The 52,328-nt window shown below is 65.3% G+C and carries 48 protein-coding genes (1 of these 48 only partly in view); 29 read left to right on the top strand and 19 right to left on the bottom strand.

Features of this window, described 5'->3' with window-relative positions:
* Positions 1 to 60: 60 nt before the first annotated feature.
* The 3 genes from DOM56_RS04685 to DOM56_RS04675 form a co-directional block, all read right to left on the bottom strand.
* Positions 61 to 480, bottom strand: coding sequence for an OsmC family protein (locus DOM56_RS04685; RefSeq protein WP_110602569.1), 420 nt, complete (start codon positions 478 to 480; stop codon positions 61 to 63).
* 96 nt (positions 481 to 576) lie between these two features.
* The gene (murU, locus tag DOM56_RS04680; protein WP_110707743.1) at positions 577 to 1,245 is read right to left on the bottom strand and encodes an N-acetylmuramate alpha-1-phosphate uridylyltransferase MurU; all 669 of its coding nucleotides are present in this window, start codon (positions 1,243 to 1,245) and stop codon (positions 577 to 579) included.
* A complete protein-coding gene (locus tag DOM56_RS04675) occupies positions 1,242 to 2,273 on the bottom strand; it encodes a phosphotransferase (RefSeq protein ID WP_110707742.1) in 1,032 nt (343 codons plus the stop codon). The genes murU and DOM56_RS04675 overlap by 4 nt, the downstream gene beginning before the upstream one ends.
* 339 nt (positions 2,274 to 2,612) lie before the next feature.
* On the opposite strand from DOM56_RS04675, the gene lptD reads away from it, so the two are divergent.
* From lptD to DOM56_RS04635, 8 genes are all read left to right on the top strand, one after another.
* Positions 2,613 to 5,078 carry an LPS assembly protein LptD gene (lptD, locus tag DOM56_RS04670; protein WP_110707741.1) on the top strand — a complete coding sequence of 822 codons (2,466 nt, stop codon included), beginning with the start codon at positions 2,613 to 2,615 and terminating at the stop codon, positions 5,076 to 5,078.
* Between the two features lie 78 nt (positions 5,079 to 5,156).
* Positions 5,157 to 6,116, top strand: a complete 960-nt coding sequence (locus tag DOM56_RS04665) for a peptidylprolyl isomerase (protein WP_110707740.1) — start codon at positions 5,157 to 5,159, stop codon at positions 6,114 to 6,116.
* Positions 6,116 to 7,123 (top strand): 4-hydroxythreonine-4-phosphate dehydrogenase PdxA, encoded by a 1,008-nt coding sequence (gene pdxA / locus DOM56_RS04660; RefSeq protein WP_110707739.1) that lies wholly within the window; start codon positions 6,116 to 6,118, stop codon positions 7,121 to 7,123. The genes DOM56_RS04665 and pdxA overlap by 1 nt, the downstream gene beginning before the upstream one ends.
* A 15-nt stretch (positions 7,124 to 7,138) precedes the next feature.
* Positions 7,139 to 7,987, top strand: coding sequence for a 16S rRNA (adenine(1518)-N(6)/adenine(1519)-N(6))-dimethyltransferase RsmA (gene rsmA, locus DOM56_RS04655; protein ID WP_110707738.1), 849 nt, complete (start codon positions 7,139 to 7,141; stop codon positions 7,985 to 7,987).
* On the top strand, positions 7,984 to 8,367 hold the full coding sequence (gene apaG, locus DOM56_RS04650) for a Co2+/Mg2+ efflux protein ApaG (protein WP_110707737.1): 384 nt from the start codon (positions 7,984 to 7,986) through the stop codon (positions 8,365 to 8,367). Before rsmA ends, apaG begins: the two co-directional genes overlap by 4 nt.
* An 83-nt stretch (positions 8,368 to 8,450) precedes the next feature.
* Positions 8,451 to 9,272 (top strand): symmetrical bis(5'-nucleosyl)-tetraphosphatase, encoded by an 822-nt coding sequence (locus DOM56_RS04645; RefSeq protein WP_110707736.1) that lies wholly within the window; start codon positions 8,451 to 8,453, stop codon positions 9,270 to 9,272.
* 49 nt (positions 9,273 to 9,321) lie between these two features.
* Entirely contained in the window at positions 9,322 to 9,648 is a 327-nt protein-coding gene (gene glpE, locus DOM56_RS04640; protein WP_110602586.1) for a thiosulfate sulfurtransferase GlpE, read from the top strand.
* 12 nt (positions 9,649 to 9,660) lie between these two features.
* Positions 9,661 to 10,821, top strand: a complete 1,161-nt coding sequence (locus DOM56_RS04635) for a polynucleotide adenylyltransferase (RefSeq protein ID WP_110707735.1) — start codon at positions 9,661 to 9,663, stop codon at positions 10,819 to 10,821.
* Between the two features lie 81 nt (positions 10,822 to 10,902).
* Here DOM56_RS04635 and DOM56_RS04630 read toward each other — a convergent pair whose 3' ends face one another.
* Positions 10,903 to 12,249: a gluconate:H+ symporter gene (locus DOM56_RS04630; RefSeq protein WP_110707734.1), complete on the bottom strand. Its 1,347-nt coding sequence runs from the start codon at positions 12,247 to 12,249 to the stop codon at positions 10,903 to 10,905.
* 301 nt (positions 12,250 to 12,550) lie between these two features.
* On the opposite strand from DOM56_RS04630, the gene DOM56_RS04625 reads away from it, so the two are divergent.
* Complete coding sequence (locus tag DOM56_RS04625) at positions 12,551 to 13,072, top strand: gluconokinase (protein WP_232822176.1); 522 nt, start codon at positions 12,551 to 12,553, stop codon at positions 13,070 to 13,072.
* Positions 13,073 to 13,119: 47 nt separating this feature from the next.
* On the opposite strand, the gene DOM56_RS04620 is transcribed toward DOM56_RS04625, so the two are convergent.
* The 5 genes from DOM56_RS04620 to DOM56_RS04600 form a co-directional block, all read right to left on the bottom strand.
* Complete coding sequence (locus tag DOM56_RS04620; protein ID WP_110707733.1) at positions 13,120 to 14,127, bottom strand: LacI family DNA-binding transcriptional regulator; 1,008 nt, start codon at positions 14,125 to 14,127, stop codon at positions 13,120 to 13,122.
* Positions 14,128 to 14,255: 128 nt separating this feature from the next.
* Positions 14,256 to 15,185 carry a lysine exporter LysO family protein gene (locus tag DOM56_RS04615; protein WP_110707732.1) on the bottom strand — a complete coding sequence of 310 codons (930 nt, stop codon included), beginning with the start codon at positions 15,183 to 15,185 and terminating at the stop codon, positions 14,256 to 14,258.
* Between the two features lie 135 nt (positions 15,186 to 15,320).
* Positions 15,321 to 16,040, bottom strand: a complete 720-nt coding sequence (locus DOM56_RS04610; protein ID WP_157958165.1) for a hypothetical protein — start codon at positions 16,038 to 16,040, stop codon at positions 15,321 to 15,323.
* A gap of 410 nt (positions 16,041 to 16,450) precedes the next feature.
* Positions 16,451 to 17,380, bottom strand: coding sequence for a glyoxylate/hydroxypyruvate reductase A (locus DOM56_RS04605; RefSeq protein WP_110707730.1), 930 nt, complete (start codon positions 17,378 to 17,380; stop codon positions 16,451 to 16,453).
* A gap of 135 nt (positions 17,381 to 17,515) precedes the next feature.
* Positions 17,516 to 18,922, bottom strand: coding sequence for a PLP-dependent aminotransferase family protein (locus DOM56_RS04600; RefSeq protein ID WP_110707729.1), 1,407 nt, complete (start codon positions 18,920 to 18,922; stop codon positions 17,516 to 17,518).
* 196 nt (positions 18,923 to 19,118) lie between these two features.
* Here DOM56_RS04600 and doeA point away from each other — a divergent pair, with 196 nt between their 5' ends.
* The 8 genes from doeA (at position 19,119) to DOM56_RS04560 (ending at position 28,056) form a co-directional block, all read left to right on the top strand.
* Positions 19,119 to 20,318, top strand: a complete 1,200-nt coding sequence (gene doeA, locus DOM56_RS04595) for an ectoine hydrolase DoeA (protein WP_110707728.1) — start codon at positions 19,119 to 19,121, stop codon at positions 20,316 to 20,318.
* A gap of 102 nt (positions 20,319 to 20,420) precedes the next feature.
* Positions 20,421 to 21,461 carry a N(2)-acetyl-L-2,4-diaminobutanoate deacetylase DoeB gene (doeB, locus tag DOM56_RS04590; protein ID WP_110707727.1) on the top strand — a complete coding sequence of 347 codons (1,041 nt, stop codon included), beginning with the start codon at positions 20,421 to 20,423 and terminating at the stop codon, positions 21,459 to 21,461.
* A 124-nt stretch (positions 21,462 to 21,585) separates the two neighbouring features.
* A complete protein-coding gene (locus tag DOM56_RS04585) occupies positions 21,586 to 22,068 on the top strand; it encodes an Lrp/AsnC family transcriptional regulator (protein WP_110707726.1) in 483 nt (160 codons plus the stop codon).
* 229 nt (positions 22,069 to 22,297) lie between these two features.
* Positions 22,298 to 23,761, top strand: a complete 1,464-nt coding sequence (locus DOM56_RS04580) for an NAD-dependent succinate-semialdehyde dehydrogenase (protein ID WP_110707725.1) — start codon at positions 22,298 to 22,300, stop codon at positions 23,759 to 23,761.
* A 131-nt stretch (positions 23,762 to 23,892) separates the two neighbouring features.
* Entirely contained in the window at positions 23,893 to 25,287 is a 1,395-nt protein-coding gene (locus DOM56_RS04575; protein ID WP_110707724.1) for an aminotransferase, read from the top strand.
* Positions 25,288 to 25,388: 101 nt separating this feature from the next.
* Positions 25,389 to 26,375, top strand: a complete 987-nt coding sequence (gene eutB / locus DOM56_RS04570; RefSeq protein WP_110707723.1) for a hydroxyectoine utilization dehydratase EutB — start codon at positions 25,389 to 25,391, stop codon at positions 26,373 to 26,375.
* A gap of 134 nt (positions 26,376 to 26,509) precedes the next feature.
* Positions 26,510 to 27,457 (top strand): cyclodeaminase, encoded by a 948-nt coding sequence (locus tag DOM56_RS04565; protein WP_110707722.1) that lies wholly within the window; start codon positions 26,510 to 26,512, stop codon positions 27,455 to 27,457.
* Between the two features lie 2 nt (positions 27,458 to 27,459).
* Complete coding sequence (locus tag DOM56_RS04560) at positions 27,460 to 28,056, top strand: GNAT family N-acetyltransferase (protein ID WP_157958164.1); 597 nt, start codon at positions 27,460 to 27,462, stop codon at positions 28,054 to 28,056.
* A gap of 15 nt (positions 28,057 to 28,071) precedes the next feature.
* On the opposite strand, the gene zwf is transcribed toward DOM56_RS04560, so the two are convergent.
* Positions 28,072 to 29,664 (bottom strand): glucose-6-phosphate dehydrogenase, encoded by a 1,593-nt coding sequence (gene zwf, locus DOM56_RS04555; protein WP_232822175.1) that lies wholly within the window; start codon positions 29,662 to 29,664, stop codon positions 28,072 to 28,074.
* Positions 29,665 to 29,853: 189 nt separating this feature from the next.
* Between zwf and DOM56_RS04550 the strand changes: the two genes are divergently transcribed.
* The gene (locus DOM56_RS04550) at positions 29,854 to 30,216 is read left to right on the top strand and encodes a YrhK family protein (RefSeq protein WP_110707721.1); all 363 of its coding nucleotides are present in this window, start codon (positions 29,854 to 29,856) and stop codon (positions 30,214 to 30,216) included.
* A 101-nt stretch (positions 30,217 to 30,317) separates the two neighbouring features.
* Entirely contained in the window at positions 30,318 to 31,757 is a 1,440-nt protein-coding gene (locus tag DOM56_RS04545) for an amidase (RefSeq protein ID WP_348627096.1), read from the top strand.
* Here the strand turns inward: DOM56_RS04545 and DOM56_RS04540 are convergent.
* The gene (locus DOM56_RS04540; RefSeq protein WP_110707719.1) at positions 31,754 to 32,125 is read right to left on the bottom strand and encodes a DUF1428 domain-containing protein; all 372 of its coding nucleotides are present in this window, start codon (positions 32,123 to 32,125) and stop codon (positions 31,754 to 31,756) included. The genes DOM56_RS04545 and DOM56_RS04540 overlap by 4 nt on opposite strands.
* A gap of 112 nt (positions 32,126 to 32,237) precedes the next feature.
* A complete protein-coding gene (locus tag DOM56_RS04535; RefSeq protein WP_110707718.1) occupies positions 32,238 to 32,903 on the bottom strand; it encodes a glutathione S-transferase family protein in 666 nt (221 codons plus the stop codon).
* A 277-nt stretch (positions 32,904 to 33,180) separates the two neighbouring features.
* Here DOM56_RS04535 and DOM56_RS04530 point away from each other — a divergent pair, with 277 nt between their 5' ends.
* The 4 genes from DOM56_RS04530 to DOM56_RS04515 all read left to right on the top strand — a co-directional run bounded on the left by DOM56_RS04530 (position 33,181) and on the right by DOM56_RS04515 (position 38,456).
* A complete protein-coding gene (locus tag DOM56_RS04530) occupies positions 33,181 to 34,890 on the top strand; it encodes a thiamine pyrophosphate-dependent enzyme (protein ID WP_110707717.1) in 1,710 nt (569 codons plus the stop codon).
* Between the two features lie 84 nt (positions 34,891 to 34,974).
* The gene (locus DOM56_RS04525) at positions 34,975 to 35,904 is read left to right on the top strand and encodes a DNA/RNA non-specific endonuclease (protein WP_110707716.1); all 930 of its coding nucleotides are present in this window, start codon (positions 34,975 to 34,977) and stop codon (positions 35,902 to 35,904) included.
* Positions 35,905 to 36,003: 99 nt separating this feature from the next.
* Positions 36,004 to 37,206 carry a glycosyltransferase family 4 protein gene (locus DOM56_RS04520; protein WP_110707715.1) on the top strand — a complete coding sequence of 401 codons (1,203 nt, stop codon included), beginning with the start codon at positions 36,004 to 36,006 and terminating at the stop codon, positions 37,204 to 37,206.
* A complete protein-coding gene (locus DOM56_RS04515; RefSeq protein ID WP_110707714.1) occupies positions 37,203 to 38,456 on the top strand; it encodes a PIG-L family deacetylase in 1,254 nt (417 codons plus the stop codon). The genes DOM56_RS04520 and DOM56_RS04515 overlap by 4 nt, the downstream gene beginning before the upstream one ends.
* 74 nt (positions 38,457 to 38,530) lie before the next feature.
* Here the strand turns inward: DOM56_RS04515 and DOM56_RS04510 are convergent, their stop codons facing one another.
* A complete protein-coding gene (locus tag DOM56_RS04510) occupies positions 38,531 to 39,445 on the bottom strand; it encodes a LysR substrate-binding domain-containing protein (RefSeq protein ID WP_110707713.1) in 915 nt (304 codons plus the stop codon).
* A gap of 94 nt (positions 39,446 to 39,539) precedes the next feature.
* Here DOM56_RS04510 and DOM56_RS04505 point away from each other — a divergent pair, with 94 nt between their 5' ends.
* Together DOM56_RS04505 and DOM56_RS04500 are read left to right on the top strand one after the other, a co-directional pair.
* A complete protein-coding gene (locus tag DOM56_RS04505) occupies positions 39,540 to 40,475 on the top strand; it encodes a DMT family transporter (protein ID WP_110707712.1) in 936 nt (311 codons plus the stop codon).
* A gap of 57 nt (positions 40,476 to 40,532) precedes the next feature.
* Positions 40,533 to 41,366 carry an MBL fold metallo-hydrolase gene (locus DOM56_RS04500; protein WP_110707711.1) on the top strand — a complete coding sequence of 278 codons (834 nt, stop codon included), beginning with the start codon at positions 40,533 to 40,535 and terminating at the stop codon, positions 41,364 to 41,366.
* Positions 41,367 to 41,608: 242 nt separating this feature from the next.
* Here DOM56_RS04500 and DOM56_RS04495 read toward each other — a convergent pair whose 3' ends face one another.
* The 4 genes from DOM56_RS04495 to fucP all read right to left on the bottom strand — a co-directional run bounded on the left by DOM56_RS04495 (position 41,609) and on the right by fucP (position 46,343).
* Positions 41,609 to 41,788 carry a hypothetical protein gene (locus DOM56_RS04495; protein ID WP_198655681.1) on the bottom strand — a complete coding sequence of 60 codons (180 nt, stop codon included), beginning with the start codon at positions 41,786 to 41,788 and terminating at the stop codon, positions 41,609 to 41,611.
* Between the two features lie 72 nt (positions 41,789 to 41,860).
* Positions 41,861 to 43,006, bottom strand: a complete 1,146-nt coding sequence (locus tag DOM56_RS04490) for an HlyD family secretion protein (protein WP_198655680.1) — start codon at positions 43,004 to 43,006, stop codon at positions 41,861 to 41,863.
* A 37-nt stretch (positions 43,007 to 43,043) separates the two neighbouring features.
* The gene (locus DOM56_RS04485) at positions 43,044 to 44,597 is read right to left on the bottom strand and encodes a DHA2 family efflux MFS transporter permease subunit (RefSeq protein ID WP_110707709.1); all 1,554 of its coding nucleotides are present in this window, start codon (positions 44,595 to 44,597) and stop codon (positions 43,044 to 43,046) included.
* 447 nt (positions 44,598 to 45,044) lie between these two features.
* Positions 45,045 to 46,343: an L-fucose:H+ symporter permease gene (gene fucP, locus DOM56_RS04480; RefSeq protein ID WP_198655679.1), complete on the bottom strand. Its 1,299-nt coding sequence runs from the start codon at positions 46,341 to 46,343 to the stop codon at positions 45,045 to 45,047.
* Between the two features lie 472 nt (positions 46,344 to 46,815).
* On the opposite strand from fucP, the gene DOM56_RS04475 reads away from it, so the two are divergent.
* A complete protein-coding gene (locus DOM56_RS04475; RefSeq protein ID WP_110707708.1) occupies positions 46,816 to 47,535 on the top strand; it encodes a DUF4396 domain-containing protein in 720 nt (239 codons plus the stop codon).
* 281 nt (positions 47,536 to 47,816) lie between these two features.
* Here the strand turns inward: DOM56_RS04475 and DOM56_RS04470 are convergent, their stop codons facing one another.
* Together DOM56_RS04470 and DOM56_RS04465 are read right to left on the bottom strand one after the other, a co-directional pair.
* Positions 47,817 to 48,683: an NAD(P)-dependent oxidoreductase gene (locus DOM56_RS04470; RefSeq protein WP_110707707.1), complete on the bottom strand. Its 867-nt coding sequence runs from the start codon at positions 48,681 to 48,683 to the stop codon at positions 47,817 to 47,819.
* Between the two features lie 101 nt (positions 48,684 to 48,784).
* Entirely contained in the window at positions 48,785 to 49,699 is a 915-nt protein-coding gene (locus DOM56_RS04465; RefSeq protein ID WP_198655678.1) for a LysR substrate-binding domain-containing protein, read from the bottom strand.
* Positions 49,700 to 49,950: 251 nt separating this feature from the next.
* On the opposite strand from DOM56_RS04465, the gene DOM56_RS04460 reads away from it, so the two are divergent.
* The 3 genes from DOM56_RS04460 to DOM56_RS04450 all read left to right on the top strand — a co-directional run.
* Positions 49,951 to 51,162 (top strand): MFS transporter, encoded by a 1,212-nt coding sequence (locus tag DOM56_RS04460; RefSeq protein WP_157958163.1) that lies wholly within the window; start codon positions 49,951 to 49,953, stop codon positions 51,160 to 51,162.
* Between the two features lie 53 nt (positions 51,163 to 51,215).
* On the top strand, positions 51,216 to 51,722 hold the full coding sequence (locus tag DOM56_RS04455) for a cupin domain-containing protein (protein WP_110707704.1): 507 nt from the start codon (positions 51,216 to 51,218) through the stop codon (positions 51,720 to 51,722).
* Between the two features lie 74 nt (positions 51,723 to 51,796).
* Positions 51,797 to 52,328: the 5' portion of an NAD(P)-dependent oxidoreductase gene (locus DOM56_RS04450; RefSeq protein WP_110707703.1), read on the top strand. The gene runs 356 nt beyond the window's last position; only the first 532 of its 888 coding nucleotides appear in the window; the start codon lies at positions 51,797 to 51,799; the stop codon falls past the right edge of the window.

Here is a 52,328-nt window from a genome sequence, read left to right as displayed (position 1 = left end):
AAAAAGCCAGCGACAAATGTCGCTGGCTTTTTTCTTTACGGCAAATCGCGGGGCTCGCGCTCAGGCCTCGACGATCTCGTAGTCGTGGGTGATCTCCACCCCGCCTTTGCTCAGCATCAGTGACGCGCTGCAGTATTTCTCGGCGGAAAGGTCGACGGCGCGCTTGACCACGGCGTCCTTCAATCCCTTGCCGGTGACGACGAAGTGGACGTGGATCTTGGTGAAGACGCTGGGGGTGCCGTCGAAGCGCTCGGCTTCCAGCGTGGCGACGCAATCGGTGACCTCGGCGCGGGCCTTCTCGAGGATCTGGATCACGTCGAACGAGGTGCAGCCGCCCAGACCCATCAGCACCATCTCCATGGGCCTCGGCCCGGTGTTACGGCCACCGTGATCCGGGTTGCCGTCGATGACGACGCTATGGCCGCTGCCGGATTCGGTGACGAACTGGCGGCCGTCGGTCCATTTGACTGTGGCTTTCATGGCAAGGATTCCTTACTGGGATTCGTCGTTGAATCGTTCGGTTGTCGATGGCGGCAGGATAACACTCCCGGCAAGTGCTGGTGGTGTCCGGGTTCTTCATCCCTGCGTGAGTCGTGCTTCCAGCTCGGCCAGGCGCTGCGGCGTGCCGACATCGACCCAGTCGCCGCGGTGGTGCCAGCCACCGACGCGGCCCGTCTGCATCGCGTCGATCAGCAGTGGTGCCAGCTTGATGGCCGCTCCAGCCGGCAGGTCGGCGACCAGCTCGGGGCGCACGACACCGAGACCGGCATAGATCAACCGCGGCTCGCCATCGACGTGCAGCCGGCCCTGGGCGTCGAGATGGAAGTCGCCCCGCCGGTGGAAGTCGGTCGTATCCACCATCACCAGCGAGGCGAGGTCGTCATTGGCGAGCGCGAGGCGTGCGAGCGGAAAATCCGTCCAGACGTCGCCGTTGAGCAGGATGAACGGTGCTTCGCCCAGTAGTGGCAGCGCCTGACGCAATCCGCCCGCGGTTTCCAACGGCGTCCGTTCGACGCTGAATTGAAGCGAGACGCCATAGCGCTCGCCGTCGCCGAGGGCGTCGATGATCTGCTGGCCGCGATAGCTGACGTTGATCACGATGTCGTGGATGCCTGCCGTTGCCAGCCGCTCGAGGTGATGCACGATCAGCGGTTTGCCGGCGACCGTCAGCAGCGGCTTGGGACAGTGGTCGGTGAGCGGGCGCATGCGCGTGCCGAGGCCGGCGGCGAGAATCATCGCTTTCATGACGAGGCACCCCGGTCGAGGTTGGCGTGGTGCTCGGCCAGGCGTGCCTCCATCGCCGGGCGATAGCTTTCGCGCAGCCAGCGGTGGAAATCGCCGAGGGCGGGCAGTGCCGTCAGCCCCTCGTCGAGATGCCCGTAGAAATGGGGCAGCCAGTCGAGATAGCGGGGTTTGCCGTCGCGCAGAAAGAGGCGACAGAATTGGCCCAGAATCTTGAGCTGACGCTGGGCCCCGATCGCCTCGACACCGGCCCGGAACGTCTCGGCGTCCAGATCGGCGTCGATCCGCTCCGCGGCGAGACAGCGCTGGCGAAAATCCTCGATCCAGAGGTCCATCTCCTGGCGTGACCAGTGGTGATAGCGGCCTCGTAGCAGGGAGATCAGATCGTAGCCAAGAGGCCCGGCCAGCGCGCCCTGAAAGTCGATGATCCAGAGCCGCTCCCGATGGATCATAAGGTTCATGGCGTCGAAGTCGCGGTGTACGGCGACGGTAGGGAGCCTGGCGATATGAGCAAGCAGGTGGCGCTTGACCTCGGGCCACTGCGGTGGTGTCTCGATCTCGAGCCAGCGGGTCAGGCCCCAGTCGGGGAAGCGGTCCATCTCCTCCTCGAGGAAGTCGGCGGTGTAGTGGGGCAGCGGGGCGACCGGCGCGAGTCGTTCGATCTCGTCGAGCAGCGCCAGTGCCTGCGATGTCCCCTGGCGTGCGCCGGACTCGGTCTCGAAGTGGTGGTGAAGGCTGTCGTGGCCGAGATCGTCGAGCTCGATGAATCCCGACTCCAGGTCGACGGCGTGCAGTCGAGGTACCGGCAGGCCGGCCTCGCGCCATTCGCCGCCGATGGTCACGAATGGCCGGCTGTCCTCCAGCGCCGGCGGCGCATCCATGACGATCCGTGTCGCACCGTCCGGGAAGGTGACGCGACAGTAGCCACGGAGGCTGGCGTCGCCAGCCACCGTTTCCAGCCGGCAGGCCTCCGGTGACAGACGATGCTGGGCGGCAATCCAGTGGCGAAGAGCATCCAGGCGCAGGGTCATGCAGGCTTCCGCTGATAATGAGAGAGCGTGGCGGCGCACTGCCGATGACAGCGCTTGCCGCGAGTTGACGGGCCGGAACTGGCACCGCATGCTGGGCGGTAATCCGGAATCGCCGCGCCAATTTTCACGGTGTCGAGCGGTGCGCCAGGAGCGCGATAGGGTAGCATCCGGCGGCCAGCGATCAATGCCGCATTCGGACTCCATCGCAACTCGGTCTGGCCTCCGCCGAGGTTTCGACGCGCCCCGCGGTGTCCAGACGACTCAACAAGGAATGGCTTCGCGGCAACTCCCGTCGAGGTCTGTATAATACCGGCTTCACTCGGCAAGGACATAGAGGACATGGGCAAGCGACTGGTCTGGACTGCCCTCACCGGCCTGATTTCATCGACGGCCCAGGCGGCGCCCCCCGCCCCCCTACCGGCGGACCAGCTGGACTGGTCTCCATGGGGGGATCAGGCCCCGGCTGGCGCGCTTTGTGGTGGCCGCTATATCGAACCGGGCTACCTGCTGCCCGAGGGCAAGACCCCCGAGGAGGTGCTGTCCGATTCGGGATCGGCCGAGTACGGCGATGATGGCGAGACCATTCTGGGCGGCAATGTCGTGCTGCGGCGTGGCGAAAGCCAACTGGAGTCGCCGCGGGTGCGAGTCAATGCTGCCCGTGACACCGCCTTCGCCGATGGCCCCCTGACGATTCGCTATCCGGGAATGCTGGTGCGCGGTGACGATGGCCAGGTCTCGCTCGACAGCGATGCGGCGCGCATCGATGACGCCCACTACGTCGTCCATGAACAGCGGCTGCGCGGGGATGCCCAGTCGATGCAGCGTCTCGACGACGGCCGCTATCGCATGACCGAAGCCAGCTTCACCACCTGTGCCCCGGACAGCCGGCTGTGGCGGGTCGTGGGCAGCGACGTCACCATCGACCGCGAGCAGGGCTTCGGCACGGCGTCCAACGCGCGACTCGAGATGGGCGACGTGCCGGTCTTCTACTGGCCGTGGGTACGTTTTCCCATCGACGATCGCCGCCAGAGCGGGTTCCTGTGGCCGACCGTGGGGCTCTCCAGCGACGGTCTGGACTACAGCCAGCCGTACTATCTCAATCTGGCACCCAATTACGATGCCACCCTCACGCCACGGATCATCTCCGACCACGGTTTCATGCTGGGCGGCGAGTTCCGCTACCTGTTCGACAGCGACGAGGGGTCCGTCGAGGGCGCCTACCTGCCCAACGACAACGGCGGCAATAACGACAATCCCAACGATCCCAACGATGCCTTCGACGGGGAGGATCGCTGGTACATCGACTACAGCCACTACGGACGCTTCACCGACCGGCTGGATTACGCCATGCGTTACGGCGCCGCCAGCGACGGGCGCTATTTCGACGATTTCGGGCGTGACTTCGGCGAGCAGGATACCGAATACCTCGAGCGCCTGGCACGTCTGAGCTATCAGGGTAATACCTGGTATCTGGATGCCCGCGCCCAGGGCTATCAGCGCATGGATTTTCCGCTCGACGAGAACGATCGGCCGTTCTACAAGCTGCCCAGCCTGACCGCCAATGCCCGCTGGCAGCAGGATAGCGGCTTCTATCAGGAGTGGAATTCCAACGCGACCTACTTCTGGCGCGATCTGCATGGCGTCGACAGCAACGGTTTCTGGGAAGACGAGGAGACCGGCGATACCCGCCAGATCCGCCTGCGTGAAGCGGCCAACGGGTCGCGTATCAACCTGACCCCGGCCATCGGCTGGCGCGCCCAGCCCAGTTGGGGCTTCCTGGAGCCGCGCTTCCAGCTGTGGCAGACCAACTACGAGCTCGACTACGGCAATCGCGACACCGATCGGGACGAAAGCCTGTCGCGCACGGTGCCGGTCTACTCGGTCGACTCCGGCCTGATTTTCCAGCGTGACGTCACGCTATTCGACAGCGACTGGAAGCAGACCTTCGAGCCGCGGCTCTACTACGCCTATGTGCCGGAACGGGATCAGTCGGAGTTTCCCGACTTCGACACCGACGAGCTGCCGATCTCGTGGAGCCAGCTCTGGTCGCCTTATCGCTTCACCGGGGCCGATCGGGTGGGTGACGTCAACAAGCTCTCCTACGGCGCTTCGACGCGTTTCCTCGAGGACGACACCGGTCGCGAGCGCCTGTCGCTGTCCGTGGGGCAGAGCGCCTACTTCTCGGATCGCAAGATCGATATCGAGGGCGACCCGACCACGCTGCCGAACAAGGAGACCGACTACGAGGACTGGTATCGTGCCACCCGCGACCGCTCACCGGTCATCACCCAGCTCGACTGGCGGATCAACGATCAGTGGCGCTCGCGCTACGAGTGGTTCTACGATCCGGACCGCTCAAAGACTGAAAAGGCGTCGGCCTATCTCCAGTACCTGAGTCCGGTCGGCCATGTCGTGAACCTTGGCTACCGTTGGCAGATCCAAGGATTCGATCCGTCGGGAGACGAAGAGGATCGTCTTAACTACAGTCGCGAGGATTTCGACGTGTCGTTCGCTTACAAGGCCACGTCATCGTTGGACCTGATAGGCCGTTATCTCTATGACAACACCAACAGCCGCGACCTGGAATCGCTGGCCGGCGTCCAGTTCAACAGCTGCTGTAGCGCGGTACAGGTGGTGTGGCGTGAATGGGTCGAAGACAACGATACCGCCAACACCATCGATGACGACTACACGGACCGGGGCCTGTTCCTGCGCTTCGTGTTCAAGGGGCTGGGCGGCGTCGGCCAGGAAGCCGACAGCTACTTCGCCCAGGCGGTACCGGGCTATGAAGCGACGCAGTTCTGATGACTCGGTGGTCCCGATCAATCCATGTTTACGGCGAGCCCGAACGGCTCGCCTTTCCATCAAGCAAGAGAGGTAGGCATGCGTCCTAGAGTATGGATCCCCCTGGCGCTGGTAATGCTGCTGTCGCCGTTGTCCGCGATGGCGGAAGTGGTGCAGCTGGATCGTATCGTCGCGGTGGTCAACGACGATGCCATCATGCATAGCCAGCTCGAACGTCGGGTCGCCCAGGCGCGCGACCAGCTCCAGGCCAACAACATCCAGATGCCGCCGGAGCAGGCGCTGGAACGTCAGGTGCTGGACCGCATGATCACCGAGCAGATCGAGTTGCAGATGGCCGAAAATGCCAAGCTGAGCATCGACGAGACCCAGCTCAACAGCACCATGCGCGGCATCGCCCAGAACAACGGGATGACCCTGGATGAGTTCGCGAACAAGCTTGAGCAGCAGGGCCAGACCCTGGCGGAAGTACGTGAGCAGGTGCGTCGAGAATTGCTGATTCGACAAGTGCAGCAGGATCGAGTCGCCAGCAGAATCACGGTCTCCGATCGCGAGGTCGATCGTTTTCTGGCGCAGCGCGGCGGGAACAGCAATGTCGCCTATCACCTCGCCCAGATTCTGATCGCCGTGCCGCAGTCGCCGACGCCGGATCAGGTCGCCCAGGCGCAGGCCGAGGCACAGAAGCTCTATCAGCAACTGCAAGAGGGCGCCGACTTCCAGCAGCTGGCCGTGGCCGAGTCCGATGACGCGCAGGCGTTGCAGGGTGGCGATCTCGGTTGGCGCCAGGCGGCACAGATTCCCTCCATTTTCGCCGATGTAATCCCCGATCTCTCCAAGGGTGAAGTCAGCGAGCCGATTCGCAGCCCCAGCGGTTTCCACCTGGTCAAGTTGATCGACACCCGGGGTGGCGACAGCGGACAGATGACCCGGGACCAGGCCAGCCAGGCGATCTTCCAGCGCAAGGTCAATGACGAGCTGGAAGCCTGGACGCAGGAGATTCGCGCCAGCGCCTATATCGACAACCGTCTCGACAACGGCTGATGGCCTTGCCGGTATTGGCACTGACCACCGGTGAACCGGCGGGTGTCGGTCCCGAACTCGCGCTCGCGGTGGCTCGGGACTGGCAGCAGCTGGCGGCGACGGTGGTCGCCGTGGGGGACCCGGACCTGCTGGCCCAGCGTGCCCGGCTGCTCGGCTGGCCGGTCGAACTGGAGGTCGTCGAGCCGGGGGCGGAGTTGCCGCCGCCCAGCGACGGTCGCCTGCCGGTCTGGCCGGTGTCGCTGGCGAGACCGTCGACGCCCGGTCGGCTGGACCCCGCCAACGCCGGCTACGTGCTGGAGACGCTCGACGTCGCCATCGAGGCCTGTCGGCAGGGGGCCGCCGACGCCATGGTGACGGCGCCGCTTCACAAGGGAGCGATCATCGAGGGCGGGTATCCCGGTTTCACCGGCCATACCGAGTATCTTCGCGACGCCTGCAGTGTCGAGGAGGTGGTGATGATGCTTGCCACCGAACGTACGTCCCGGCCACTGCGGGTCGCGCTGGCGACTACCCATCTGCCGCTCTCCCGGGTTGCCGACGCGATTACCGATGCGGGCCTGGCGCGTGTCATCCGGATCCTGGCGGCGGAGCTGACCCGGCGCTTCGGCATCGCGTCGCCCCGGATCCTCGTCTGTGGGCTCAACCCCCACGCCGGGGAGGACGGACACCTGGGGCGCGAGGAGATCGAGGTCATCACGCCCGCGCTGGAGCGGCTGCGCGACGAAGGCCTCGACCTGGTGGGGCCGCTGCCGGCGGATACGCTGTTCACGCCCCGTCACCTCGATCGTGCCGATGCCGTGCTGGCGATGTATCACGACCAGGGCCTGCCGGTGCTCAAGTACGCCGGGTTCGGCCAGGCCGCCAATATCACCCTGGGCCTGGGAATGGTTCGCACTTCTGTCGACCACGGTACTGCCCTGGATCTCGCCGGCACCGGCCTGGCCGAAGTGGGGAGCCTCCGGGTCGCGCTGCAGGTGGCTCGGCAGATGACCGCCCGCGCTCACTGAAGGAATCTTGTTGTCATGGCTACACGCTCCTCCGATCGTTCACCGATGCCTCGTGCCCGGAAACGGTTCGGCCAGAACTTCCTCCGCGACGGCGGGGTGATCTCGCGCATCGTGCGAGCCATCGGGCCCCGCAGTGGCGATCGCCTGGTCGAGATCGGCCCCGGCCAGGGCGCCCTGACCGGGCCGCTGCTGGAGGCTACCGGCGCGCTGGAAGTGATCGAGCTGGATCGCGATCTGATCCCCGGCCTGCGAGTGCAGTTCTACGACTACCCCGAGTTCACGATTCACGAGGGAGATGCGCTCAAGTTCGATTTTCACGAGCTGTGGCGACAGGATGGACGCCCGTTGCGGGTGGTCGGCAATCTCCCCTACAACATCTCGACGCCGTTGATCTTTCACCTGCTGACGGCCCGCGGCGCCATCCGGGATATGCACTTCATGCTGCAGAAGGAGGTCGTCGAGCGCCTCGCCGCCGAGCCCGGCGGGCCCGACTGGGGGCGGCTGTCGGTGATGACCCAGTATTACTGCGCGGTCGAATCGCTGTTCGTGGTGCCGCCCGGCGCCTTCGTGCCGCAACCCAAGGTGGATTCGGCGATCGTGCGGCTGACGCCTCATGCCGAGCTGCCTTCGCCGGCCCTCGACGAGGCCCACTTTGCCGATGTGGTGAGAGAGGCGTTCGGTCAGCGTCGCAAGACCCTGCGCAACAACCTCAAGGGGATGATCGACGCGGAGGCACTGGCGGCGCTGGGGATCGATCCCGGCCGTCGACCGCAGACGCTGCGGGTCGAGGAGTTCGTCGCCATCAGCAACCATCTCGCGGGTCTCCAGCCCGAGAACCCTGCCGCCACGGAGACGTGTTCATGAGCGAGATCGCACCCGCCGTCACCGTCGACGTCGAGCCGGCGTTTCGCGAGGACGAATCGTCGCCCGGCGACAACCGTTTCGTGTTCAGCTACACGGTGACCGTGCACAATCACTCCGACCGCAGCGTGCAGCTGTTATCGCGCTACTGGAAGATCACCCAGGGCCACGGCAAGGTGCAGGAAGTGCGGGGCAACGGGGTGGTCGGCAAGCAGCCAACGATCACCGCCGGGCACAGCTTTCGCTATACCAGCCGTGCGGTGATCGAATGTCCCGTCGGCGTCATGCAGGGCAGTTATACCTGTATCGATCTGGCCAGCCAGGCCACCTTCGATGTCGCCGTCGCGCCGTTTCGCCTGGCCGGCCCCAACCAGGTCCACTGAGCGGCGCGCAATCGGCATTTGCCGCCGCCGCTGCGCCGGCGCGGATCGCGCAACTGGGCGGCACCACCAACACGAGGAAGCGCATGGCGACCTACGCAATCGGCGACCTGCAGGGCTGTCACGCCGAATTCGAAGCCCTGCTCGAGCAGCTCGACTTCTCGCCCTCACGGGATCACCTGTGGCTGGCCGGTGACCTGGTCAACCGCGGCCCCGATTCGCTGGGTTGCCTGCGCAGGAGCGTCGCGCTGGACGGTGCCGCCAGCGTAGTGCTGGGCAATCACGATCTGCACCTGCTGGCCGTCGCGCGGGGCCATGGCAAGCTCAAGCGCAACGATACCCTGAGCGATATTCTCGAAGCCCCGGACCGGCACCAGATGCTCGAATGGCTGCGCCATCAGCCACTGCTGGTCGCCGACCCCGCGCGCCGGTGCGTGATGACCCATGCCGGGCTGCTGCCGCGATGGTCGCTCGCCCGGGCGAGCGAATTGGCGGCAGAGGCGGAAGCGGTCTTGCGGTCGGGCGACGTGGATGCTTTTCTGAATGTGATGTACGGCAACCATCCTGCCCGTTTCGAGCCCGACCTGACCGGCATGGACCGCATCCGGGCCATCGTCAACGTCTTCACCCGCATGCGCTTCATCGACGGCGACGGCACCCTGGATTTTGCCGCCAAGGAGGGGCTGGACAGCGCGCCGGCGGGCTACGCCCCCTGGTTCACCTATCCCCGCGCCGATGACCTGACGCTGCTGTTCGGCCACTGGGCCGCGTTGGAGGGGCACACCCCGGGGGCCAGGGTCGACGCGCAAGCGCTGGATACCGGCTGCGTATGGGGCGGGTCCCTGACCGCCCTCGATCTCGATAGCGGCGAACGGACCTCGGTGCCCTCCCGGTCGTCAGACCGATGAGCGGTTCCGCTGCCGGTCGCTCACAGCCAAGCCTTTTCAGGAGTGATTCATGACCCAGTCTTTCGCCCATCTCGATCCGACGACGCTGGCACAGTGGCTGAGCGAAGGACGCTCGTTCAAGCTCGTCGACATTCGCGATCCCATGAGTTTCGCCCAGGGCCATATCCCTGGCAGCTACCACCTCGACAACACCACGGTAGCGGAACTGGTGGACAGGACGCCCAGCGACACGCCCGTGGTGGTGGTCTGCTATCACGGCCACTCCAGTCAGCAGGCCGCCTCCTGGCTTGCCGGGCAGGGCTTCGGCGAGGTCTACAGCCTGGATGGCGGGTTCGTCGACTGGGCGCATCGCCGGCCCGAACATGTCGAACGCTAGCGGTCTCGCGGCATGAGCATGCCCCCCGATCCCCGTCTCGACGGGCTGGAGGTCTACCTGGTGGGTGGCGCCGTTCGCGACGCCCGCCTGGGCTGGCCGGTGGGCGATCGTGACTGGGTAGTCGTCGGTGCCACGCCGGAGGCCCTGCGCCAGCGTGGCTTCAAGCCCGTCGGTCGCGATTTTCCGGTCTTCCTGCATCCCGATACCCACGAGGAGTACGCGCTGGCCCGCACCGAGCGCAAGCAGGGCCACGGCTACACCGGATTCGAGGTACACGCGAGCCCCGAGGTGACGCTGGAAGCCGATCTGGCACGACGGGATTTCACCATCAACGCCATGGCCGAGACCCCGACGGGCGAACTGATCGACCCCTATGGCGGCGCCGACGATCTTGCGGCCAGGAGGCTCAGGCATGTCTCGGCCGCGTTCGTCGAGGACCCGTTGCGGGTGTTGCGCGCGGCGCGCTTCCTGGCGCGTTACCGCAAGCTCGGTTTCACCATTGCCGCGGAGACGATGGCGCTGATGCGCCAGCTCACCGACAGCGGCGAAATGCGATATCTGGTCGCCGAGCGAGTGTGGACGGAGACGCACAATGCGCTGGGCGAAGCCGACCCTTCCGCCTATTTCCAGACGCTGGAAGCGTGCGGGGCGCTGGCGGTGCTGATGCCGCCGCTGGCGACGCCATCGCTACCCGAGGCGCTGGCGCGACTCGAACCGGTCCCCGACGAGTCCAACTCCCATAGTGTGGCGCTATGGCGCTGGGCGCGGCTCGGCGAGCACCTCGAGGATGACGAGCAGTCCCGGCTCAACGATGCCGTCAAGGCGCCCAACGCCTTTCGGGATGCCATGCGGCTGGCAGCCCTGTCTCGTCGGTTGCGTCATCGCATCGGGGGTCAGCGGCCCGATGACGGGGGAGAAGATCGTGCCGACGCGATCATGACCTGGCTGGACGGGATCGACGCCTGGCGACGGCCCGAGCGCGTCGCGCCGCTGCTGGCTCTGATCGCCCATGACGACGGCGGACTGGCGGACGATCTGGCGCTGGCCTGGCGGCTGGCCTCCCAGATCCTGCCCAAAGCCCTGCTCGCCGAGGGGTTTCGTGGACCGGCGTTGGGCGAAGAGTTGTCCCGGCGTCGGGAAGCGACGGTGCGAGAGGCGCTGGCGTCCCGCTAGCGAGCCCTCGAAGCAAGACGCCCGCTGCAGGGTTCAGAACCTCGCAGCGGGCGTTTTGCATTCTGATGGCCGAGGATCGGGTCAGACGAACAGCCCCACGATCAGCGCCATGATCAGCCCGGTCAGGCCGATGATCGTCTCCATCACCGTCCAGCTCTTGAGCGTCTGCGCCTCGGTCAGACCGAAGTAACGGTTGACCAGCCAGAAACCGGAGTCGTTGACGTGGCTCAGCACCGTGGCGCCGGAAGCGATCGCGATGACCAGCAGGCCGAGCACCGGGCCGTCGAGATTCAGCGTGGTGATCACCGGGGCCATCAGGCCAGCGGCGGTGATCATCGCGACGGTGGCCGAGCCCTGGATCACGCGCACTGCGGTGGAGATCAAAAACGCCAGCAGGATCGGCGGCAGGGCGCTTTCGGCCATGATGTTGCCCATCACTTCACCGACGCCGGAATCGATCAGCACCTGCTTGAATACGCCGCCCGCACCGGTGACCAGAATGATGATGCCGGCCGGTTCCAGGGCCTTGGTGGCGACCTCCATCACCTGTTCCCGTGTCATGCCGCGACGCGTTCCCAGCAGGGTGAAGGCGAGCAGGGTGGCCAGGGTCAGGGCCACGAACGGGTGGCCGAGGAAGGTCAGCGCGGCCAGCACCGGGCTATCCGCCGGTAGGATCACCCCGGAGACGGTATTGAGCACGATCAGCGCCAGCGGCAGCAGGATGATCGACAGGATCAGCTTGAAGCTGGGCAGGCCGGCGGTATCGATATCGTTTTTCGGCAGCTCCATGTAATCCGGGATCTGGGCATCGATGCGCTTGGCGATCCAGCGCCCGAACAGCGGGCCGGCAATGATCATGGCCGGCAGACCGCAAATGGCGCCGAACAGGATCACGTAGCCGAGATCGGCACCGATCAGCTTGGCCACCGCGATCGGCCCCGGCGTCGGCGGAATGAACGAATGGGTGACCGCGAGCCCGGCCAGCAGTGGAATGCCGTAATAGAGCAGCGAGCGCCCGGTACGGCGGGTAAGGGCATAGATCAGCGGCACCAGGATGATGAAGGCGACATCGAGGAATACCGGAATCGCGACGAGGAAACCGGTGACCCCCATCGCCCACTGCGAGCGGTTCTCGCCGAACTTGTCGAGCAGCGTGCTGGCCAGGCGATCGACCCCGCCGGAGACTTCCAGCATCTTGCCGAACATCGCGCCCAAGCCGACCACCGTGGCAACGAAGCCGAGCGTGCCGCCCATGCCTTTCTCGACCGTATCCAGCAGTTGGTCGACGTTCATGCCGGTGGCCAGCCCGACCAGACCACTGACGACGAGCAGTGCGACGAAGGCGTGCAGGCGCAGCTTCATGACCAGATAAAGCAGCACGATGATGCTGCCCAGCGCGGCGAGTATGAGAGAAGTTGGGCTATCCATGTCGACGACATTCCTTGGTGAAAGCACGCGGCAGCTGCGGCCGGATATACGCCATTGGTGGCGTTGTGCTTCGCGGTGGAGTTGGCGAGAATGGATGTTACCGGTAACAGATCGGTCCCAACAATGCGCCTAAAGGTGTAGAGACAACCTCTATCCAATCGGGATAGGCCATTGGCAGGCCGGCACGCGCGAACGGCACCAATCACATCCGTACCAGTCATACGGGTATCGATTAGCGATATAGTCGCTACCTGCTCAGCACCCCTGGTACCAATCGGAAGGCAACCTCATGGACGCAAAGATGAGTCGGCGCATCGTCGTAATGGGCGTATCCAGCTGCGGCAAGACCGAAGTCGGGCAGCGGCTGGCAACCGCGCTGGGAGGGCGCTTCCTCGACGGAGACGACTACCATTCGCCGGAAAGCGTCGCCAAGATGTCGCATGGCGAGCCCCTCGACGACGAGGATCGGGCCGGTTGGCTGGAGCGACTGGCGGCGTTTCTGGCCGAGGCCAGGGCCAAGGACGAGACGCTGGTCATCGGCTGCTCTGCGCTCAAGGAGCGCTATCGCGATACGCTTCGCCAGGGCGATGAAGAACTGACCTTCGTGCATCTCGCCGGAAGCCGCGAGCTGCTGCTACAGCGCATCCAGTCGCGCCGCGATCACTTCTTCAAGGGCGAGGCGATGCTGGACAGCCAGTTGGCGACCCTCGAGGCGCCCGGCGAGGATGAGGCGGTCACCGTCGATATCGCCGGCACGCTCGAGCAGGTGGTCAACGAGGCCGTGCTGAAACTCGAGAAGCGATCGCTTGCCGGCGGGCGCTGAGAAACCCGCCCTTGCCTAGCAGGGAATCATCGCCATCGGGATGCCGGTCATAGGCTCCCGCCAACGCGTACCTCGAATCCCAGGTTTTCGCTGGTCGGTTGTCGCGGGGCGCCCTGAAGGCGCGCCAGCAGGCGCACGGCGATGATATCCCCGATGCGTCGCCGCGGTGTCACCACCGTCGCCAGCGGCGGGGCGGTCGCCTCCACGATGTCGAGACCGTTGAAGCCGGCCAGCGCCAGCGCACCGGGTACCTCAAGCCGGCGCCGCTGACACTCGAACAGCGCGCCGGCGGCGAGGTCGTCATTGCAGCAGAACACCGCCTCCAGATCCGGCCAGCGCTCCAGCATCGAGCCCAGCATCTCCCCGCCCAGGCGGTAGGAAGAAGGATGGGGCGTGGTCAGGCAGCGTTCGGTGGAGAGTCGTGCCGCTCTCATCGCCGCTTCCCATCCTGCCATGCGCAGTTGCGCGCGGTAGTCCATGCGCGCGCCGAGGAAGCCGATCCTCCGATATCCGCGGTCGAGAAACGCCTGCGTCATCGCCATGCCGGCCTCGTGCTGGTCCAGTCCGACGTTGATGTCCAGCGGCGTCTCGGTCAGCTCCAGCGTCTCGACCACCGGTACCCGGGCCCGCGCCAGCAGGCGACAGGCATGATCGGTGTGGCGGGTGCCGGGCAGAATCAACGCCTCGACGCCGTAGCGAAGGTAAGTGTCTATCAGCCGTTCTTCCTCCAGGATCGAATAGCCGGTATGACCGATCAGTACCTGATAACCCGCATCTCCCAAGCCCTCCTGGACCCCCCGCTGGATCTCCGAGAATACCGAGTTGGAGAGCGAGGGGATCAACAGCGCCACGCTGTGGGATCGGCCGCTGGCCAGCGCCCCGGCGGAGTGATTGGGGATGTAGCCGAGCTCGTCGATGGCGGATTCGATGCGCAACCGCAGCGCGGCCGAGACCCGGTGGGGCTCGCGCAGGGCACGTGACACCGTGATCTTGGTCACGCCGACACGTTCGGCGATGTGCTGAAGCGTCACCCGTCCAGAGGAACGACGTGGCATGACAATCCCCTGAGTCGTTTTAGGTGCGGTGGTTACCGGTAACTTGATCGCTAGATTAACACGCCGGCGCTGGCGGACTCTCTGGACCCATGGTCGTAGTGCATCGTTGCAAAAGTGTCATGAGTGGGTCAGAACGATAGCAACAGCAGGATCAGCGGCGGCGAGAGCAGCGATAGCAGGAACCCGCTGACGATGGCCAGGGGCACGCAGGTGATGCCGCCGTACTGCTGGATCACCGGCAGGCTCACGTCCATCGACGTTGCGCCGGCATAGCCGATCGCCAGCGGCATGGCGCGACGAATGAACAGCGGCACCAGCAGGAAGGCGAGCAGTTCCCGGGCCAGGTCGTTGAAGAAGGCGGCGCCGCCGAGCACCGGTCCGAGCTGGTCGCCGATCAGAATGCCGGAGAGCGAATACCAGCCAAACCCCGCCGCCATCGCCATCCCCTCGTTCCAGGGTAACTGGAGCAGCGGTGCCGCGATCAGCCCCGCCAGCATCGAACTCGCGAATACGGTCGTCGCGATCGCCAGGCCCAGTCGATTGAGCAGGATCTGGCGCAGCCCGAGCCCGGAGTTGCGAAGCTGACAGCCGATCAGGAAGAGCAGCGCGTAGAGCGTCCAGGTCGCCAGCGTTTCCGCCAGCGAGGCCAGGTGCCATCCCAGTCCCTGGGCGGCCGCGCCGACGATCACGCCGAGCAGTACCACACCCGCCAGCTGCAGCGAGCCCAGCATCGCTTGAAATTTGCCGGCGGGCGCCGTGTTGTCCTTGCTCTCCACCCGCGATTGACGGCGCGCCAGCCGTCGACGCGACAACCATGCCAGCGCCGCCAGGTTGAGCGGCGAGATCACCAGGAACAGCACCAACGCTGTGGACCCGATGCGGGACAACTGCCCGAGCAGGTTCTCCATGCCACCCAGGCTGATCCCCATCAGCAGCAGGATCACGTAGACCGAGGCACTGACGCCGCGATCGATGGCCTGACGAATCCCAGCCTGGCGAACGGGGATCAGGTAGCCCACGATCAATGGCAGCAGTATCCACAATAACCCCAGCAGCATGATCCCTCCCGAAGCGAACCGATGAGTCACCGGCAAAGACGCGGCACGAAAAAAACGGACGCCGATGAATCGGCGTCCGTGATTGGCAACGAACTCTAGAGGATGTGTGCCGAGGAGGGAAGAACGGCCGGCCGATTATCCGCCGGAAGTGCTCGCCGAGGTCGAGTTAGCAGGGGCGAGCGCCAGATCCGTGAGCGTGAGATGGCTGCGTTCCTCGTCGTCGCGCACGTAGCGCATCCCGAGCAGCAGGCCAGGGATCTCGCGGTGAAAGGTCAGGTAGAGGTGTCGGCCTCGTTTATCGGGGTCCCAGGTGTCCACGGTAACGCCCGGGAACGTGCCGGCGGGGGTCTGGATGTCGCTACGGTCGATCACCCGGTAGTAGAGCATCTCCGTCTTGCCCTTGTGATTCTGATAGTCGAGCTGGCAGGGCGAGACCTGAGTGCTGGCGCAGCGGGCATCCGGCGCCTTGCGTGAAAGATCGAAAAGTGCGGTCTGGCGGTCCGGCAACGCCTGCAACTGGGCCCGGTCCAGATGGTATTTATCGCCGATCCCCACCAGCGAGTACGAACTGGTGTAATCCAGCGCCTGCACGCGGTCGCCATCGAGCTGAAATCGGCCGCGCTCCTCGCCACTGGCGACCTTGATGCTGGCTCGCATGTCGCTCTCCCAGACATCGCCGGTTTGCAGGTCATTGCCCCGGTGTGAGAGCTGGTGGGTGATCGTCGCATCCGGCCAGCCGCTGATGTCGAGCCGGTAGTGGGCGGTGAACGGCGTCGGTGCCGCCAGTGCCAGCGAGCTGACGGTCGTCAGGAGCAGAGCGGCAAGGGTCTTGAGAGTCGAAATTCGGTGTGACATGAACATCCTCGAAAGCGAATCGGCGATCTATCCCTCTCAGACGCCGAGCCGCCGCCGGTGTTCCCGATCATCAGGCTGGATCAGGCGACCGGCCACACTCTGCCGAGCCGCTCTACCGTGTGTTGCCATTTCGGCGTCGTTGGCTTGCAGACGGTGTTCTGGTTACCGAACAACCCCACCTCGCTGAACGCGCCGTTCCTCGCTACCGTATGGAGCCAGCGCACGGGCACGAGGTATTCCGCCTCTTCTTCATCGGGGCCGATCAGCAGCCAGTCCCGATTGAGAATCGAGACGTCCTACATGATCTGCGCTTCCAGCAGCCCTTCGTCGGCGAGCCCCGCCGGGCGTAGCCGCTGGGGCTGTTCGTCCAAGCCGTTGGCGAGCTTCCAGATACCCTGTTCGATCGCCGCTCAATACCCCGCTTCGGGATCGATGGTCTCGACCGCCTTGCCCTCCGACATCGCGTCCAGTGCGTCGGCAACCTGGTCGGCGGCGGCGCCGATCGGCGTGGGGCCTGCCATGTGCGGGGTAATCATGATGCGCGGATGACGCCATAGCGGGCTCTCCGCCGCCAGCGGCTCGGTGGGGAAGGCGTCCAGCAGGGCGCCGCGTAGGTGGCCTTCGTGCTCTCCTTCACCGAGCGTTTCGAGCAGCGCCGGCTCGTCGATCAGCGTGCCGCGACCTGGGTTGATCAGGCTGGCGCCAGCGGGGAGCTTGGCCAGGTTGTCGCGATTGATGATGTGCCGGGTGGCTGGGGTGTCGGGGAGCAGCGTGATCAGCGTCTTGACCTGACGCAGCAGGGTGTCGAGCCCCTCATCGCCATGGTGACAGGCGATGCCTTCGATCCGCTTGGGCGAGCGGCTCCAGCCGTGGACGGGGTAGCCGTCGGCGGCGAGCATCTGCGCCACCCGCGTCCCGATGGCGCCGAGCCCCAGCACGCCCACCGGCCAGTCGGGCTTGTCGACGACCGGCACCTCGCGCCACTCGGCACTGGCTTGCTGACGTCGGTAGCGGTCGAAGTCGCGCTGGAAATGGAGTACGCCATAGCGAGCGTAATCGCCGATCAGTTCGCCCATGCCGGCATCGCGCAGTTTGACGATGGGGATCTCGCGGGGGAGTGCGGGGTTCTGCAGCAGGGCATCGACCCCGGCGCCGAGATTGACGATGCCCTTGAGCGCCGTCTGTTCCTCGAAGACCGAGGCGGGCGGTTTCCAGGCGACCAGGTAGTCCACCTGCGGGTTGCCACTGTCCGCCGCAATCTGGATCTCGGCGTCCGGCAGGCGCTCGAGCAGGATGTTGCGCCATTGCTCGGCGTCACTATGGTAGATCAGGACTCGCATCTCGGCTCCGTCGTCGCTGTTGGGTCATGTCTTGTCATCATGGCAGGTTGCCCGTGGCGAAAGAAACTGCCGTGCGCGGCTTGGCGGGTTTGCTGACCGGTTGGCACCGTTCGTGTAGCCCATGGCCCGTGGCCTTCAGTAAGCGATCTCCAGCATCGGCGGCGGCGCCTCGCCGAGCAGCTGGCTCAGCACGTCCAGGCCGCTGGCCAGGCGTGACAGATCCGGTTCGGCTCCCAGGCTGATGCGAACACGCCGCGGCATGGCGGACGGCTCGACCAGGAACGGCTGGGCGGTGGTGATGGCAACACCTTCCTGGCGCGCCTGCTGCTGCAGCTCTTCCGCCCGCCACGGCTCCGGCAGCATCAGCCAGACATGCAGGCTGCTGGTGCGCGATTCGATGGCATGCCCCGCCAGCTTGCGTGATGCCAGCTGCTGGCGTTCCGCCAGCAACTGGCGCTGTTCGTGGGCGAGCGTGTCGACCATGCCGCTGGCCAGCCAGTAATCCGCCAGTTCGAACACCAGCGGGGTGGCCATCCAGCTGGTGGCGCGCAGTCTCGGCAAGGTGTGGTGCATCTGGCCGCGGGGCACGCTGAGGTAGCCGGCGCGCAGCCCGGGGACGGTGGCCTTGGTCAGGCTGGTGACGTGGAAGCTCTGCTGGGGCAGCCTGGCGGTCAGGGAGGTGAGGCCTGCGGGCTCCAGCAGCGCATGGACATCGTCCTCGATCAGCCAGACGTCGTGACGCAGCAGAATCTCCGCCACGACGTCGCGACGGGCGTTCTCCATGGTCGCGCCGGTGGGGTTGAGCTGGGTCGGGGTCAGGCAGACGGCTCGCGGGCGGTATCTCATGATGGCCGCCTCCAGCGCTTCAGGGATGACGCCCTGCTCGTCGATCGCCACGCCGTACAACTGGAAGCCGAGGGTGCGCGCCAGCGCGATCAGGCCGTGATCGGTCAGCGCCTCGGTCAACACGATATCGCCGTGCTGGACCACGGTGGCGATCGCCAGCATCAGCCCATGGGCGGCGCCATTGCAGAGCAGTCGGTCGTCGGTCTCGCCGGGGACGCCGAGGCGCTCCTTCAACCAGACGTTGGCGCGCTCGCGCTGATGCAGCAGGCCGGCGATCGGGCGGCTGGCGCCGATGACGTCGGCGTGGGCGGACCTGGCGAGTTCCGCCAGCGCCTCGCGAAAGCGCCGGTGGTGAGAGGGCGGACAGACCGGATGGGCGATCGACAGGTCGATGGGGGCGTCGTCGCTGACCGCGGCCGGCGCCCGCAGGTATTCGTTCTCGGAATCGCCCTCGGCATCGCGAATCCAGGTGCCACTGCCGACCCGGGCCTGGACGAGGCCGCTCTTCTCGGCCTGCTCGTAAGCCCGCGACACGGTCTGCACGCTGACCCCCAGCGTCTCGGCGAGTTCGCGATGGGTCGGCAGGCGCATGCCTGGCGAAAGCACGCCATGGCGAACTGCCTCGGCGAGGGCGCGCGCGATGGAAAGGTATTTGGGGCCGTGCCCGCCGAGGAAGGGCGTCAGGTCGATTGTCATGATGCAATAAAGCCTTTGACGGCACGCTGAGCGACGATGCTACTATCATCGTCGATGCATTGACCGATAATTGTCATGAATATTGATAAGCAAATCATGACAATTTCACACCCGGTCGGCAAGCGGCAGGACACTCGGCTCGATCCCCTCGACTGCCGATGTCCCAACAATTCGGTCCCGTTAGTCGAGTGGCTCCATGTTTCAGGTTTCTTTGCCTTTTTCGCGTGAAGAGTACGCCAGTCGTTTGCACAAAGTGCGCGTTTCCATGGCGAGCCGCGGAATTGATGTTCTCGTTGTCAGCGACCCTTCTAACATGGGCTGGCTGACGGGGTACGACGGATGGTCGTTCTACGTTCACCAGTGCGTGCTGATAGGGCTGGAGGGCGAGCCGGTCTGGTACGGTCGGCGCCAGGATGCCAACGGGGCCTGGCGCACCTGCTGGATGGATGCCGAGCGAGTGCGCTACTACCCGGATTACTATGTCCAGAATCCGGACATGCACCCGATGGAGTATCTGGCCCAGTCGGTGCTGCCGGAGTATGGCTGGCACACCGGCAATGTCGGGCTGGAGATGGACAACTATTACTTCTCGGGCAAGGCCTATACCAGCCTGCTCAAGGAGTTGCCACATGCTCGGCTGGTCGATGCCACGGCGCTGGTCAACTGGTGCCGGGCGATCAAGTCGCCGCATGAGATCGCCTACATGCGCACGGCGGCGAGAATCGTCGAGTGCATGCACACTCGGATCATCGAGATGATCGAGCCCGGCCTGGCCAAGAGCAAGCTGGTCTCGGAGATCTATCGGGTCGGCACCGAAGGCTGGACCGACGAGCATGGCACGGTCCACGGTGGCGACTATCCCGCCATCGTGCCGCTGTTGCCGACCGGCAGCGACGCGGCCGCGCCTCATCTGACCTGGGACGACACCCCGTTTCGCAAGGGCGAAGGGACGTTTTTCGAGATCGCCGGCTGCTACAAGCGCTACCACGCACCGCTGTCGCGGACCGTCTTCCTCGGCAAGCCGCCGCAGGACTTCATCCGCGGCGAGTCGGCATTGCTCGAGGGGATCGACAACGGGCTGGCGGTGGCCAAGCCCGGCAATCGATGTGCCGATATCGCGCTGGCGCTGGGCGCGGCGATGGACAAGTACGGTTTCGATCGGGGCGGCGCGCGCTGCGGCTATCCGATCGGTATCAGCTACCCGCCGGACTGGGGCGAGCGCACCATGAGTCTGCGCCCTTCCGACGAGACGATTCTCGAACCCGGCATGACTTTCCACTTCATGCCGGGCATGTGGATGGACGACTGGGGCCTGGAGATCACCGAGAGTATCCTGATCACCGAGAAAGGTGCCGAGCCGCTGTGCCACTTCCCGCGTCAGCTGTTCGTCAAGTAAGCCCGCTTTGACGGGGTCGCCACGCCATTTTGTACCTTTCAATGACGCGCCCATCGGCCTTGTGCTCATGGCGCGTCATCCGTTTCATTGAGGAGAGTTCGCATGTCCGCAACCCTGCGTCCCAGCCCGATCAGCGCCACCGTCGACTTCGATGCCCAGGGCGTTCAGCACGGTTTTCTCAAGCTGCCGATCTCCATCGACACCTCGGCCTGGGGCGCGGTGATGATCCCGATCACCGTGGTCGCCAACGGCGAAGGGCCCACGGCGCTGCTGACCGGCGGCAACCATGGCGACGAGTATGAGGGCATTACCTCGCTGCTCAAGCTCGCCAGCACGCTCCGGGCCGAAGACGTGCGCGGCCGCGTCATCATCGTGCCGATGATGAACCTGCCGGCGGCGGAAGCGGGCAAGCGAACCTCTCCGCTGGATGGCGGCAACCTCAACCGGAGTTTCCCCGGCGACCCCAATGGCGGGGTCACCTCGCAGATCGCCGATTATTTCAACCGCGTGCTGGTGCCGATGTGCGACGTGGCGCTGGATCTGCACTCCGGCGGTCGCACGCTGGATATCGTGCCCTTCGCCGCCGCGCACCGGCTCGACGATACTAGCCAGGAGCGCGCGAGCCTGGCCGGCGCGGTGGCCTTCGGCGCGCCCTACGCGATGATGATGTTCGAACTCGACGCGACCAAGCTCTACGACACGGCGGTGGAGTCCCAGGGCAAGACCTTCGTCACCACCGAGCTGGGCGGCGGCGGCACCTCGACACCGGCGAGCCTGGCCGTGACCGAGCGGGGCGTGCGCAACTTCCTGGTTCACTACGGTCTGGTGGAAGGCGAAGTCGAGACGCCCGCCGAGCCCATGATCTACGTCGACATGCCGGATGCCAGCTGCTACGTCCAGAGCGAGCATTCCGGTCTGCTGGAGTTGACGGTCTCACTGGGGGAAATGGTCAAGCAGGGCGACGTGCTGGCGCGGGTCCATGACATGAGTCGCACTGGTGCGGTGCCGGTCGAGTACCGTGCCCAGCGCGACGGCGTGCTGATCGCCCGGCGCTTCCCGGCCAAGGTCGGGATGGGCGATACCATCGCCGTGGTCGCGGAAGTGGTCGAGTCTTTGGAACGTGACCAGACCCAACGCCAGTGAATGAGTGAAGATCAGACGAGGCGAGCGCTGTTGAAAGCGCGGAGTTTACGAGGGGTAAACGAGCGTTTTGAAACCGCGTTCAACGAGGAATGGCCGAGCGTGATCCGTTTGGATGGTGTCTGGTATGAAGCTTGATCGCTACGACCTCAAGATCTTGGAAATCCTAAGCCGCGATGGCCGAATTACCAAGTCGCGCCTGGCGGAGGCGATCAGCCTCTCCGTCAGCCCCTGCTGGGAGCGGGTCAAGCGGCTGGAGAAGGCTGGGGTCATCGAAGGCTACAGCGCCCGGATCAATCCCGATGCCATCGTCAAGCGCACCCCGGTATGGGTTCAGATAGAGCTCAAGCAGCACAACGCCGAGAGCTTTGCCCGCTTCGAGCGAATGGTGTCGGACACCGATGCGGTGGCGGAATGCGTCGCGGTCGGCGGCGGTGTCGACTATCTGGTCAAGATCGCCGCCGACAGTATCGACGCCTATCAGCGGCTGATCGACGCCTGGCTGGTCTCCGACCTCGGCATCGAGCGCTACTTCACCTATATCGTCACCAAGACGGTCAAGCGCGAAGGGCCGCCGGCGCTGCCCGATCCCGACGGCTTCTCCGTCTGAGAGCTGACGAACGGAAACGATGAATGAACCTGGCCGACGCCAGGTTCGTTCGTTTCCCGTCCCACCTCATCCGAAAAAACCTCAACCTCAACACGTTCTTTCGAAAGAAAACGTACGGTAAATCGGTTGGGACAAAAAAATTACCCGCTGCAGAATCGATACCATGGTCGCACTCGCAGGATAGGCAAACCGTTCTGCCCACCGCCGACACCTTGCAGGAGGCGACATCATGAAACTCAACGATCCCCGGCTTTTCCGCCAGTACGCCTATATCGACGGCAAGTGGACCCATGGCAGCGAGGGGCGCGAGGAAGCGGTCGTCGATCCCGCCACGGGAGAGATTCTCGGCCACTGCGCGTTGCTGGAAGCGGCCCAGATCACCGAAACCGTGACCGCCGCCGAAAGCGCCTTTGCCGATTGGCGGGCGATCAACGTCCACGAACGGGCCGAGAAGCTCAACGCCTGGTATCGCCTGCTGCACGAGCACAAGGAAGACCTGGCGTTGCTGATGACCTACGAGCAGGGCAAGCCGCTCAAGGATGCACGCGGCGAGGTCGACTACGGTGCCAGCTTCATCCAGTGGTTCGCGGAAGAGGCCAAGCGCGCCTATGGGGTGACCATCCCGAGTCATATCCCCAACGCCGCGCTGGGCACGATCAAGGAGCCGGTCGGCGTGTCGGCGATGTTCACGCCGTGGAACTTCCCGCTGGCGATGATCACCCGCAAGGCCGGGGCGGCGCTGGCGGCCGGCTGCACGGTGATCGTCAAGCCGGCCAACGAGACGCCTTATTCGGCTCTGGCGCTGGCCGAGCTGGCCGAGCGGGCGGGCATTCCGGCCGGTGTATTCAACGTCGTTACCGGCGACCCGGCGACGGTCTCCGAGGTGCTGTGCAACGACAACCGCATCCGCAACATCTCGTTCACCGGTTCGACCCGCGTCGGCAAGCTGCTGATGCGCCAGAGTTCCTCCAGCGTCAAGCGCATGTCGCTGGAGCTGGGTGGCAATGCGCCCTTCATCGTCTGCGATGACATGGATCCGGATGTGGCGGCGAAAGAGGCGGTCGCCGCCAAGTTCCAGACCGCCGGTCAGGACTGTCTCGCCGCCAACCGGCTGTTCGTTCATCGCAAGATCTACGATGCCTTCATCGAGCGCTTCCTGGTGCACATGCAGGCGCTGAAGGTAGGGAATGGCCTGGAGGAGAGCGACATCGGTCCGCTGATTCACAAGCGCGCGGTCGACATGGCCAAGGGCTTCGTCGAGGATGGGGTCAGCAAGGGCGCCCGCCAGTTGGGTGGAGCGGGGAAACCGCCCGGAGAGAACTTCTTCATGCCGACGCTGCTGGCGGACATCACCCCGCAAATGCGGGTGTTCCGCGAGGAGACCTTCTCGCCGGTCGCGGGCGTCTGCGCGTTCGACGACGACGACGAGGTGATCCGGCTCGCCAACGACACCGAGTACGGGCTCGCGGCCTACGTCTATACCCACGACGTGCGTCGTATCTGGAAGCTGATGCGCGGGCTCGAGTACGGCATGGTCAGCGTCAACAGCGTCAAGATGACCGGCGCGCCGATTCCATTCGGCGGCGTGAAGCAGTCGGGGCTGGGTCGTGAAGGTGGTGCTGCGGGGCTCGATGAATATCTCGATACCAAGTACTACTGTCTCGGCAATATGCCGTCGGCGAGCAATTCATAAGTTTCAGGAATTTCAACGCGGGTATGACACAAGGATCGCTCCGATCGCTGCGCCCGCCCGGATTGCTGCCGGTTCCGACAACGCTCGATAGTGCGAGCACGGCAGCATCCTTTTTTCGGTAAGGAAATCGTATGACCGATACTCGTACCCTGATCGACAACGATCGCCGCCACGTCTTTCACGCGTCCACCCATCTTCGGGACCACGCTCACGGCGACGCGCCAGGACGCATCATCACCGGTGGCCAGGGAATCTCCATCGTCGATCGTGACGGCCGCGAGATGATCGATGCCTTCGCCGGGCTCTACTGCGTCAACATCGGCTACGGCCGCACCGAGATCGCCGAGGCGATCTACGCCCAAGCCAAGGAGCTGGCGTACTATCACACCTATGTCGGCCACTCCAACGAGCCGCTGATCGCCCTCTCCGAGCGGATCGCCAAGCTCGCCGGCAACGGCTTGAGCAAGGTCTATTACGGGCTCTCCGGCAGTGACGCCAACGAGACCCAGATCAAGCTGGTGCGCTACTACCACAACGTCACCGGCCAGCCGAAGAAGAAAAAGATCATCGCGCGCCAGCGTGGCTACCACGGCTCCAGCATCGCCGCCGGTTCGCTCACCGGGCTGCCCGCGTTCCACCAGCACTTCGACCTGCCCATCGACGGCATCCTGCACACCAAGGCGCCTTACTATTATCGTCGCGAGCGCGGCGACATGAGCGAGCGCGAGTTCTCGACCTACTGTGCCGAGCAGCTCGAGGCGCTGATCCAGCGCGAAGGCCCGGAAACCATTGGCGCCTTCATCGGCGAGCCGGTACTCGGCACCGGCGGCATCATTCCGCCGCCGGCGGGTTACTGGGAGGCGATCCAGGCCGTGCTCAAGCGCCATGACATCCTGCTGATCGCCGACGAGGTGGTCAGCGGCTTCGGTCGTCTGGGCAGCGACTTCGGCTTCCAGCACTATGGTATCGAGCCGGACCTGGTGACCATCGCCAAGGGGCTGACCAGCGCCTATCAGCCGCTTTCCGGCGTGATCGTCGGCGAGCGCGTATGGAAAGCGCTGGAGGATGGCACCAGCGAATACGGCCCGATCGGCCACGGCTGGACCTACTCCGGCCACCCGCTGGGCGCTGCCGCCGCGATGGCCAACCTGGACATCATCGAACGCGAGAACCTGGTGGGGAATGCCGCCGAGACCGGCGCCTACTTCAACGCCCAACTGGCCAAGACCTTCGGCGACCACCCGCTGGTGGGCGACGTGCGCGGCGAGGGGCTGATGGCGGCGCTGGAGTTCGCCCCGGAGAAGGGGGAATACACGCCGTTCGATCCCGCGCTCAAGGTCGGCGCTCGTGTCGCCGCGGCAGCGCTGGAGGAGAACCTGATCGCTCGGGCCATGCCCAACGGCGATATCCTCGGCTTTGCGCCGCCGCTGGTGATCGACCGCGGCCAGGTCGATGAGGTGATCGCCCGTGCCAAGCGAGCCATCGACAAGGTGACCGACGAGTTGACCCGCGAAAAGGCGCTGTAGACCTGGACTGACGGGGCTGCCCCCGCATCGGCTTGATGCGATCGCGCCCCTGCGGCAGGGTGAGAGCTCTGCCGCTTTTCATTATTGCTTCGGGAGCCCGCATGTCCGACCCCGTCACCCTGCACGACATCTACCTGGCCCGCCAGCGCATCGCCGGGCAGGCCGCGCGCACGCCGCTGCTTCTCTCCCAGAGCCTGTCGGCGCGCTTCGACGCCGAGATCTATCTCAAGCTCGAGACGCTGCAGCCGAGCGGTGCATTCAAGCTGCGGGGCGCGCTCAACAAGATCGCCTCGCTGTCGCCGGAGCAGCTCGAGCGCGGTGTCACCACGGCCTCCACCGGCAATCACGGCCGGGCGGTGGCGTGGGCGGCCAGGCGACTCGGTGCGCGGGCGGTGATCTGTCTCTCCGAGCTGGTGCCGGCCAACAAGGTCGCTGCCATCGAAGCGTTGGGCGCGGAGGCACGGGTGATCGGCCGCTCCCAGGATGATGCCTTCGTCGAGGCGCGGCGTCTGGTCGCCGAGGAGGGCATGGCGCTGATCGAACCCTTCGATGACCCGCTGATCGCGGCCGGCCAGGGCACCATCGGCCTCGAGCTGATGGAGGATCTGCCGGATCTCGACCGCGTGCTGATCGGGCTCTCCGGCGGTGGTCTGCTCGGCGGCATCGGGCGCGCCGTCAAAGGCATCAACCCCAGGGTTCATGTGACCGGCGTGAGCATGGAAAAAGGCGCGGCGATGATCGACAGCTTGGCCGCGGGCAAACCGGTCGAGGTCGAGGAGGAAGCGTCGCTGGCCGATTCGCTCGGGGGCGGGATCGGGCTCGACAACCGCTGCACCTTCGCGCTGGTGCGCGAGGTGATGGACGATCACCACCGGGTCCCGGAGCCGGCGATTGCCCGCGCCATGCTGCACTTCTTCGAACAGGAGAAAATGCTGGTCGAGGGTGCCGCGGTAGTGGGGCTCGCCGCCATCGAGGAGCACGCCCTCGACATTCGCGGCCAGAAGGTGGTGTTGATCGTCTCGGGCAACGGCGTGGATGCCGGGACGCTGATGCGGGCGAGAACCCTGATCGACTATCCGGCGCGCTGAGCGGATGAAAACGGCCTGCGCTCGGCATGCGGCGCTATCGATTGGCTATGCGCCCCGGTCTGGCCGTCGCTTGCCAACTTTTCAGACTCGCTCGATCTCAACCGTAGTTACGGAACGGGTTAGAAGGATTGCATATGGAGCTCTATAACCGACAGCAGATTCAGGATGTCGTCACGCTCGATCATGCCGCGCTGGATGCCGTTGAAGCCGGTTTTCGCGCGCTGGGTGAGGGTAACGTCGTCCAGCCGCCGATCCTGTCGATGGCGATCGAAGAGTCCAACGGCGAGGTCGACGTCAAGACCGCCCATATCCAGGGCAATTCGCGCTTCGCGATCAAGGTCAGCCCCGGCTTCTTCGACAATCCCAAGCTCGGCCTGCCGAGTCTCAACGGACTGATGATCGTATTCTCGGCCAAGACCGGGCTGGTCGAGGCGGTGCTGTTCGATGAGGGCTATCTCACCGATATTCGCACCGCACTGGCTGGCGCCATCGCCGCCAAGCATCTGTCGCGAGCCGACAGCCGCCGCGTCACCGTCCTCGGCGCCGGGCTGCAGGCGGAGCTGCAGGTCGCCGCGCTCAAGCTGGTGCGCGACATCGAGACGCTCGACGTCTGGGCCCGCGACGTCGCCAAGGCCGAGGCCCACGCGGCGCGGATGCAGGAGGCCTACGGCTTGACCGTGGCGGTGCATACCGATATCGGCGAGGCTTGCCGCGAGGCGGACATCATCGTCACCACCACGCCGTCGCGATCACCACTGCTCTCCGGCGAACATCTGCGCGAGGGCGTGCATGTCACTGCGATGGGCTCGGACAGCCCGGACAAGCGCGAGCTCGACACCTCGGTAATGGAGCGAGCCGATCATTTCGTGGCCGATACTCGCGCCCAGAGCGAGCACAACGGCGAGCTCAAGGCCTACGCCGGCCACGCGGCGCCATTCACCGTCAACGAGCTGGGTCGGGTGATCGCCAGCGGGAGCGGCCTGCGTACCGCGGATTCCCAGATCACCGTCTGCGATCTCACCGGCACCGGGGTGCAGGACACCGCCATCGCCGGCTTCGCGTTGGGCCGGCTGGCGGGGTGAACGTGGCGGACGGCGTTAGCGTACGCCGGGCAACTCAGGACGATGCGGCATCGATCGCGGACATTCATGTCGACGCCTGGCGCCATAACTATCGTGGCTGGATCGCCGAGACCACGCTGGCGGCATTGGATGTCGCCGCGCGTGCCACTACCTGGCGCTCGCAGCTCGAGGCGGGGGCGGTGGTCTTCGTCGGCACGCGTTCGGACACCCGTACGGACACCCTCGCAGATACTTATGCAGACACCCATGCCGGTGAGCTGCTGGGCTGGGTGAGTGTCGGGCCTTTCCGTCAGAGCGAGAGTGCGCGACCCGAGGTCCAGATGCGCACTCCCGGCTGGTTCGAACTCTACGGCTTCTACGTCGCCCCGTTGGTGCAGGGCCAGGGCGTCGGCAGCGCCCTGTGGCAGGCCGCCCTGGCGTGGTGTCTCGACCAGGGCTATCGCGAGGTGGGGCTGTGGGTCATTGCCGACAATGCGCCGGCCATTCGCTTCTATCAGCGCTGCGGCTTCCGCGACCTCGAACTCGATCAGAACTTCGAAATCGCGGGCCAGCCGCTGGTCGAAAAGCTGATGGCGCGACCACTTGGCCCTCGACCCTAAGCCTGATGGTGTCCGTCAGCGCTTGCTCTGGGTTGGCACGGGCGCCACGCCGGGCCCCGTCGCTTCTCCTACCTTGTGCCATACGCGGCCGTCACGCTGGATCAGTTCGTGGGCGCCGGTCGGCCCATCGGTGCCGGCAGCGTACGCCTCGATATCGGGTTTGCCCGCTTCGGACTGCTCGGACCAGGCGTCCAGGAACGGCTGCACCGCGCGCCAGCCGTTCTCGATGGTGTCGGCGCGCTGGAACAGCATCTGATCGCCGGTCAGGCAGTCGTAGATCAGGGTCTCGTAGCCGGTGACTGCGGGCAGATCGAAGAAGTCCTTGTAGGCGAACCCCATCTTGACGGTATCCATTTCCAACTCGGGGCCGGGGCGCTTGGCCTGGAAGTCGAACCACATGCCTTCGTTGGGCTGGATCTGGATGATCAGCCAGTTGGAGGCCATGCGTTCCACGTCGGTGTTGCGAAACTGGGCGTAGGGCGCCGGCTTGAAGCAGATGGCGATTTCGGTATCCCGCGCGCTCATGCGCTTGCCGGTGCGCAGGTAGAAGGGCACGTCGACCCAGCGCCAGTTGTCGACCATCACCTTCATGGCGACGAAGGTTTCGGTCTCGCTCTCTGCATCGACGCCGTGCTCGTCCAGATAACCGGGCACCTGGCGGTCGCCGAGGGTGCCTTTCGCGTAGCGGCCGCGGGCGGAGTAGCGCTTGGCTTCTTCGGTCGTCCAGGGGCGGATGGCGCCCAGTACCTTCGACTTCTCGCTGCGCAGGGAGTCGGCGCCGAACGCCGCCGGCGGTTCGATCGCGACCATCGCCAGCAGCTGAAACAGGTGGTTGGGCACCATGTCGCGCATCGCGCCGGCCTTGTCGTAGAAGGCGGCACGCTCCTCGACGCCGACCGTTTCCGCGGCGGTAATCTGGATGTGGTCGATGTAATGATTGTTCCAGAATGGCTCGAACAGCACGTTGGCGAAGCGGGCGACGAGGATGTTCTGGACCGTCTCCTTGCCGAGGAAATGATCGATTCGGTAGATCTGCTCTTCCTGCATCACCTCGAGCAGATCGGCATTCAACGCCCGGGCGGACTCGAGGTCGTGACCGAATGGCTTCTCGACCACGAGCCGGCGATATCGCCCGTTGCGCTCCTCGAGCAGTCCGGCGCTCCCGAGTTGCCTGGCGATATCGCTGAAGAAACGCGATGAGGTGGCGCAATAGAAGAGGGCGTTGTCGCTCTCCGAGGCGGCGATGACCTCCTCGATCTGGCGATAGATGGCGGCATCGGTGAAATCGCCCTGCCGATAGTGCAGTCGCTTCTCGAAATCCCGCCAGTGGGACTCGTCCAGGGAGCCTTCGCGGCTCTCCGAGTGGTTGTCGGCGGCCTTGTCGGCGATGAAGTCCTTGAGGTGTCGACGGAAGCTCTCGTCGTCGTGCTCGGCGAGATCGATGCCGACGATCCGCATCTCCGGGGCGATCAGGCGGTCCCGGTCCAGGTTATAGAGTGAAGGGATCAGCAGTCGTTTCACCAGGTCGCCGCCGGCGCCGAAGATGAACATCGTGGTGTCGTCGGCGGCAGGCGTCTGTTGGTCCTTCTCTCGCGTCGAATGGGGCACGGCTCTCACCTCGTCATGTGGGTTGCCGGGAGTCGGTCGCGTAGTCCGACTTCATCATGGAAGACAATCCGACCGGGGGCCAGCGAATGCGGCGTTCACCGACACTGTCCGCGTTGACTTTGCGCGCCCTGGCGAGCTGAGCCAGACTGAGTCGACCGAAACGCTAGCCAAGACAGGGGGAGTACCATCATGCGTGGTGACCGTTCGGAGGTAGGCAGCAGCGCCAGCACGCGGGGGCACGACCCGGGGCGGACTGACCGATCCGCCGGCGTAAATCAGGGGCTGACGCTGCATTTCGGCCGTGACGAACTCATCATCCGTCGGCGTTACGAAGTGCTGAGCATCGTCAACGATATTCTCATCGGCATCTGGTTCGTCATCGGCAGCTTTTTCTTTTTTTACGAATCACTGACCTACTACGGTACCTGGCTGTTCCTGATCGGCAGCGTCGAGATGCTGATCCGGCCGATCATTCGCCTGACTCGAAGCCTGCATCTCCAGCGCATTAACGCCCATGCGACATCACCGGCCGAGGCGGAACACGATTTTTGAGCGCGTGATGGGTCTCGACGATGCGCTGCCCGCCGACATTGCGTCCCGTCGCGATCGCCGACTAGCCTTGGTACGGAGGGATATTCCATACACCACAGGACGTGGAGCCGATTGTGAACGGGACAGACTCAGAAACGGATCTTGGCAACATGGACGCCGAGAAGCTCGAGCGGCTGTATCGGTCCGGCGAGGCCTCTCCGCTGGAGGCGACCCGGGCGGCGCTCGAGCGTATCGAGCGGTTCAACGATGCGGTGAACGCCTATGTCCATGTCGATCGCGAGGGTGCGGAGAAGGCTGCCAAGGCCTCGGCCAGGCGATGGGGTCAGGGCAAGCCGCTGAGCGCCATCGACGGTATCCCGGTATCGATGAAGGACCTGGCCGAAGTGGCCGGCATGCCGGCTCGCGGCGGTTCGTTGACCTCGTCGACGGCGGCGTGCGAAGAGGACTGTCCGCCGGCGCGCATGCTTCGGGAAGCGGGCGCCGTGATTCTCGGCAAGACCAATACCCCGGAGTTCGGCTGGAAGGCGGTGACCGACAACCGGGTCTTCGGCGCCACCTGCAATCCCTGGGACACGCGCCTGACCCCGGGCGGCTCTTCGGGCGGGGCGGCAGCGGCGGCGGCGCTCAACATGGGGGTGCTGCACCAGGGCGGCGATTCCGGCGGTTCGATACGCATTCCCGCCGCCTTCACCGGCGTTTTCGGCTTCAAGCCGACCTACGGCTGGACGCCCCAGTGGCCGCCGGCCACGGAGCCCTCCCTGTCCCATATCGGTCCGCTGACCCGTAGTGTCAAGGACGCCGTGCGTATGCTCAACGTCATCGGCCGCTACGACTATCGCGACCCTTACGCCACCCGCGGCCAGCCGGACGATTGGGGGGCAGACATCGATCAGGATCTGCGGGGACTGCGAATCGCCTATTCGCCGACGCTGGGCTACGCCGAGGTCGACGAGCAGATCGCGGCACGCGTGCGCGAGGCGGCCCGCAACCTGGAGCAGTTGGGCGCGGAGGTCGAGGAAGTCCACCCCGGCTTCGAGTCGCCGATCGATATCTTTCAGAAGCTCTGGTTCACCGCCTCGCTGGACTTCTGGTCGAAATGCAGCGATCGGGAGCGCGAACAGCTCGACCCCGGGCTGGTCGACAATGCCCGCACTGCCCAGCAGTGGAGCGCGCTCGATCTGTTCCAGTCGCTGGGGCGCCGGGCCAATTTCACCGAGTGCCTGGAGCGCTTCAACCAGAAGTACCATCTGCTGATGACGCCGACGGTACCCATCGAGCCGTTCGCCACGGGACATGAAGTCCCACCGGGCAGTGGCATGCGCGACTGGGAGGAGTGGGCTCCGTTCTCCTACCCGTTCAACTTGAGTCAGCAGCCGGCGGCCTCGGTCCCCTGCGGTTTCACGGAGTCCGGTCTGCCGGTCGGTTTTCAACTCGCCGGTGGCAAGCATGACGACGTACGTGTACTGCGTGCCTGCCACGCCTACATGCAGGCGCATCCGCCGCGGTTCCCCCGCGTACCCGATCCGGCGGAAATGGCTTAGGTCGCGCTATCGTCCCGATATCGATCGAGAAATGGCGTGAACCCGGCCCAGATCATGCGTTTGCCGTCGAAGGGCAAGTCGTCGGGCATCTTGCAACGCTCGTCGCTCTGCATGCGTTGCGCGGCAGTCTCGCAGGTGGACTTATCGGGCCACTCGATCCATGAAAAGACGATCTGCTCATCCGCCTGGGCGGCAACGGAGCGTTTGAAATCGGTGACCTTGCCGTCCGGCACGTCCTCGCCCCAGGCCTCGACGATGCGTATGGCGCCCTGCTCGAGAAAGAAGGTCGCGGCTTTCTCGGCCAGCGCGTGATACGCATCGCGTTTGCCACCGTCCACGGGTACCACGAACCCCTGTACATAGTGCATGTCTTTCCCTCCACGTCTCCTTTAGCCGATCATCGCTCGACTCGCCGCCTGGCCCGCCCTGTCTTGACCGCTCGGCCGTAGCGCCCGATCACTCGATATCCTGATGTCACATTCAGCCGGAGACGGGCGCGTTCTCGTCGAATACGCGCAGTTGAGCCCGCAGGGCGCGACCGAAGGCTGGTCGTTCGCTGCATCGCCTCACGTAGGCGTCGAGAGCAGGGCGCTCCACGAGCAGTTCGGTGTGATCGAGAATGCGCAGCACAGTGGTCATCATCAGGTCGGCGACGCTGAATTCGTCGACCAGGTAGGTACGTTCGCCCAGGACGCGCGCCAGATCGTCGAGTCGATCGACGACATTGCCCAGCACGAACTCACGATGACGTGCCCTGACCGTCTCGTCCTCGACAAAAAAATCCAGCTCGGCCAGCGCCATGATCGGGGGTTCGACGCTGTTCAGGCCGGCGAACAACCAGCTGAGGGTCTGGTCCCGCCGACGCGGAACTCGAGAGAGCAACGGTTCGTACTGTTCCGCGATCTTGAGCACGATGGCGCCGGACTCGAACATGGCTTCGCCATCCACTTCGATCACAGGCACCTGCCCGAAGGGCTGCCGACACAGATAGGTCGCGCTCCGTTTCTCGACGAAGTCGATGGCCTCGGTCTCGTAGGGCAGGCCGGCTTCCTCCAGGGCCCAGCGGACCCGCAGGTCGCGAACCTTGCCACGGGCGAAATCGGGCACCCAGCGAAACGCGCTGACTCGAATATGGCTCCCCAGCATGACTTTCACCCCCCGAGGATTCCGCCCTCCGTCCGGTTGTTCAGTAATAGGTCATGTTCCAAAAGAAGACTGCTAAGACTTTGGTCATCCGAACGATGCCTGTTAGATGCCTCGGACGAATCGGCGATGGCCGACTACGCTTGATCAGGGGGCGCAAGATGCGCCACTACTAATCCGTTTGTCTTTTCACCGCCCAGTTCACCGGGCCTGGTCATGGCGGAATCGCCGAGCTCCATCGGGCCTCGAGGCGATCCCCGCCTGCGAAAGGAGTCGCTCCATGAGTCAGAACGTCGCCGAAATCATCGTCGAAACCCTCTCCAATGCCGGTGCCAAGCGTTGCTACGGCGTGGTGGGGGACACCATCAACCACTTCACCGATGCCATTCGCCGCAGCGATCTCGAGTGGGTCCATGTCCGCCACGAGGAGGTCGGCGGTTTCGCTGCGGGCGGCGAGGCCTACATGACCCGCGAGCTGGCACTGTGCGCCGGCACTTGCGGGCCGGGCACGCTGCACTTCGTCAATGGTCTGTTCGAAGCCCATCGCAGCGGTTCGCCGGTGGTGCTGATCGCTTCCCAGGTCGGCACCGCCGATACCGGTGTCGGTTTTCCGCAGGATGTCGACCCCAAGCCGATCTACGAGCAGTACAGCGTCTTCTGCGAGACGATCATCAACCCCGATCAGGTGCGGCGGCTGACCACATTGGCGGCCCAGGCGGCGCTGGCGAAGAACGGCGTCGCGGTGCTGATCGTGCACGGTGACCTGTTCACCCAGAAGCCGAGCCAGGACCTGCCTTATCGGACGCATCGCTTCGACCCGATCACCCGGCCCAGCGCCGAGGAACTGGTGCCGGCGATCAAGGCGCTCAATGCCGGCGGCAAGATATCCATCTTCGCGGGAGCGGGCTGCGAGCATGCGCGCAACGAGGTGATGGTGCTGGCCGCCAAGCTCAATGCGCCGGTGGCCTGGACCTCGCGAGCCAAGGATTTCATCGAGCCCGACAATCCCTTCGAGGTCGGGATGACCGGGGTTTTCGGACTGGCCGGCGGCTATCATGCCGTGGCCGACTGCGACACCTTGCTGCTGCTGGGGTGCAACTTCGCCTGGACTCAGTTCTATCCCGACAAGGCGACGATCATTCAGGTGGATATCGATCCGCAGCAGATCGGCAAGCGCCACCCGGTCGATATCGGGCTGCTCGGCAGCGTGCGCGACACCTGCGCCGCACTGGCCCAGATCGTCGACGAGCAGCATGACACGGCGTGGCTGGACCGGTGCCGCAAGAGCTATCACAAGGCGCTGGAGCACGACGCCCACGAGTCCGGGGACGATGCGCTGATTCACCCGCAGGAGCTGACGCTGGCGCTGAACGAAGCGGCCCATGACGATGCATTCTTTACCGCCGACGGCGGTAGCCCGATGGTGTGGATGCTGCGTCACATCCGTGCCAACGGGAAACGACGTACGCTCTCCAGCCTGGTCCACGGCACCATGGCCAACGCCTATCCCCAGGCGATCGGTATCCAGAAGGCGTTTCCGGAACGGCAGGTCATCGCCATGTGCGGCGACGGAGGCATGACCATGCTGATGGGCGATCTGCTGACCCTGAAACAGGAGAAGATTCCGCTCAAGATCGTCGTCTTCAATAACAGCTCGCTGGGTTTCGTCGAACTGGAGCAGAAGGTCGATGGTCTGCTGGATAGCTACACCGACCTCGAAAACCCGGATTTCGGGCTGTTGGCGCAATCGATAGGCCTGTGGGGACGACGTGTCGAACGCGAGCACGAGCTCAAGCACGCCATTGCCGAGTGGCTGTCCCACCCCGGGCCGGCGATTCTCGACGTCAAGGTCAATCGCATGGAGCTGGTGATGCCGCCCAAGATCGAGCCGGGGCAGGTCACCTCCACCGCGCTCTACTCGGGCAAGGCCGTGCTCGATGGCCGCATGAGCGACGTCGTCGACCTGGTGAAGAGCAACTTCTGGAAGTGAGTCGTCGTCGGCCTGTCACGTGGCACTCACGGCCCGTGGCAGGCTGATGGCCGCCCCCGATCGGACCCTGGAGAGTGTAGTCCCATGCCCCACAAGGAATTTCGTCGCCCTGGCCTGCGCGACCTGCGTCGCCTGGTTGTCTCTGGCACCGCAAGATCGACGGTGGCGGCGCCGTCGATGGGCATCACCGATCGCGAGTCTCTGAGTGACCGCCAAGGATACGACACGGCGTTTCTGGGCGACCTCGTCGTGCCGCTGCCGGCGCCCGTCGGCGCGCGTGCGGAGGACGTGACGCCGGTGCCCGGCCGTGACGACGGCCGGCTCGACTACACGCACTTCTCGGTCGTGATGTCGCGCTCCCGCAGGCTGGCGATCTTCACTGCCCTCAATCTCGATGGCAGCCGGCTGGAGAGCGTGCCCAGGCGCAACGACAACTGGCGTTTCGATCCCCGAATCGACGAATCGCTTCAGGTCGGCGAGTCGCTCTACGCGCGCAACCCGCTGGACCGGGGGCATCTGGTTCGCCGCACTTCGGCCAACTGGGGGGCAGAGGCCGAGCAGGCCAATGCCGATACCTTCCACTTCACCAACTGCACGCCGCAGATGGCGGGGTTCAATCAGCAGACCTGGCTGGGGCTGGAAAATTACCTGCTGGAGAACGCTCGCGCCGACGGGCAGCGAATCACGGTCTTCACCGGGCCCGTGTTTCGAGAAGAGGATCGCCGTTACCGAGGCGTAAGAATCCCCGAGGCGTACTGGAAGGTGGTGGCGTTCATGGCGGATGGCCAGCCCTCGGCCACGGCCTACATGATCGAGCAGGCCGAGGAGCTCGAAGGGCTCGGCTTCATGTTCGGGCAGTACAAGACCTATCAGCGCAGCGTGGCCCGGATCGGGGAGCTGGCCGGGCTCGACTTCGCCGACCTGGCCGAATTCGACGGGTTCTCCAACGAGGAGCGCAAGACAGGCACGCGGATCGAGTCGGAGATTCGCGGACCGTCGGACATTCTCGTCTAGGGGCTTCGGCGAACCGTCGCTTGCGCTTGCCGGCGCATCCCTTACCATGCTCATTATCTTGGCGCTGGACGCCACTGACTCGACGGGTATGGCGTTCTCATGAATGTATCGCACTTCGCAAGTCTCAACGTGGCGGGGGGCATCGGCATGCTCTGCGCCACACTGATCCAGGAGCTGTCTCGACGCCACGTCAACCTGGTGTTCAACAAGGGTGACCGAGTCGCCAAGGCGATGGCCTCTCGGATACCGTCGGACACGCCGGTGATTCGCTACAAGGCGCCGCAGGGCGTCAAGCTGCCGGCCTGGGTGCCGGGGCTGCGAGAGTGGGGCGTGTCGCGGGCACTGACCGAGCTGCCGCGTCCCGACGTGCTGCTGAGCTGGTCCCAGCTCAACGCCGGGCCCCTGATCGCAGCCCATCGCAAGCTCGGCGCGCGAGCGATCCACTACGATCACGGCTCCGCCTGGCGCGCCATGCCGAGCCGCTCGAGACTGGCGCACCTTGCCGCCTGCGATGGCGTGATCTGTGTCTCCCACGCCACCCGCCGCATGTTGCAGCTGCGCTGGGGCGTCGCCGATATCTCCATGGTGGTGCAGCACAACCCGCTGATTCACCCCTTGCGGGACCGCGTCGTCATCGAGGCGCCTGAGCCGGCCGTGAAGCGGCGTTGGCGGCTGGGCGTCGCCGGACGGCTGGTGCCGGTCAAGGGGTTCCCCATCGCCATCCGCGCGCTTCGCCGGCTGGTAGACGGCGGCCTCGACGCCGAGTTGCACGTACTCGGCAGCGGCATGATGCAGCAGGATCTGGAGACACTGGTCGAAGCGCTGCAATTGAAGGATCGGGTCGTCTTTCACGGTTTCGTCGACGACATGCCCGCCGCGCTGGCGCGACTCGATCTGCTGCTCTGTCCTTCGTTTCGCGAGACCTTCGGGATGGTCAGCATCGAGGCCGCCGCCGTTGGCTGCCCGGTCATCGGCAGTCGGGTCGACGGGCTACCGGAGACCCTGGACGAAGGGGTCACCGGGTTGACCCTGCCATGCACGGAAGCGGTCGAATCGCTCACGACGCATCCCGGTCACAGCAGCATCTCGGCCCAGGTCTACGATCCCGATACCGACCAACTGCGGGTGCCGCTCGGCGTTTCGCCGGAGCGGCTGGCCGAGAGCGTTGCCGCGGTACTGGGCGACCCGGAACGCCATCACCGCATGCGCGTGGCGGGTCGCCAATTCGTCAGCGAGCGCTTCACGCTGGAGCGATACGTCGACAGCATGACCCGACATCTGCAATCGATGGGAGCGGCATGAACGGACGGCACGACGCAGAGCCCGTGGCCGGCGGTGGCTACCGCTTTCGCCTGCCGGACGAGATGGTCGGCGTGGCCGGCATGGTGGAGATCGAACTGGCGCTGGAGACCGGCGGCTGGCGCTTGTGGCGTCGCGGCCTGCCCACTGTCACGGTCGGCCGCGACGGTGGCGAGGTGGCCTCCTTCACCCTGGAAGCGTCGCGCGACAGCCAGAGGATCGCCTATCCGCTGACGCCCGACCTGCCCGCCCAGAGCGAGCTGCGCCTCGCCATCGACGGTGCCCGGCTCGTCGGGGCGCCGTGTCTCCATTGGCACCCGCGCCCCCGTCTGAACGGCCCGTTTCTGATTCTGGCACCGCATCCCGACGATGCGGAACTGGCCGCCGGCGGCTTCTACAGCGATCACGCCGACTCCCTGCACATCGTCACTCTCTCCTGCGGCGAAAAGCTCAAGGGAGTGGATCGCCAGTACCTCGATGGGCTGGACCGGACACTGGCGGATGCCACCCGGCGCAAGGCGGAGTGGCGGCGCTGGAACGTCTACGCCTCGCCGATGCTGGCCGGCCTGCCGGCGGAGCGCTCGACCCTGATCGGGGTGCCGGATGGCCAAGGGTGGCCGTTGATCCACGACGGCACCCCCCAGAGGCTCGTCTGGCCGCTAAGCGAGGCTCGGGCGTTCAATCGTGCCGAACTGCCGTTTTCGGAGGCCGACGTGCTCGAGCGCGAGCATGTGCTGGCGGCCCTGCGCCAGATGATCGACACCATCCGCCCGGACACGATACTGGTGACCGACCCGGAGTTCGATCCGCACGCCGACCATCGCGCGACCTCGCTGGCACTGGCCATGGCGCTGGCGAAAAGCGCGCACCGGCCGACCCAAGTCATGCTCTATGCCAACCACTACCGCCGCGCCTACCCACCCGGCCCCGCTTTCCAGCCCGCCTGGATGCCGCCGCGATCCATCGCCATCGATGACTTGTTCGACGACACGCCGATACCGATGCTCTGGCCGCTCGACGCGGAGCGACAGAAACACAAGGCGCTGCTGCTGGACAGCATGAGCGACCTCTCGCCGCGCGCCAATCGCCGCCAGCAGCGGCGCCGGGCGAGGCGGGCGGGGTTCGTGCCGACGTTCGCCGCGGACAGGGATCCCTATTTTCAAGCGGCGGTCCGTTCGACCGAACTCTTCCGGGTACTGCCGGCCGAGGCGTTCGTGGCGGGCTGGCTTCGACGACTCGACGCTGCGGACTGAGGGCCGCGATCGCCTTCGACCGGGGCGGGGCAGGTCCAGGCGGAAGCCGAGAATCGCGACGGCAGTGACCTGTGCTAAGGAGGAGTGCCTTCCAGCGCTTCCTGCAACCAATCGAGCAGGACCCGGGTGGCGGGGCGTTCCGGCGAGCCCCGTCTCGTGTAGATGGCGATCGCCTGCGGTTGCTGCAGGCTTTCGCGCACGGGACGAACCAGTTCGCCCGAGGCGATCAGCCGTTCGGTGGTGCGCCGCCAGCCCAGCGCCACGCCGTGGCCCTCCAGGGTCGCCTGAAGCATCAGCGGATAGCTGTCGAAGGTCTTTCCGGGGAGTGGGGGAGCCAGCGAATGTCCCATCGCCCGGAGCCAGTCGGACCACTCCACCCAATCCGGCGGCGTGGCGTGGTGATGAAGCAGGTCGAATGTCGTCAACGACGCCAGCGAGCGGGGGGCACCGTTTGCCGCGGGGTGCTCCGGGCTGCAGACGGGATAGATCTCGTCGCCGGCCGTGAGTGCCAGCGGATGATGACCGCTGGGCCTGCCGCTCGTCTGCAGGGCGATATCGAACGGGTCGCGATGTTCCTCGATGGGGCGCGTTGAGGTGACCAGTTTCAGATCGATATCGGGATGGCGACGATTGAAGGCGGCCAGGCGCGGCATCAGCCAGTAGAACGCCTCGCAGAGTTGGCAGAACAGGGTGACCTGGGCGCCGCGAGCGGGGCCGCGCATGTCGTTGGCTTGATCGGCCATGGCGCCCAGGGAGCGAGAGACGGTCGCCGCCAGCTCGCGTCCTGCCGGGGTGAGGAAGACCCCGCGATTACGACGCTCGAACAGCACCAGCCCGAGATTCTCCTCCAGCGCGCGAACCTGGCGGCTGACGGCGGCCTGGGTGAGGTGCAACTCGTCTGCCGCGCGGGAGATGCTCTTGAGCCGTGCCGCCGCCTCGAAGGGCAGCGGCGTCGACAGGGGCGGCAACGATTTACCTAGCCAATTCATAACCTGAGCTCATGGATGACGACGCAGAAGTCGTTGGTGGGATGACGGGCTCCGCGGGCATGGTGAGACCCATTGCGACCCCTTGGAGATCATCATGCACCCCGAACGCCATGACAACCGTCGCCAGGGCGTGGCGCTGATCGTCGGGTCTGTCTGCCTGCTGGCGTTGTCCGATGCGCTGGTCAAGTCTCTCGGCGCCGGGCCATCGCTCTGGCAGTTGCTGGCATTGGCATCGTCGATATCGACTCCGCTCCTCGCGGGATGCCTGCTGCTGCGCGGTGGCTGGAGGGCGCTGCTCCCCGAGCGACCAGGGTGGGTGATACTGCGCAGTCTGCTGCTGCTGGCGATGTGGCTGCTGTTCTATGCGTCGCTGCCCCTGATCCCGCTCGCCACCGCGGCCGTGGGCATCTACACCACGCCGCTGTTCATCGCGATTCTCGCGTCGGCCATCGGCGAAGAGCGGCTCACGCGCGGGAGCTGGGCGGCGATCGGGCTTGGCTTCGGCGGCGTGCTGCTGGTGCTGCGGCCGGGCCTGGGGGTGTTCTCCCTCGCCATGACATTGCCGGTGGCGGCGGCGTGCTGCTACGCCGGAGCCATGGTGCTGACGCGTCGCCACTGCGCGAGCGAGCGCCCGCTGGTGCTGGCCCTGGGGCTGAATCTCTGCTTCGCGCTGGCCGGTGTGGCGGGGAGTGGCCTGGTGGCGATGTGGGTCGACGATCAGGCACTGCCCCGGGGTTTCCTGAGCCGTTCGTGGCAACCGCTCGATCTTGCCGAGGCCGCCCTGATCCTGCTCTATGCGCTACTGATGGTGAGCGTCAACACGGGCGTGGCGCGAGCCTATCAGATCGCCCCCTCCTCGCTGGTGGGAACGTTCGATTACGCCTACCTTCCCTTTGCCGTTGTCTGGGGCGCCCTGTGGTTCGACGAGGTTCCCGACGCGACGACCTGGCTCGGCATGACGGTGATCCTGATCTCGGGCTGGCTGGTCCTGCGACGATCAGGCGCTCGATCAGTCCTGGCAAAGCCTTGACCTCAAGCTAACTTGAGGAGGCAGGATGATGTCTCGTTCTGGATCGGGGAGGTAGACATGCATAACACCGGTTTCATCTGTGCCACGTGTGGCCTGCAGTATCCAAAGAGCGATACGCCACCGGAGCACTGCGATATCTGTGAGGACGAGCGCCAGTTCGTCCCGGTCGAGGGGCAGCGCTGGACAACGCCAACCCAGTTGGCGGCGAATCACACCAACACCTTTCGTCATATGGCGCCTGGACTGATGGCCATCGGCACCACACCCAGCTTCGCCATCGGCCAGCGCGCCTTCCTGTTGCGGACGCCGGCCGGCAACGTGCTGTGGGATTGCCTGACGCTGCTCGACGAGGCGACCATCGAGATCATCGAAGGACTCGGCGGGCTCGACGCCATCGTGCTGTCTCACCCGCATTTCTTCACCACCATGGCCGAGTGGGCGCGGGCGTTCGACTGTCCGGTCCACGTTCACGCCGCGGATCGCGAATGGGTCAGCGTGCCGGACGCGCGAATCCAGTTCTGGGAAGGCGCCTCGCGCGAGATACTGCCCGAGGTCGCCGTACATTCCCTGGGCGGTCATTTTCCCGGCGCCAGCGTGCTGCACTGGGCGGAACACGGGGTCCTGCTGACGGGCGACACGCTGATGGTGACGCCGGATCGGATGGCGTCGTTCATGTGGTCCTATCCCAACAACGTGCCGCTGGATGCGGGGACGGTGGCGGGCATCGCCCGACGCCTGGAACCGCTCGCGTTCGATAGCGCCTACTCCGCCTTCTGGGGTCGCGAGATCCTGGTCGACGCCAAACGCGTCATCGAGGAGTCGGCGCAGCGTCACTGCCGGGCGCTGGGAGGCGAAATGGCGACTCCGGATGCCACCGAGTTCGGGCGTTAGGGAACCGCGGCATCAGTGCCTGCACGAGCGAATGGCGGCGTTGCACGGTACTGATGCTCCAGTTTACATGCGAGCACTTGCCGCTTGAGCGCATTGTCGCCGAAGCGGGGTTATCGCCGACTCTCTTGGTGCGAAGCTTCAGCGCCAGTATGGATTCACCCCCCATGCCTTTTTGACCGACTGTCGCGTTCGCCATGGCCAGGCCGCCCTGAAGGCGCGAGATGCCTGTGTCGATGTGGCGATTACATGCCTATCGCCAGCAGCAGCAAGGTAAAGCTGCAGGTGGCACCGCTCACGTGGCGAAGGCTGTGGCGAAAGCCGTAGCTCAGCCCGGTGCTCAACGCGACCAGGTTGACCGGGCCGGGAGACAGCGAGGTGGCCAGGGCGAAGGCGGCCATGGAGAGGACGACAGCGGATGACATGGAGGGGCTCCTCTTGGCTGGAAGAGAGGAGCGTAGGGGGCGGGGAGCGTAGAATCTTGAAGAATATTGCCCTCAGCCGGTGCCGCCGACATCGATATCCACTTCCACCATCATGCCGGGCCCGATCCGTTCGGTGGGGCCATCGTCGAAGCGGATGCGCACGGGAATCCGCTGGGTGATCTTGGTGAAGTTGCCGGAAGGGTTGGGATCCGGCAGCAGCGCGAACTGGCTGGTCGCGGCGCGGCCGATGACGGCGACATGGCCGCTGAAGGTCCGGTCGGGGAAAGCATCGATGGTAATGGCGACGGGCTGGCCGGTATGCAGGGCGCCGACATCGGTCTCCTTGATGTTGGCTTCCACCCACAGCTTCGAGGGGTCGTGCATCATCACGATGGGCTGGCCGGCGCTGACGTATTCGCCCTGATCGATGAGCGTCTTGTCGACCACGCCGTCGACGGGGCTGTCGATCGTGAGGTCGGCGATGTGCAGTTGCTGCTCCTCCAGCGTCGCTCGGGTTTCGGCCAGTTGCTGGCGGGCGATGCGTACCTGCTGTCTCAGCACTTCGGGATTGGGAAGCGGCATCTGCGAACCGTTGATGAAGCCGACCTCGGCGTTGTCGGCCAGGGCCTGGCTGACCCGCACCTCCTGCTGCGCCTGGGCGTGTTCCGCGAGTGCGGCCTGAAAGGCGTAGTAGTCCTGATCGCGGCGCTGCTCCGAGACCGAGCGTTTCTGGTAGAGCGTGTCGGAGCGCTGGAAATCACGCTCGGCTTCGGTCAGCCGGGCCTGGGCGGCCTTCTCGGCCGCCTTGCTCGCCTCCAGTTGACGCTGCATCAGGCTGATGCCGCCTTTCAACTGCTTTTCGGCCGTCGCCAGCCGTGCCTGCTCGTACGCCAGGCGCGCCTGCTGGGTCGCGACCTTGGCCGTCAGTGCTTCGCGCTGGCGCTGGTCCGGCTCGCTGTAGAGCGCGGCGACGGCATCGCCGCGTCGCAGGGTATCGCCCTCGATCAGGTCGAATGTCGTCACCCAGCCCTCGAGACGACTGCTGACGGTCACCTCGTCGGTCATGACGCGAGCGTCCTGGGCGCTGACATGGGTCAGACGATGGGCGACGGCGAGGCCGATCCAGATCAGACACAGCACTACGACGATGGCGAGTATCAATAGCTTGGCGCTGCGCGGCAGGCGGCGTTTGCGGGGCTGGGAAGCGTCGGCGGTCATGGTGCGAGTGCATCCTTCGTCGATCGGGTGGGCGGAGTCAGACATGGGGCGAACGGCGCCAGCGGCTGAGCAGCAGCGAGGGGATCACCACCAGCAGCAGGCTGCCGATCAGGATCCAGAAGCCATCCTGATAGGCGAGAATCGACGCCCAGATCGCCTCGATGCGGCCCAGCAGATAGCCGGCCATGGCCGGCTGGTGAATTTCCGGCACGCCGAGGCGGCCCACCAGGTCGGTCAGTTGCCCCAGGGCCTGGCGGGCGGTGGTGTTGCCGGCGTTGACGCCGGCATTCAGGATCTGGCCGTGATAGGCGGTCTGGCGATCCAGCAGGATGACCAGTCCGGCCGTGCCCAGCGCGCCGCCCAGTTGCAGGGCGAAGTTGATCGCGCCGGAGCCGTGGCCGGTGAGATGGCCGGGCAAGCCGGCGATGGCATTGGAGAGCGTCGGTGGCGGGAACGCGGCCATGCCGATGGAGAGAATGCCCATCGCCACGGCGAGATAGAAAAACGAGGTGTTCCAGTCCATCTGCGCCATCAGCCATACCGAGAACAGGGTACAGGCCAGCCCCGGCAGGGTGATCCAGTGGGGCGGATAACGGTCGCTGAGCCAGCCCACCAGCGGCACCAGGATGCCGAGTACGGCAGTGGAGGGCAGGAATATCTGGCCTGCGGTGATCGGACTGTAGTGCAGTACCGCCTGCACGAATTGCGGCAGCAGGTACATGATGCCGTAGAAGGTGCCACCGAACAGGCACATCGCCAGCGTGCCGACGACGAACAGCCGGTTGCGGAAGATCGCCAGGTCGAGCAGCGGGTGGGCGATACGTCTCTGCCAGGCGATGAAGGCGGCACCGCAGAGCACCGAGGTCAGGATCAGCTCGGGCACTCTGGGATCGTACCAGCCCCAGCGCTGGCCGTTGGAGAGCGCCGCCAGCAGCGAGAAGACGCCGACGAACAGCAGCACGACACCGGCCCAGTCGAACGGTGGGCGAGGGCCCTTTTGCTCCCGGGTCGGCAGAAAGAACAGCCCCATGACGATGGCCGCGAAGCAGATCGGCAGGGTCACGAAGAAGACGTAGCGCCAGGTGAAGTGCTCCACCAGCCAGCCGCCGACCACGGTCGCCAGCGTCAACGGCAGCCCCAGGCACATGCCGTACATCGCGGTGGCCATGCCGCGACCTTCCGGCGGGTAGGCGGCAAACAGCGCCTGCATGGCCACCGGGCGGATCAAGCCGGTCATGCCGCCCTGGACGATCCTGGCCGCCACCAGCGCCGCCATGCCCTGGCCCAGGCCACCCAGGATCGAAGCCGCGATGAAGGCCAGCAGCAGCCCCACGAAGGTGGCACGCTGGCCGACCGCCGCCACCAGCCAGGGAGCGATCAGCAGCGATACCGTGGTCGAGGCGAGGAATCCGGTGGAGAGCCACTGGACCTGGGAGTCGCTCATGCCGAAGGCTCCCTTGATGTAGGGGATGGCCACGTTGACGATGGTGATCGACATGCCCAGCGCTACCAGCCCCAGCATCACCGTCAGCGTGACCCAGAGCTTATAGCGGGGGCCGTAGCGCTCGAACAGCTGCTCGACCTGGGTCATGCGTCGTTGCCCTGGCTGGCGATCGTCCGGGTCATGAGAGGCAATGGAAGTCCTTGTCGGTTCATGGGCAGGCCATGGAGCCAGCCCCAGCCGTCGCGAGGGGGCGATCGGTTGCTGGCTCTGGCAAGAGACGACGCCGGGGCTTTCGTGGCTGCGGCGAAAGGGGCGCCGATGAAGGAAGCAGGCAAATCGATAACGCGTCTATGTTTTGCTCGCTAAGCGATTATCCCGACTTGGTTGTATGACTTTCAAGGGGATCGCGACTAAGGTCGCGTTCGTCAGGCGTTTGGGCGTCTGGCGCTTGGGCGAGTGGTGCGCGGTCGGCGGAGCCTCCGGCCAGCTGGATGACGGATCGAAGCCGGGAACCGATGCCCGGCTTCGACGAATCGAGGGCCTCATCGAAAACGCCCCTCGCGGGAGGGGCGTTTCAGGTGGTCGCCGGGGCGTTCAGGACGAGGCGGCGTGCGCGTCCCGGATCGACGGATGCGGATCGATGACCCGCGAGCCGCGGAAACCGTAGAAGGCGATGAACAGGTAGCAGATCAGCGGCAGCACGAAGGCGTGGTGAATGCCCACGGTGTCGGCGATGGCGCCCTGGGCGACCGGCAGAATGGCACCGCCGACGATGGCCATGATCAGCAGGCTCGACGCCTTGCTGGTCAACGGGCCGAGCTTGGCGATGCCCAGCGTGAAGATGGTCGGGAACATGATCGAGTTGAACAGGCCGATGGCGACGATGCTCCACATGGCGGTATGACCGGAGGCCAGCATGGTGGTCAGCGTGAGCAGTGCCGCCACGATGGCGAACAGGCCCAGGAGCAGGCTGGGGCGTATCTTCTGCATCAACGCCGACCCGATGAAGCGGCCGATCATCGCGCCGCCCCAGTAGTAGGCGACATAGCTGGCGGCATCGCTCTCGCTCATGTTGCCGATCTCCGGCAGCGAAATGTAGTTGATCAGAAAGCTGCCGATGGAGACCTCGGCGCCGACGTAGGCGAAGATGCCGATCACGCCGAACAGCACGTGGGGATGGCGCAGCGCCTGGGCGGCGGTGACTTTCTCTGTGGGGCTGTCGTCGCGGGCCTGGTCCTTGAAGTTGGGCAGTTTCCAGAGGTAGATCACGACCGCGAGGATAGCGAGCACCGCCGCCAGCAGCAGGTAGGGAAGCTGTACGCTCTGGGCCTGCTGGACCTTGTAGGCTATCCGGTCGGCGCTGGACATGTCGGCCAGCTCGCTGGCGCCCAGCACTGCCGCACCCAGGATCAGCATTCCGCCGAAATAGGGCGCCAGCGTGGTGCCGAGTGAGTTGAACGCCTGGGCCAGGTTGAGCCGGCTGGAAGCGGAGCCTTCCGGGCCCAAAAGGCTGACATAGGGATTGGCCGCGACCTGCAGCATCGTCACCCCGCTGGCGAGCACGAACAGGGCAGTCAGAAATAGCGGATAGGAGGGTGCCCGGGCGGCGGGGTAGAACATCACCGCGCCCACGGCCGCGATCAGCAGGCCCAGGCTGATGGCGTTCTTGTAGCCGATCCTCGCCAGCACCTTGCCCATCGGCAACGACATGATGAAATAGGCGCCGAAGAAGGTGAACTGGATCAGCATGGTCTGGGTGTAGTTGAGCGAGAAGACCGCCTTCAGGTGGGGGATCAGAATGTCGTTGAGACAGGTGATGAATCCCCACATGAAGAAGATCGTCGTGACGACGATCAGCGCGCTGCGATAGTTCGGTCGTTGCATGTCGGGCATGAGCGAAATCCTCGTGATGACAAGTCCTGAATTGAGCGTTACCGACCCGACCTCGTCGTGTCAGCGCGTTTGCTGGCGCGAGATGATGCATTAAGCGAGGTGGCTTATAAAGTAGCCGTTCATCATTAGAACGGTAAGGGAATTGTCGCCACCCACGCGCCGGACCATGGTGGTATTGACGCATACCGGAGCGCGTGCTCTGTATTTTCGTAATATTTATTCTATATCGACGTTTATTACGCCGATGTGGGCGGGGGGCTAAATTATTTAGGTAATTCAACGTCGTGTTGTCGGGCGAGTCCTTGAAAGATTCGTGGGAAAATCGTGTGGCCATGACACGTGCCACCTACCAACCTATGTCCGGGGTGTCGCTTGTGGACGACGTCCAACGTTTCTATACCTAGGACACACCCTGTGTCATCAGCCGGAACCGGATATCCGGCGCTCGTGAATCGTAAAGGAGGACGATGCCATGCTGACTGTCTGGTCCTGGGGTTTTCTGCTGCTGGGGATCGTCACCGCGGTGGCGATTGCCGTTGACGTCTCGAGGCGTCCCCAACCGATGTCGATCATGAACGTGACCTGGCCGATCACCGGGCTCTACATGCCCCTCGTCGGCTGGTGGGCCTACTGCAAGATGGGGCGTGCGGCGCCTAGGGCTGCGGTGGGCCAGCAGGATCAGGCGGGCCATGACCATCACGCCCACGCCGATCACGGCCACGATCATCGGCATTATCACGGCGGCGACAAGCCGAAGTGGCAGAGCGTCTTCGTCTCCGCCACCCATTGTGGCGGCGGCTGCACGCTGGGCGACGTGGTGACGGCGCCCATCGCGACGGCGACCGGGTTCGCACTGCTGGGTTCGACGGTGCTGGGTCACTTCGCGCTGGCGTTCGTCGGCGCCTATCTGTTCGGGGTGCTGTTCCAGTATCTACCGATCCGGGCGATGAGCGATGCCGGCCCGGCACAGGCGCTGCGAGACGCGATCAAGGCCGACACGCTGTCGCTGATCGCGTTCCAGATCGGCATGTATCTGTGGATGCTGATCGCGCTACACGCCTGGCTGGGGGAGATGGATGCGTTCACCGCCCCGTTCTGGTTCATGATGCAGATCGCGATGCTGGTCGGCTTCATGACCTCCTACCCGGCCAACTGGCTACTGATCGAACGGGGCATCAAGCACGGCATGTAGTCGCGCCGGGTGAGCGCGCCATGCCCTGTCTGAGACATGTCTGCGCTCACCTTAACGGCATCGATCATCGACTGGCGCGCCAGCCCATGTAAAAGGCGCATTGCCTCGGGGCATCGGGAGCGTCAGTCCGGTGCGCTTTTGACTCGCGATATCCTTTTTGACCCGCCACATCCTTGTCGCTCGCCCTTCGCGCAGCGGCGCTGACCCGATCGCCAACCCTGACGGTCTGTCGCTGACCTCTGCCTTGCCCGGCCACCGAGCGTCGATCTTTCGGGGAGAGTTCACGCCTTGGCAGGGGACGGCTCGATCAGGCTGTCGAGGAGGCGCTTCATCTCCTGGTTGCGAGCACTGTCCCCCAGCTGTTCGTAGAGGGCCGCGAACCCTTCGAAAGCGTGACGGCCGGCCATGTTCTCGCCGTCCGGGGCGGTGGCATCCAGGAAGTCGGCGATCTCGCGCATTTCCGGATGCCAGCGCCAAGCCTTGGGCAGCATGTCCGGAATGCCATTGTCGATGCGGGTGACGACCTCCGGCAGACTGTGTTCGAGTTCCGCGCGAAGGGCGCCGCCGGCGCCACTGCGGCCGGCCGCGATCAGCATCAGCGTGGTCAGCGCCGTCATGCCCTTGTTGATGCCGGCGAAACACATCTTCAACGCCGAGGCGCTGCCGATCCCGCCTTCGAGAACACGGACGTCGAGACCGAGATCGTTGAGCCTGGCCAGCGACGAGGCCCGTTCACCGGCCACGTAGATCCGGGGCATGGCCCTGTCCGACGGCGGCGGGCCGATGATGCCGCCATCCACGAACGCCGCACCGCTGGCGTGGACGATGCGTTCGACGCGAGCGAGCGTGGCGGGGCTGACGGCATTCAAGTCGCAGTAGATCGGTGGCGCCTCGCTGGCGGCCATCAGGGGCGCCAATTGCCGGGCCAGCGACTCCGCCTCGGCGGGAGGAACCACCGAGAGCAGCAGGTCGGCGTGCATCAGCTGGGCGAGTTCGACGTCGCGCATCCCCGCGCGCCGTGCCCGCTCGATGCTGCCGTCGCTGCGTCCCGCCACGGTGGTCATGACGTCGGCGCCATGGTCGGTCAGGCGCCGGGCGATGGCGGCGCCCATGGCGCCGGGAGCGATCAATGCCAGGCTCATCGTCATCGGTTGTCGCCTTATCCAGAGTTTGTATGACAACTACTGTCGGTCAAGTCGGGCGCCCGGGCCATACGCCTTCCGTCTAGTGCGTCTCCCGGTCGGGCTCCTCACCGGTGGGTCGGGCGGCCGGCATCGAGCAGGCCCTCGTCGGCCAGGCGCTCGAGCAGCCAGTCGCGAAAGGCGACTACCTTGGGCAGCCGGCTGCGCCGGTGGGTGCTGACCCAGTAGCAGCTCAGGCCGATCACGTGACCGGCACCGAAAGGTTCGATCAGGTGGCCGTTGGCGATCAGTGGGTGGGCGATCTCCTGATGCGTGATGGCGACACCGAGCCCGGTCATCACCGCCTCCAGCGCCAGCGTATCGTTGTCGAAGGTCGGGCCGCTGCCATCGTCCAGGTGGGCTAGGCCTCGGGGAGTGAGCCATGCCCGCCAGCCCTCCGGGCGCAGCCGGGTCTGGATATGGGTCACGCCAATGAGATCCTCTGGCGTCTGCAGCCTCTCCGCCAGGGCGGGCGAGCAGACCACGGTCAGCCTCTCGTGGAACAGGAACCGCGTCTCGAGGCTGGCGGCCGGCGGCCTGGAGAGATAGCGGATCGCCATGTCGACATCCGCCTGCTCGACATCGACGAGATCGACGGAAGTCTCCAGCCTTACCTGATAGGCCGGGTAGCGGGACTGGAAATCGGCCAGTCGCGGAATCAGCCACCCGCTGGCGAAGATTGGCACCGTCGATACCGTCAGCACGGGGTCCTCCGGCCTGGGGGTGACCGCGGCGACGGCTTCGCCGATGCGATCCAGCCCGTCGCGAACGCCTTCGAGCAGACGGCGCCCCGAGTCGGTCAGCACGACCTGGCGGGTGCGGCGCACGAACAGCGTGGTCTGCAGCACGCTCTCCAAGCCGCGCACCTGATGACTGATCGCCGATGCCGTGACGTGGAGCTCTTCGGCGGCGTGATGGAAGCTCTCGTGTCTGGCCGCGGCCTCGAAGGCGCGCAGGGCGTTGAGTGACGGTAGGTAGCGCATCGGGCGTGACCCTATGGGTGAAAATAACTCATCCATTATGGCAACAAGTCTCTTTTGTCGTCAGCCGGCCACTTGCCTAGATTGCGAGATAGTTCGGCTGTCGCGGAACCCCGAGCCGGTGATTTTTTCTCATCGACGAACGGATCGACGTGGCTTCGGCAGCCGGGACCGCCCCGCACTCGCGGAGCGGCAAGCTCGAGTCGTCGTTCATGGGTGGCATCATGGGATTTCTCTCTCGCAAACGAATTGTCATGCCGTCGGTCGCCCGCGAGGCACTGCCCTGGAGCACGCTGGCCCTGCTCTGGCTGGTCGGCCTCTACATGCGGCTGCCGATTCTGATCGCGCCGCCGCTGGCCGGGGATATCGCCGAGGCGCTCTCGCTGGGAAGCGCGGCAGTGGGGGCGTTGACCACCGTACCCTACGTGGTGCTGGCCCTGAGCATGATGCTGGCGGTGCGGTTTGCCCGGGGAATCGGCATGTTGCGAGCGTTGGTGCTGGCGCTGGTCATCGTGACGCTCGGTTCCGGCGCGCGCGGCTTGACGCTCTCCGCCCCCGTGCTGTTTTCCGCATCAGTGGTGATGGGGCTGGGTCTGGCGCTGATGCAGGTGACCATACCGGCGCTGTTGCGTGACTGGACACCACGCCACCTGGCGTTGGGCAGCACGGTCTATCTCAACGGCATGACGGTGGGCGAACTGATCGGCGCCGGCGCCACTCGGCCCATCGTGCTGAAACTGGCCGGCGGCGACTGGCAGGTGGCGATGCTGCTGTGGTCGTTGCCGGCGTTGATGATCGTGGCGCTGCTGGTACTGAAGCTGCGCAAGGCGCCACGAGGTAATCGCGAGCCGTCGGAGGCCGAGAGTGGCTCCCGGCGCGGCATCTCGCTGCGCTCGCGCCGGGTCTGGCTGATGGGCGTGCCGTTGGCCGCGTCGGTCGGGCTCTTCATGGCGACCAATGCCTACATGAGCAGCATACTCGATGCCCGCGGCGAGACCGACCTGCTGGCCCTGGCGCTGCTGTTCTACAATGCCAGTCCGCTAGCGGCCTCGCTCGTCATGCTCTGGCGGGGACGACGCTGGATCGGCCGGCGCTGGCCACTGGGAATCTTCGCCGCGCTCGGCGTGCTGGGGCTGGTCGGGTTCCTGGGGATGGAGGGCTGGCCTGCCCTGATCGCGCTGGTGATTTCCGGTTTCGGCATCACCCTCGAACTCACCCTGATCATGGCCTTGCCGCCTTGCCTGGAGCGCGGTGAGGCGGTGGCCTCGCTGACCGCCGGTATGTCTTTCGTCGGCTACACCCTGGCCTTCGTCATGCCGATGGTCGGCGGCTGGATGGCGGAGGCGTTCTCCCGGGCCAGCCTGTCGCTATGGCCGATGCTGGTGTTCGCGGCAGCGAGTCTGGTCGCCGTCCGTCGGATGCCGATGACGGCACGCGAGGATGACGGAACGGCGGGGCCCACCTAGGCTTCGAGAGTCGTGCCTGTTTAGAGAGTCGTGCCTGTCTAGAGGAGGGAGCGATGCCGGTATCCCGCCCTGAAGCCTTGCTGATCGACGCCGACGAGGCCAGTGGCTTTCCCAATTCGCCACTGCCTGTGCTGATCTATCGACAGATCATCGATGTCGCAGGAGAGCGCGCCGCCTCGACGTTCGAGGCGATGTTCGCGGCCCATCGGTGGCCGCCCGAGTGGCGTTACGGTCTGTTCGATTTCGACCATTTTCACTCCACCGCCCACGAGGCGCTGGGCGTGTTTCGCGGCCGGGCGCGGATCCGGCTGGGCGGCCCCCACGGCAGCCAGCACGAGATCGCTGCCGGCGACGTATTGGTGCTGCCGGCGGGCGTCGGTCACGCCAATCTCGCTTCCAGCGACGACTTCGCCATGGTCGGCGCCTATCCTCCAGGGCAGCGCTGGGAAGTCGAACGTGGCGACCCCGCTCGATTCGCCGCCGCCTGCCGGCGGGTTGCCGCGGTCGCGTTGCCGGATGCCGATCCTGTCGGCGGATCGCTGCCATCGCTATGGCACTGAGGTAGTCTCTCGCGCTTGAACAACGGCTGTGTCGTCTATAGTTAGGAGCCTACACTTTATCGAGGATCTTGCTGATGTCCGATTCCCGTTCCGTTGCCGTGCTGGGCTTGGGTGCCATGGGCCACGCTTTCGCCGCCAACCTGCTCGAGGCCGGCTTCGATGTCAGCGTCTGGAACCGCTCGCCCGGCAAGGCTGACGACCTGGTCGATGGTGGCGCCAGGCTTGCCGACTCCGCCGCCGATGCCGTTGCCGATGCGCAGGCGGTCATCGTCATGCTGCCGGATCTGGCGATAACTCGTGATCTCCTGCTGGGCGACCACGGGGCGTTGGCGGGGATGGCAAAAGGCGCGGTGCTGGTCCAGATGGGGACGCTCGGCGTTGCCGAGACCGATCGGCTGATCGCCGAGGTGGAAGAAGCGCGAGACGACATCGTCTTCATCGACGCGCCGGTTTCCGGCACCAAGGCCCCTGCCGAGCAGGGCTCGGTAGTCGTACTGGCCAGTGGCGATCGAGATCGCGCGGCAGGCATCGTCGAGCCGATCTTCGAGGTGCTGGGCAAGCAGACCCACTGGCTGGGGAAGGCCGGGCAGGGCGCGCGAATGAAGG

The organism is Salinicola sp. CR57 (genome assembly GCF_003206585.1).
Classification (GTDB): Bacteria; Pseudomonadota; Gammaproteobacteria; order Pseudomonadales; family Halomonadaceae; genus Salinicola; species Salinicola lusitanus.
Note: the sequence above shows the minus strand (reverse complement) of the source record. Positions and strands in the feature narration are given on the sequence as shown.

What these genes read in the sequence shown, in the direction of transcription:
- DOM56_RS04685 (WP_110602569.1), bottom strand. Translation starts at nt 480, where the DNA reads ATGAAAGCCACAGTCAAATGGACCGACGGCCGCCAGTTCGTCACCGAA.
- murU (WP_110707743.1), bottom strand. Translation starts at nt 1,245, where the DNA reads ATGAAAGCGATGATTCTCGCCGCCGGCCTCGGCACGCGCATGCGCCCG.
- DOM56_RS04675 (WP_110707742.1), bottom strand. Translation starts at nt 2,273, where the DNA reads ATGACCCTGCGCCTGGATGCTCTTCGCCACTGGATTGCCGCCCAGCAT.
- lptD (WP_110707741.1), top strand. Translation starts at nt 2,613, where the DNA reads ATGGGCAAGCGACTGGTCTGGACTGCCCTCACCGGCCTGATTTCATCG.
- DOM56_RS04665 (WP_110707740.1), top strand. Translation starts at nt 5,157, where the DNA reads ATGCGTCCTAGAGTATGGATCCCCCTGGCGCTGGTAATGCTGCTGTCG.
- pdxA (WP_110707739.1), top strand. Translation starts at nt 6,116, where the DNA reads ATGGCCTTGCCGGTATTGGCACTGACCACCGGTGAACCGGCGGGTGTC.
- rsmA (WP_110707738.1), top strand. Translation starts at nt 7,139, where the DNA reads ATGGCTACACGCTCCTCCGATCGTTCACCGATGCCTCGTGCCCGGAAA.
- apaG (WP_110707737.1), top strand. Translation starts at nt 7,984, where the DNA reads ATGAGCGAGATCGCACCCGCCGTCACCGTCGACGTCGAGCCGGCGTTT.
- DOM56_RS04645 (WP_110707736.1), top strand. Translation starts at nt 8,451, where the DNA reads ATGGCGACCTACGCAATCGGCGACCTGCAGGGCTGTCACGCCGAATTC.
- glpE (WP_110602586.1), top strand. Translation starts at nt 9,322, where the DNA reads ATGACCCAGTCTTTCGCCCATCTCGATCCGACGACGCTGGCACAGTGG.
- DOM56_RS04635 (WP_110707735.1), top strand. Translation starts at nt 9,661, where the DNA reads ATGAGCATGCCCCCCGATCCCCGTCTCGACGGGCTGGAGGTCTACCTG.
- DOM56_RS04630 (WP_110707734.1), bottom strand. Translation starts at nt 12,249, where the DNA reads ATGGATAGCCCAACTTCTCTCATACTCGCCGCGCTGGGCAGCATCATC.
- DOM56_RS04625 (WP_232822176.1), top strand. Translation starts at nt 12,551, where the DNA reads ATGAGTCGGCGCATCGTCGTAATGGGCGTATCCAGCTGCGGCAAGACC.
- DOM56_RS04620 (WP_110707733.1), bottom strand. Translation starts at nt 14,127, where the DNA reads ATGCCACGTCGTTCCTCTGGACGGGTGACGCTTCAGCACATCGCCGAA.
- DOM56_RS04615 (WP_110707732.1), bottom strand. Translation starts at nt 15,185, where the DNA reads ATGCTGCTGGGGTTATTGTGGATACTGCTGCCATTGATCGTGGGCTAC.
- DOM56_RS04610 (WP_157958165.1), bottom strand. Translation starts at nt 16,040, where the DNA reads ATGTCACACCGAATTTCGACTCTCAAGACCCTTGCCGCTCTGCTCCTG.
- DOM56_RS04605 (WP_110707730.1), bottom strand. Translation starts at nt 17,380, where the DNA reads ATGCGAGTCCTGATCTACCATAGTGACGCCGAGCAATGGCGCAACATC.
- DOM56_RS04600 (WP_110707729.1), bottom strand. Translation starts at nt 18,922, where the DNA reads ATGACAATCGACCTGACGCCCTTCCTCGGCGGGCACGGCCCCAAATAC.
- doeA (WP_110707728.1), top strand. Translation starts at nt 19,119, where the DNA reads ATGTTTCAGGTTTCTTTGCCTTTTTCGCGTGAAGAGTACGCCAGTCGT.
- doeB (WP_110707727.1), top strand. Translation starts at nt 20,421, where the DNA reads ATGTCCGCAACCCTGCGTCCCAGCCCGATCAGCGCCACCGTCGACTTC.
- DOM56_RS04585 (WP_110707726.1), top strand. Translation starts at nt 21,586, where the DNA reads ATGAAGCTTGATCGCTACGACCTCAAGATCTTGGAAATCCTAAGCCGC.
- DOM56_RS04580 (WP_110707725.1), top strand. Translation starts at nt 22,298, where the DNA reads ATGAAACTCAACGATCCCCGGCTTTTCCGCCAGTACGCCTATATCGAC.
- DOM56_RS04575 (WP_110707724.1), top strand. Translation starts at nt 23,893, where the DNA reads ATGACCGATACTCGTACCCTGATCGACAACGATCGCCGCCACGTCTTT.
- eutB (WP_110707723.1), top strand. Translation starts at nt 25,389, where the DNA reads ATGTCCGACCCCGTCACCCTGCACGACATCTACCTGGCCCGCCAGCGC.
- DOM56_RS04565 (WP_110707722.1), top strand. Translation starts at nt 26,510, where the DNA reads ATGGAGCTCTATAACCGACAGCAGATTCAGGATGTCGTCACGCTCGAT.
- DOM56_RS04550 (WP_110707721.1), top strand. Translation starts at nt 29,854, where the DNA reads ATGCGTGGTGACCGTTCGGAGGTAGGCAGCAGCGCCAGCACGCGGGGG.
- DOM56_RS04540 (WP_110707719.1), bottom strand. Translation starts at nt 32,125, where the DNA reads ATGCACTATGTACAGGGGTTCGTGGTACCCGTGGACGGTGGCAAACGC.
- DOM56_RS04535 (WP_110707718.1), bottom strand. Translation starts at nt 32,903, where the DNA reads ATGCTGGGGAGCCATATTCGAGTCAGCGCGTTTCGCTGGGTGCCCGAT.
- DOM56_RS04530 (WP_110707717.1), top strand. Translation starts at nt 33,181, where the DNA reads ATGAGTCAGAACGTCGCCGAAATCATCGTCGAAACCCTCTCCAATGCC.
- DOM56_RS04525 (WP_110707716.1), top strand. Translation starts at nt 34,975, where the DNA reads ATGCCCCACAAGGAATTTCGTCGCCCTGGCCTGCGCGACCTGCGTCGC.
- DOM56_RS04520 (WP_110707715.1), top strand. Translation starts at nt 36,004, where the DNA reads ATGAATGTATCGCACTTCGCAAGTCTCAACGTGGCGGGGGGCATCGGC.
- DOM56_RS04515 (WP_110707714.1), top strand. Translation starts at nt 37,203, where the DNA reads ATGAACGGACGGCACGACGCAGAGCCCGTGGCCGGCGGTGGCTACCGC.
- DOM56_RS04510 (WP_110707713.1), bottom strand. Translation starts at nt 39,445, where the DNA reads ATGAATTGGCTAGGTAAATCGTTGCCGCCCCTGTCGACGCCGCTGCCC.
- DOM56_RS04505 (WP_110707712.1), top strand. Translation starts at nt 39,540, where the DNA reads ATGCACCCCGAACGCCATGACAACCGTCGCCAGGGCGTGGCGCTGATC.
- DOM56_RS04500 (WP_110707711.1), top strand. Translation starts at nt 40,533, where the DNA reads ATGCATAACACCGGTTTCATCTGTGCCACGTGTGGCCTGCAGTATCCA.
- DOM56_RS04495 (WP_198655681.1), bottom strand. Translation starts at nt 41,788, where the DNA reads ATGTCATCCGCTGTCGTCCTCTCCATGGCCGCCTTCGCCCTGGCCACC.
- DOM56_RS04490 (WP_198655680.1), bottom strand. Translation starts at nt 43,006, where the DNA reads ATGACCGCCGACGCTTCCCAGCCCCGCAAACGCCGCCTGCCGCGCAGC.
- DOM56_RS04485 (WP_110707709.1), bottom strand. Translation starts at nt 44,597, where the DNA reads ATGACCCAGGTCGAGCAGCTGTTCGAGCGCTACGGCCCCCGCTATAAG.
- fucP (WP_198655679.1), bottom strand. Translation starts at nt 46,343, where the DNA reads ATGCCCGACATGCAACGACCGAACTATCGCAGCGCGCTGATCGTCGTC.
- DOM56_RS04475 (WP_110707708.1), top strand. Translation starts at nt 46,816, where the DNA reads ATGCTGACTGTCTGGTCCTGGGGTTTTCTGCTGCTGGGGATCGTCACC.
- DOM56_RS04470 (WP_110707707.1), bottom strand. Translation starts at nt 48,683, where the DNA reads ATGACGATGAGCCTGGCATTGATCGCTCCCGGCGCCATGGGCGCCGCC.
- DOM56_RS04465 (WP_198655678.1), bottom strand. Translation starts at nt 49,699, where the DNA reads ATGCGCTACCTACCGTCACTCAACGCCCTGCGCGCCTTCGAGGCCGCG.
- DOM56_RS04460 (WP_157958163.1), top strand. Translation starts at nt 49,951, where the DNA reads ATGCCGTCGGTCGCCCGCGAGGCACTGCCCTGGAGCACGCTGGCCCTG.
- DOM56_RS04455 (WP_110707704.1), top strand. Translation starts at nt 51,216, where the DNA reads ATGCCGGTATCCCGCCCTGAAGCCTTGCTGATCGACGCCGACGAGGCC.